General features: G+C 62.0%; 50 protein-coding genes and 4 pseudogenes (2 of these 54 cut by a window edge). 34 read left to right on the top strand and 20 right to left on the bottom strand.

Going from position 1 to position 57,374, the window contains the following annotated elements:
* From BM160_RS05245 to BM160_RS05255, 3 genes and pseudogenes are all read left to right on the top strand, one after another.
* Positions 1–269: pseudogene (locus BM160_RS05245) on the top strand (MaoC family dehydratase) (it extends 173 nt beyond the left edge of the window).
* A 479-nt stretch (positions 270–748) separates the two neighbouring features.
* The gene (locus tag BM160_RS05250) at positions 749–1,309 is read left to right on the top strand and encodes a PEP-CTERM sorting domain-containing protein (RefSeq protein WP_092001646.1); all 561 of its coding nucleotides are present in this window, start codon (positions 749–751) and stop codon (positions 1,307–1,309) included.
* A gap of 152 nt (positions 1,310–1,461) precedes the next feature.
* Positions 1,462–1,902: a YbaY family lipoprotein gene (locus BM160_RS05255; RefSeq protein WP_255368651.1), complete on the top strand. Its 441-nt coding sequence runs from the start codon at positions 1,462–1,464 to the stop codon at positions 1,900–1,902.
* A 43-nt stretch (positions 1,903–1,945) separates the two neighbouring features.
* On the opposite strand, the gene BM160_RS05260 is transcribed toward BM160_RS05255, so the two are convergent.
* The 3 genes from BM160_RS05260 to puuE are packed head-to-tail and all read right to left on the bottom strand — an operon-like array spanning position 1,946 to position 5,897.
* Positions 1,946–3,178, bottom strand: coding sequence for a M20 family metallopeptidase (locus tag BM160_RS05260; protein ID WP_092001649.1), 1,233 nt, complete (start codon positions 3,176–3,178; stop codon positions 1,946–1,948).
* Positions 3,175–4,950: a 2-oxo-4-hydroxy-4-carboxy-5-ureidoimidazoline decarboxylase gene (gene uraD / locus BM160_RS05265; RefSeq protein WP_092001651.1), complete on the bottom strand. Its 1,776-nt coding sequence runs from the start codon at positions 4,948–4,950 to the stop codon at positions 3,175–3,177. Before uraD ends, BM160_RS05260 begins: the two co-directional genes overlap by 4 nt.
* Positions 4,947–5,897 (bottom strand): allantoinase PuuE, encoded by a 951-nt coding sequence (gene puuE / locus BM160_RS05270; RefSeq protein WP_092002059.1) that lies wholly within the window; start codon positions 5,895–5,897, stop codon positions 4,947–4,949. Before puuE ends, uraD begins: the two co-directional genes overlap by 4 nt.
* 162 nt (positions 5,898–6,059) lie before the next feature.
* Here puuE and uraH point away from each other — a divergent pair, with 162 nt between their 5' ends.
* On the top strand, positions 6,060–6,416 hold the full coding sequence (gene uraH, locus BM160_RS05275; RefSeq protein WP_092002062.1) for a hydroxyisourate hydrolase: 357 nt from the start codon (positions 6,060–6,062) through the stop codon (positions 6,414–6,416).
* 21 nt (positions 6,417–6,437) lie between these two features.
* Here the strand turns inward: uraH and BM160_RS05280 are convergent, their stop codons facing one another.
* On the bottom strand, positions 6,438–7,331 hold the full coding sequence (locus BM160_RS05280; RefSeq protein WP_092001654.1) for a DMT family transporter: 894 nt from the start codon (positions 7,329–7,331) through the stop codon (positions 6,438–6,440).
* A gap of 332 nt (positions 7,332–7,663) precedes the next feature.
* Here BM160_RS05280 and BM160_RS05285 point away from each other — a divergent pair, with 332 nt between their 5' ends.
* A complete protein-coding gene (locus BM160_RS05285) occupies positions 7,664–9,091 on the top strand; it encodes an IS30 family transposase (protein ID WP_092001657.1) in 1,428 nt (475 codons plus the stop codon).
* A gap of 236 nt (positions 9,092–9,327) precedes the next feature.
* Here the strand turns inward: BM160_RS05285 and BM160_RS05290 are convergent, their stop codons facing one another.
* The gene (locus tag BM160_RS05290; protein ID WP_177218915.1) at positions 9,328–10,539 is read right to left on the bottom strand and encodes an alpha-hydroxy acid oxidase; all 1,212 of its coding nucleotides are present in this window, start codon (positions 10,537–10,539) and stop codon (positions 9,328–9,330) included.
* A gap of 230 nt (positions 10,540–10,769) precedes the next feature.
* Between BM160_RS05290 and BM160_RS05295 the strand changes: the two are divergent.
* A pseudogene (locus tag BM160_RS05295) lies at positions 10,770–11,911 on the top strand (IS3 family transposase).
* A gap of 120 nt (positions 11,912–12,031) precedes the next feature.
* On the opposite strand, the pseudogene BM160_RS22895 reads toward BM160_RS05295, so the two are convergent.
* A pseudogene (locus BM160_RS22895) lies at positions 12,032–12,386 on the bottom strand (IS21 family transposase); the annotation flags it as partial.
* 127 nt (positions 12,387–12,513) lie between these two features.
* A complete protein-coding gene (gene gcvA, locus BM160_RS05300; protein WP_092001662.1) occupies positions 12,514–13,410 on the bottom strand; it encodes a transcriptional regulator GcvA in 897 nt (298 codons plus the stop codon).
* A 134-nt stretch (positions 13,411–13,544) separates the two neighbouring features.
* On the opposite strand from gcvA, the gene gcvPA reads away from it, so the two are divergent.
* The 10 genes from gcvPA to BM160_RS05350 all read left to right on the top strand — a co-directional run bounded on the left by gcvPA (position 13,545) and on the right by BM160_RS05350 (position 24,953).
* The gene (gcvPA, locus tag BM160_RS05305) at positions 13,545–14,939 is read left to right on the top strand and encodes an aminomethyl-transferring glycine dehydrogenase subunit GcvPA (protein WP_092001665.1); all 1,395 of its coding nucleotides are present in this window, start codon (positions 13,545–13,547) and stop codon (positions 14,937–14,939) included.
* Positions 14,940–14,947: 8 nt separating this feature from the next.
* Positions 14,948–16,546, top strand: coding sequence for an aminomethyl-transferring glycine dehydrogenase subunit GcvPB (gene gcvPB, locus BM160_RS05310; protein ID WP_092001668.1), 1,599 nt, complete (start codon positions 14,948–14,950; stop codon positions 16,544–16,546).
* Positions 16,543–17,655 (top strand): ATP-NAD kinase family protein, encoded by a 1,113-nt coding sequence (locus BM160_RS05315; RefSeq protein ID WP_177218917.1) that lies wholly within the window; start codon positions 16,543–16,545, stop codon positions 17,653–17,655. Before gcvPB ends, BM160_RS05315 begins: the two co-directional genes overlap by 4 nt.
* Positions 17,656–17,726: 71 nt before the next feature.
* Positions 17,727–19,274, top strand: a complete 1,548-nt coding sequence (locus BM160_RS05320; RefSeq protein ID WP_369821750.1) for an ABC transporter substrate-binding protein — start codon at positions 17,727–17,729, stop codon at positions 19,272–19,274.
* A 37-nt stretch (positions 19,275–19,311) separates the two neighbouring features.
* Entirely contained in the window at positions 19,312–20,337 is a 1,026-nt protein-coding gene (locus BM160_RS05325) for a histone deacetylase family protein (RefSeq protein WP_092001674.1), read from the top strand.
* Positions 20,338–20,409: 72 nt separating this feature from the next.
* Positions 20,410–21,366 carry an ABC transporter permease gene (locus BM160_RS05330; RefSeq protein ID WP_092001677.1) on the top strand — a complete coding sequence of 319 codons (957 nt, stop codon included), beginning with the start codon at positions 20,410–20,412 and terminating at the stop codon, positions 21,364–21,366.
* Positions 21,363–22,205 (top strand): ABC transporter permease, encoded by an 843-nt coding sequence (locus tag BM160_RS05335; RefSeq protein ID WP_092001680.1) that lies wholly within the window; start codon positions 21,363–21,365, stop codon positions 22,203–22,205. Before BM160_RS05330 ends, BM160_RS05335 begins: the two co-directional genes overlap by 4 nt.
* Positions 22,202–23,842, top strand: coding sequence for an ABC transporter ATP-binding protein (locus tag BM160_RS05340; protein WP_255368654.1), 1,641 nt, complete (start codon positions 22,202–22,204; stop codon positions 23,840–23,842). The genes BM160_RS05335 and BM160_RS05340 overlap by 4 nt, the downstream gene beginning before the upstream one ends.
* A gap of 21 nt (positions 23,843–23,863) precedes the next feature.
* A complete protein-coding gene (locus BM160_RS05345; RefSeq protein ID WP_092001683.1) occupies positions 23,864–24,226 on the top strand; it encodes a RidA family protein in 363 nt (120 codons plus the stop codon).
* Between the two features lie 391 nt (positions 24,227–24,617).
* Positions 24,618–24,953, top strand: coding sequence for a hypothetical protein (locus BM160_RS05350; protein WP_143093183.1), 336 nt, complete (start codon positions 24,618–24,620; stop codon positions 24,951–24,953).
* A 145-nt stretch (positions 24,954–25,098) separates the two neighbouring features.
* Here the strand turns inward: BM160_RS05350 and BM160_RS05355 are convergent, their stop codons facing one another.
* The 11 genes from BM160_RS05355 to BM160_RS05405 all read right to left on the bottom strand — a co-directional run bounded on the left by BM160_RS05355 (position 25,099) and on the right by BM160_RS05405 (position 37,596).
* A complete protein-coding gene (locus BM160_RS05355; RefSeq protein WP_092001689.1) occupies positions 25,099–25,629 on the bottom strand; it encodes a flavin reductase family protein in 531 nt (176 codons plus the stop codon).
* 280 nt (positions 25,630–25,909) lie between these two features.
* Positions 25,910–26,824 (bottom strand): M55 family metallopeptidase, encoded by a 915-nt coding sequence (locus BM160_RS05360; protein WP_092001692.1) that lies wholly within the window; start codon positions 26,822–26,824, stop codon positions 25,910–25,912.
* 32 nt (positions 26,825–26,856) lie between these two features.
* Entirely contained in the window at positions 26,857–27,924 is a 1,068-nt protein-coding gene (locus BM160_RS05365; RefSeq protein WP_092002072.1) for a DmpA family aminopeptidase, read from the bottom strand.
* Between the two features lie 28 nt (positions 27,925–27,952).
* A complete protein-coding gene (gene gsiD / locus BM160_RS05370; RefSeq protein WP_092001695.1) occupies positions 27,953–28,870 on the bottom strand; it encodes a glutathione ABC transporter permease GsiD in 918 nt (305 codons plus the stop codon).
* Between the two features lie 7 nt (positions 28,871–28,877).
* Entirely contained in the window at positions 28,878–29,798 is a 921-nt protein-coding gene (gene gsiC / locus BM160_RS05375; RefSeq protein ID WP_092002074.1) for a glutathione ABC transporter permease GsiC, read from the bottom strand.
* A 95-nt stretch (positions 29,799–29,893) separates the two neighbouring features.
* Positions 29,894–31,453, bottom strand: a complete 1,560-nt coding sequence (gsiB, locus tag BM160_RS05380; RefSeq protein WP_092001698.1) for a glutathione ABC transporter substrate-binding protein GsiB — start codon at positions 31,451–31,453, stop codon at positions 29,894–29,896.
* A gap of 60 nt (positions 31,454–31,513) precedes the next feature.
* Positions 31,514–33,412, bottom strand: a complete 1,899-nt coding sequence (locus tag BM160_RS05385) for a dipeptide ABC transporter ATP-binding protein (RefSeq protein WP_092001701.1) — start codon at positions 33,410–33,412, stop codon at positions 31,514–31,516.
* A gap of 69 nt (positions 33,413–33,481) precedes the next feature.
* A complete protein-coding gene (locus tag BM160_RS05390) occupies positions 33,482–34,477 on the bottom strand; it encodes an isoaspartyl peptidase/L-asparaginase family protein (protein ID WP_092001704.1) in 996 nt (331 codons plus the stop codon).
* Positions 34,474–35,442 carry a MurR/RpiR family transcriptional regulator gene (locus BM160_RS05395; protein WP_092001707.1) on the bottom strand — a complete coding sequence of 323 codons (969 nt, stop codon included), beginning with the start codon at positions 35,440–35,442 and terminating at the stop codon, positions 34,474–34,476. Before BM160_RS05395 ends, BM160_RS05390 begins: the two co-directional genes overlap by 4 nt.
* A gap of 223 nt (positions 35,443–35,665) precedes the next feature.
* The gene (locus BM160_RS05400) at positions 35,666–36,847 is read right to left on the bottom strand and encodes a YbfB/YjiJ family MFS transporter (protein WP_092001710.1); all 1,182 of its coding nucleotides are present in this window, start codon (positions 36,845–36,847) and stop codon (positions 35,666–35,668) included.
* 8 nt (positions 36,848–36,855) lie between these two features.
* Positions 36,856–37,596, bottom strand: coding sequence for a GntR family transcriptional regulator (locus BM160_RS05405; protein ID WP_177218918.1), 741 nt, complete (start codon positions 37,594–37,596; stop codon positions 36,856–36,858).
* A 189-nt stretch (positions 37,597–37,785) separates the two neighbouring features.
* Here BM160_RS05405 and BM160_RS05410 point away from each other — a divergent pair, with 189 nt between their 5' ends.
* The 16 genes and pseudogenes from BM160_RS05410 to BM160_RS05480 all read left to right on the top strand — a co-directional run bounded on the left by BM160_RS05410 (position 37,786) and on the right by BM160_RS05480 (position 54,332).
* The gene (locus tag BM160_RS05410) at positions 37,786–38,526 is read left to right on the top strand and encodes an aspartate/glutamate racemase family protein (RefSeq protein ID WP_092001718.1); all 741 of its coding nucleotides are present in this window, start codon (positions 37,786–37,788) and stop codon (positions 38,524–38,526) included.
* Positions 38,527–38,592: 66 nt separating this feature from the next.
* The gene (locus BM160_RS05415) at positions 38,593–40,173 is read left to right on the top strand and encodes an ABC transporter substrate-binding protein (protein WP_092001722.1); all 1,581 of its coding nucleotides are present in this window, start codon (positions 38,593–38,595) and stop codon (positions 40,171–40,173) included.
* Positions 40,174–40,259: 86 nt separating this feature from the next.
* Complete coding sequence (locus BM160_RS05420; protein WP_092001725.1) at positions 40,260–41,225, top strand: ABC transporter permease; 966 nt, start codon at positions 40,260–40,262, stop codon at positions 41,223–41,225.
* Positions 41,226–41,251: 26 nt separating this feature from the next.
* The gene (locus tag BM160_RS05425; protein WP_369821751.1) at positions 41,252–42,178 is read left to right on the top strand and encodes an ABC transporter permease; all 927 of its coding nucleotides are present in this window, start codon (positions 41,252–41,254) and stop codon (positions 42,176–42,178) included.
* Positions 42,179–42,186: 8 nt separating this feature from the next.
* Entirely contained in the window at positions 42,187–43,197 is a 1,011-nt protein-coding gene (locus BM160_RS05430; protein ID WP_092002077.1) for an ABC transporter ATP-binding protein, read from the top strand.
* Between the two features lie 152 nt (positions 43,198–43,349).
* Positions 43,350–43,694: pseudogene (locus tag BM160_RS23120) on the top strand (ATP-binding cassette domain-containing protein); the annotation flags it as partial.
* Positions 43,695–43,886: 192 nt separating this feature from the next.
* The gene (locus BM160_RS23125; RefSeq protein ID WP_369821752.1) at positions 43,887–44,219 is read left to right on the top strand and encodes an oligopeptide/dipeptide ABC transporter ATP-binding protein; all 333 of its coding nucleotides are present in this window, start codon (positions 43,887–43,889) and stop codon (positions 44,217–44,219) included.
* 65 nt (positions 44,220–44,284) lie between these two features.
* A complete protein-coding gene (locus tag BM160_RS05440) occupies positions 44,285–45,865 on the top strand; it encodes an ABC transporter substrate-binding protein (RefSeq protein WP_092001735.1) in 1,581 nt (526 codons plus the stop codon).
* A gap of 107 nt (positions 45,866–45,972) precedes the next feature.
* Complete coding sequence (locus BM160_RS05445) at positions 45,973–46,164, top strand: hypothetical protein (protein WP_092001739.1); 192 nt, start codon at positions 45,973–45,975, stop codon at positions 46,162–46,164.
* Positions 46,161–47,084, top strand: coding sequence for a DUF1989 domain-containing protein (locus tag BM160_RS05450; RefSeq protein WP_092001742.1), 924 nt, complete (start codon positions 46,161–46,163; stop codon positions 47,082–47,084). The genes BM160_RS05445 and BM160_RS05450 overlap by 4 nt, the downstream gene beginning before the upstream one ends.
* Positions 47,074–47,706 carry a flavin reductase family protein gene (locus BM160_RS05455; protein ID WP_092001747.1) on the top strand — a complete coding sequence of 211 codons (633 nt, stop codon included), beginning with the start codon at positions 47,074–47,076 and terminating at the stop codon, positions 47,704–47,706. The genes BM160_RS05450 and BM160_RS05455 overlap by 11 nt, the downstream gene beginning before the upstream one ends.
* An 8-nt stretch (positions 47,707–47,714) precedes the next feature.
* Positions 47,715–48,908 carry an amidohydrolase family protein gene (locus tag BM160_RS05460; RefSeq protein ID WP_092002080.1) on the top strand — a complete coding sequence of 398 codons (1,194 nt, stop codon included), beginning with the start codon at positions 47,715–47,717 and terminating at the stop codon, positions 48,906–48,908.
* 83 nt (positions 48,909–48,991) lie between these two features.
* Entirely contained in the window at positions 48,992–50,461 is a 1,470-nt protein-coding gene (locus BM160_RS05465) for an amidohydrolase family protein (RefSeq protein WP_092001750.1), read from the top strand.
* A 128-nt stretch (positions 50,462–50,589) separates the two neighbouring features.
* Positions 50,590–52,035, top strand: coding sequence for an amidohydrolase family protein (locus tag BM160_RS05470; RefSeq protein WP_092001752.1), 1,446 nt, complete (start codon positions 50,590–50,592; stop codon positions 52,033–52,035).
* Between the two features lie 15 nt (positions 52,036–52,050).
* Entirely contained in the window at positions 52,051–53,253 is a 1,203-nt protein-coding gene (locus tag BM160_RS05475; RefSeq protein WP_092001755.1) for an amidohydrolase family protein, read from the top strand.
* A 71-nt stretch (positions 53,254–53,324) separates the two neighbouring features.
* Positions 53,325–54,332 (top strand): Bug family tripartite tricarboxylate transporter substrate binding protein, encoded by a 1,008-nt coding sequence (locus tag BM160_RS05480; RefSeq protein ID WP_092001759.1) that lies wholly within the window; start codon positions 53,325–53,327, stop codon positions 54,330–54,332.
* A gap of 5 nt (positions 54,333–54,337) precedes the next feature.
* Here BM160_RS05480 and BM160_RS05485 read toward each other — a convergent pair whose 3' ends face one another.
* Positions 54,338–54,904 carry a flavodoxin family protein gene (locus BM160_RS05485; RefSeq protein ID WP_092002083.1) on the bottom strand — a complete coding sequence of 189 codons (567 nt, stop codon included), beginning with the start codon at positions 54,902–54,904 and terminating at the stop codon, positions 54,338–54,340.
* On the opposite strand from BM160_RS05485, the gene BM160_RS22530 reads away from it, so the two are divergent.
* Positions 54,894–55,046, top strand: coding sequence for a hypothetical protein (locus BM160_RS22530; RefSeq protein ID WP_177218919.1), 153 nt, complete (start codon positions 54,894–54,896; stop codon positions 55,044–55,046). The two genes, BM160_RS05485 and BM160_RS22530, sit on opposite strands and share 11 nt — an antisense overlap.
* A gap of 33 nt (positions 55,047–55,079) precedes the next feature.
* Here the strand turns inward: BM160_RS22530 and BM160_RS05490 are convergent, their stop codons facing one another.
* Entirely contained in the window at positions 55,080–56,444 is a 1,365-nt protein-coding gene (locus BM160_RS05490; RefSeq protein ID WP_092001763.1) for a D-amino acid dehydrogenase, read from the bottom strand.
* A 107-nt stretch (positions 56,445–56,551) separates the two neighbouring features.
* Here BM160_RS05490 and BM160_RS05495 point away from each other — a divergent pair, with 107 nt between their 5' ends.
* Positions 56,552–57,374, top strand: the 5' portion of a protein-coding gene (locus tag BM160_RS05495) for a LysR family transcriptional regulator ArgP (protein WP_092001766.1). 113 nt of this gene lie beyond the right edge of the window; the window shows 823 of its 936 coding nt (coding positions 1–823); it begins with the start codon at positions 56,552–56,554; the stop codon falls past the right edge of the window.

Below are 57,374 nucleotides of genomic sequence, written 5' to 3' on the forward strand. Positions count from 1 at the left end.
CCTGCGGCATCGCCATGCGGCTGGTGGCCGATGCCGCGCTGCAAGGCTCGGAGTCCTATGCCTCGCCCGGCCTGGCCTACGTCCGCTGGCCGCATCCGGTTCGTCCTGGCGATGATTTGAGCCTGCGCGCCACGGTGCTGGAGACCAGGGTCTCGCGCAGCAAGCCCACGCTGGGCATTTTGCGCTGGCGCTGGCAGCTGTTTAACGCTGGTGGTGCCGAAGTGCTGGACCTGGAAGCCACCAGCCTGTTTGAGTTGAAGCTCAGTTAATTTCAACGGGTCTGGCCCGTGATCCGCAGAACCAGCCGGGGAGCGTCTAAGAGGCGTTGAATGCTACCAATTCAATAGCTTCTTGCGCATGACTGGAAAGGGCTGGAGGCCTAAATGATGCTGAAAAGGTGGCATGCGGCTGGCACCGATGTCTCCAGGCCTATGGCACCAGGACGTCGCGCAGTGATGCGGTCAACCGGCTCCAATATGAACGCTTGCGTGTAGTGCGCACTCACTTGCTTTGTCGACATTCCCTGACTCTTTGTCGCGATTTCTTACAGAACAAGCAAGCCCTTTCTCAAGGGAAAGTTCGGTTTGGCGGCCTGCGCTGGAAAGTAGCCGAGCCAGCCATGTCGGATTTTCTTACAGTGAGAAGATAAAAAACATTTGTAACTTAATAGATTATTGTTTTTAAAGAAGAAATTTGCATTGGCTCAGTATTGGCTAACGATGTGTTTCCATGTAACTAAAGGAAATTCATGTTCAAAAAAATCATTCTCGGACTTGGAGTCGTCTTTTTGATGACAACGCACGCGGCGCGCGCTGAGCTGGTCTCGAATGGGGGCTTCGAGAGCGGCAGTTTCTCTTCCTGGACCCAGTTTGGCAACACAACGTTCGACGGCGTATCGGGTGGTGCAGTGGCGCATTCGGGCACTTCTGGCGGATTTTTTGGGTCCATCGGGGGGACTAGCGGAATTTATCAAGCCTTGACGACCGTCGCGGGCTCGATTTACCAGTACAGTTTTTGGCTTGACGCTGATGGGGGAACGCCCAGCTCGTTCTCGGCCACTGCCGACGGTATGTCGCTGGTGTCGCAGGTCAACCCAGGCAACGGCCCCTATACCTTGTACAGCGGCATTTTTACGGCGTTGGACGCTTCAACCGAACTCAGATTTGCCTTCAGGAATGTTCCTGGATTCTTTCATTTCGATGATGTCTCTGTGAATGCCGTCAATGCCGTCCCTGAGCCAGGTTCCCTGGTCCTGTTGGGTCTGGGCTTGGCTGCTATCGCGGTCGCTCGCAGGCGCAAGTCAGCCTGATTCCTCGCCTGGATCACTCGCAACCCGGCTGTGGCCGGGTTTTTCGTTTCTGGCAGGAGTAGGAGGGGTGGGGCACTGGACTGCCATGCGCACCCTGTCGGGCTGGCGTGGTATGTTGGGTTTTCCAAAGCCTATCTTGTGAGGGATGTGACATGAAACGACGTGTATTGAATGGGGCGCTGATAGCCATGGTCGGTCTGCTGGCGGCCTGCGCCGCGCCATCAGGTAGTTCTGGCAACGCTGGCAAACCGGCGGTGGCCGCCACGCTGCGGGTCAGCGGAACGGTCAGCTATCTGCAGCGCATGGCCTTGGGCCCCGATGCCGAGATCATCGTGCAGCTACTCGATGTCTCGCGCGCCGATGCCAGGGCCATGGTGCTGGCCGAGCAGCGCTTTAGCCAGCGCCAGGTACCCGTGGCGTTTGACCTGCAGGTCGAGGCCGGAAAGATCGACCCGCGCATGCGCTACAGCGTGTCGGCGCGCATTCTGCAGGGCGGCAAGCTGATCTTCATCAGCGACACGGCCTATCCGGTGCTGACCCAGGGAAATCCAAACCATGTGGACATGGTGCTGCGCATGGTGGCGCAGCCCTGAGTCCTTGAGTAATTGATAACAGCCCGCCAGGCGGACTCCCGGCTTACTCCAGCAGCTCCAGCAGGGCGCGCGCCACTACCTTGGTGGCGCGCCGCAAGTCCTCCAGCAGCAGATGCTCATCGGCGCGCTTGGCGTTGGACTCGAGCACGCTGCGCGGCCCGGCACCGTAGATGACGGCGGGAATGCCGGCGGCGCCGAACAGGCGCACGTCGGTGTACAGCGGCGTGCCCGAGGTCGGTATGCTTTCACCGAAGATAGCCTCGCCGTGTTTTTGCAGGGCCTGCACCAGCGGCGCATTGCGCGCATCCGGCTTCCAGGCCTGCGCCATCAACAGGCGCTTGATCTCTACCTTGATGCCAGGCATGGTGGCGGCCGCCTCGGCGATGACGCGGCGCACATCGGCCTCGACCTCCACCGGGTTCTCCTCGGGGATCATGCGGCGGTCCAGCTTGAGCACCACCTTGCCCGGCACCACATTGGTATTGGTCCCGCCCTCGATGCGGCCAACGTTGAGATAGGGGTGGGTGATGCCCGCCACCTTGGAGCTGACGGACTTGTAGCGCTGGTTCTGCTGGTACAGGGCGTTGAGTATGGCGGTGGCGCCCTGCAGCGCATCGATGCCACTGTCGGGGATGGCGGCATGCGCCATCTTGCCGTGCACCGTCACCTCCATCTGCAGGCAGCCGTTGTGCGCCGTCACCACCTGGTAGCTGAAGCCGGCGGCAATCAGGTAGTCGGCCTGAATCAGTTTTTTGGCCAGCAGCCAGCCGGGGCCGAGTTCGCCGCCAAACTCCTCGTCATAGGTGAAGATCAGCTCTATGCCGCCCTTGAGCGGCAGGCCCAGCGCCTCCAGCGCGCGCACGGCAAAGGTGTAGGTGGCGAAGTCGCTCTTGTTGACGGCGGCGGCACGGCCATAAAGCTTGCCGTCCACCACGTCGCCGCCATAGGGTTCATGCGTCCAGCCCTCGCCGGGCGGCACCACGTCGCCATGGGCGTTGAGGGCAATGATCTTGCCTTCGCCGTACTGGCGCCGCACGATCAGGTTGGTGATGGACTCCAGGCCCCAGGCCTTTACCTCCTGGTCGGGTACGGCGTGTTGTTCGGCCTCGAAACCGAAAGCCTTGAGCAGTTCGGCGGTGCGCTCGGCGTGCGGCGCGTTGTTGCCCGGTGGCGTGTCGGTGGGGACGCGCACCAGCTGCTGCAGAAACTGCACTTGCTCGTCAAAGTGCGCGTCTATCCAGCTGTCAAGGGCGGTGAAATGAAACGTTGTGGTCATGGCTGTTCCGTGGCAATTTTTTCAAGAAGATTCTGGAAGGCGAGCACGCACAGTTCGGCGTCGTCGTTGGTGATGGCTTCCAGTGGGTTGTGGCTGATGCCGGCGTTCAGGCCGCGCATGAAGAGCATGGCCTGCGGCATGATTTCGTGCAGCTTCATGGCATCGTGGCCGGCGCCGCTGGGCATGCGGTAGGCCGGCAAGCCCAGGGATGCCACGGCGCGCTCCCAGCGCTGCTGCCAGTCGGGGGCGCTGGGGGCGGCGGCGGCGCGCATGGTTTCTTCGAGCCGGTAGTGCAAGCCACGCCGCTGGCAGATGGCTTGCAGCTCACTGAGGATGTCGGCGGCGCAGGCGTCGCGCGCCTCGTCGGTGGTAGCGCGTATGTCCAGGCTGAATTTGCAGCGCCCGGGCACCACGTTGATGGAGCCGTTGGGCACTTCCAGCATGCCCATGGTGGCGACCAGATGGGCCATGGAACTGCCGCGCTTTTCCAGGTAAAGCGCCAGTTCGGCGGCGGCCGTGGCGGCATCGCGGCGCCGGTCCATGGGCGTGGTGCCTGCGTGGCTGGCCATGCCCAGGATTTCACCGAGATAACGCACGCTGCCGTTGATGGAAGTTACGACGCCCAGCGGCAGGTCGAGCTCGTTGAGCACCGGACCCTGCTCGATGTGCACCTCGACAAAACCGAGGTAGCGGGCCGGGTCGCGCTCTAGCTTGGGAATGTCGTCCAGGCACAGGCCGGCATGCTGCATGGCCGCGCGCATGGTGACGCCCTCCGCATCCTTTTGGTCTAGCCAGGCCGGGTCGAAATGGCCGGTCAGGGCGCCCGAGCCTAGGAACACCGCCTTGTAGCGCTGGCCCTCCTCTTCGGCGAAGCCGACGACTTCGATGCCATAGGGCAGCCGCCTGCCCTGGCGGTGCAGTTCCCGCACACAGGCCATGGGCACCAAGATGCCCAGGCGGCCGTCGTACTTGCCGCCGTTGCGTACCGTGTCGTAGTGCGAGCCGGTCAGCAAACGCCTGGCTTGTGGGTCGCTGCCGTGGTAAATGCCGACGACGTTGCCGACGGCGTCTATGAACACTTCATCAAAGCCGCAGTCCTCGCGCATCCAGTGCGACAGACGCTGGGCGCAGGCGCGGTGCGCGTCTGTCAGGTAGGTCACGGTGAGTTCGCCGCGCTCGGCGTAACCGGGATCGCTGTGGACGGCCAGGCGCTCCGACCAGTCCCATACCAGGTTGCCTAGATCTGGCGTCTGGCCCAGCTTGTCGTTGAGGCGAATTTCCGCGATGCGGTGAATGTTGCGCAGGCATTCGGCCAGCTCAAAGTCGGGATGCTGGTCCAGCCGACGCGCAAAGGTGGCGATGATCTCGGCCTTGCTCAAGCCCAGGCCGCGCGGGCCGCGCACCGCGAGTATGAAAGGGAAGTCGAATTTGGCCTTGTAGTCGGCGTTGAGTTGCTGGATCTGCGCGAACTCCGCAGGCGTGCAGTCGCTCAGACCAGCCTGGCCTTGTTCCTGGCTCGATTCCGCCGTGAGCATTTTTCTGACCATGGCCTTGCCCGCGAGTTCGGGGTGGGCGCGTATCAGGGCCAGTTGCGCTGGTCGGCCGGCATCACGCACCACCTCTACCAGCGCCAGCTTGAGCTGCGCCAGGCTGGTGAAGGGGCGCTTGGCCCAGGCCCGCTCGGCAATCCAGGGCGAATGTTCATAGGTGCCGTCCAGCAGCGCGACGAATTCGGCCGGCGCGGCGGCGTTGAGTTGTGGCAGCGAGATCATTTGGCTGGCCAGACGAAGGCCGTTTCCGCGTTGAAGGGATGGGCCTGTTTCCAGTGGCGCGCGATGTCTATGCGCCGGGTGACCCAGACGCGGTCGTGTTGCTCGATATGGTCCAGAAAGCGCTGCAGCGCGCGCATGCGGCCGGGGCGACCAAGCAGCCGGCAGTGCATGCCAATACTCAGCATGGACGGCCGCTCTTGGCCTTCGGCATAAAGCACGTCGAAGCTGTCGCGCAGGTAGGTAAAAAAGTCGTCGCCCTGCGAAAACCCCTGGGGTAAGGCGAAGCGCATGTCGTTGCTGTCCAGCGTGTAAGGCACGACCAGCTGCGGCGCCAGCGAGCCGTCGGTTTTTTCCACCTGCAGCCAGAAGGGCAGGTCATCGCCGTAGTAGTCGCTGTCGTATTCAAAGCCGCCGTAATCGGCCACCAGCCGGCGCGTGTTGGGGCTGTCGCGGCCGGTGTACCAGCCCAGCGGCCGTTCGCCGGTGAGGCGCTCTATGGCCGCCATGCCTAGCGCCATGTGCTCGCGCTCGGTGGCCTCGGCCATGGCTTGATAGTTGATCCAGCGCCAGCCGTGGCAGGCGATTTCGTGGCCCAGTTCCTTAAAGGCCGCGGTGATTTCCGGGCAGCGCTGCAGCGCCATGCCGACGCCGAAAACGGTGAGCGGCAGGCCGCGCTTTTCAAACTCGCGCAGCAGCCGCCAGACGCCGACGCGCGAGCCGTATTCGTAAATGCCTTCCATGCTCAGGTGACGCTCGGGGTAGGCCGGGGGGGTGAACATTTCCGATAGAAACTGCTCGCTGCCGGCGTCGCCATGCAGCACCGAGTTCTCGCCGCCTTCCTCGTAGTTGAGAACGAATTGCACCGCAATGCGCGCCCGGTCCGGCCAGTTGGCGTGGGGCGGGTTGCGGCCGTAGCCTTTCAGGTCGCGGGGGTAGCTTGGGCTCATGCTGTTTGGGCTTTCGAAAAAGGGCATCAGCGCCCAAAGGGATCAAGCGCGATGCATCAGGAGGCTGTCTGTATACTTCAATGTATACATTCGCGCCGAAAAATGCAAGTGGCGCTGCCCGCTTCTGCCAGCTATCCTGCGTTTCATCTGAAAGGATTTTCCATGGGCCATCTCAGCACGCATGTGCTCGACACCATGAATGGTTGCCCGGCCGCCGGCATGCGGGTGACGCTGCAGCGCATCACCGATGCGGGCGTCGAAACGCTCAAGGACATCGTGCTGAACCAGGATGGCCGCAACCCGGACGGCCCGCTGCTGGACGCGGCGGCGATGGCGGCCGGCCGCTACCGGCTGCTGTTCCAGGTCGGGGCCTATTTCCGCGGCCGTGGCCTGGCGCTGCCCGAGCCGGTCTTTATGGATACGGTGCCGGTTGACTTCGGCATGGCGGACGCCGCCGGTCACTACCATGTGCCGCTGCTGGTCAGTCCCTGGGCTTATTCAACCTACCGCGGCTCGTGAGCGACCAAGCGCCAGGCCTGCTTATGCTTTTACGCGGTTGACCAGCACGATGCCGGCGGCCACCGTGGCCAGTGCCGCCAGCAGGCCTGGCGTGACGCTTTCACCCAGCCACAGCGTGCCAAACAGCAGCGCAAACAGCGGCGTGAAAAATACAAACACCGAAAGCCGGGTGGCGGGATAGCGCCCCAGCAGCCACATCCAGGCCAGGTAGCTGGCAAACGCGCCAATCACGGTTTGCAGCAGCAGCGAGCCAAGGGCAAAGGGGCTGAATTGCCAGACCCAGACTTCGCCCAGGCCCAGGGACAGGGCCGGAAATATCAGGGCGCTGACGGCCAGTTGGTAAAACAGCAATTTTTCCGCCGAGATCCGGCTCAGCCCCGAGGCGCGAATCACCACCGTGGTGAGTCCCCACAGCAGGCCCGCCAGCAGGCCCAGCAGATCGCCGCGCGCGGTCAATGCCGCGCCGCCGGCAAAGCCTTCACGCAGGGCAAACACCACCGCTACAAAGGCGCCCAACAGCCCCAGCCACTGCAGGCCGCGCAGTCGCTCGGACTTGACCCACAAGGGCACCAGCAGCGCCACCCAGAACGGCGAGGTGTACAAAAACACCGTCAGCCGCGAGGCCGTGGTGTATTGCAGCCCCAGGTAAATACAGGCGAATTCCGCGCCGAACAGCGCGCCCGCCAGCAGGCCGGCGCTCAGGGAGCCGTCGCGGCTGAACAGGGGAATACGCCGCCAGGCACACCACAGCCAGAGCAGCGCCGTGGCCCCCAGCAAGCGCAGCGAGGCCTGGAATAGCGGCGGTATTTCGGCAATCGTGGCCTTGATCAGCACCTGCTGCAGGCCCCAGAACAGGCAGCAGCCCAGCAGCAGGGACATGGCGAAGCTGTCGAGATCGGTTTTGCGTGTGCTCATGAATTCAAGGCTTGGGACATGGCGGCTTTCCCCTGCGACATTAGGCATTCAATTGCATTGGTGATTAAGCATAGAACTGCACAATCGTTCAGGAAAATGGTTTGAAGACGCGGTTTTTGCCGTCAGGTGGCGGATCCTTTTAATCATTGGATTGCAGCTTTCACTGATATTAAGAAAACCGTTGCAGTTTGTGTGCCCCCTGCCGCCGAAAGTTTCTCACATCCGGATGTGGAGGGTAGGGACGCGCCTTTGTTGGACGACCGGATTGCAGCTTGGATTCAACCGGTCGAAGCAACACACTAAAAGCTGCGCAAGCAGAAGGAGTGTTGCAAATGAAGCAAAGACGCCGGATTTACTATACGGATGGCCAAAAGGCGCTGATGTGGGAGCGCTGGAAGAAAGGAGAATCTCTCCAGCAGATAGCTCAATTGTTTGATCGAGAGCACTCGTCCATTCAGCATATTTTGGCGGAAACGGGTGGGATACGTCCGGCAGTGCGCCGTCGCTCACGTTTGGCCCTGACCTTGCCCGAACGCGAGGAAATCTCACGTTCGGTAGTGGCAGGGCACTCGATCCGGTCGATTGCAGTCACGCTCGGTCGAGCGCCTTCGACTATCAGCCGTGAGATCAAGCGAAACGGTGATCATGGCTGCTACCGGGCGACTCAGGCTGACCAAGCTGCGTGGGACAGGGCACTCCGGCCCAAGACCTGCAAACTGGCGCAGAACCGGGCCTTGGCGCGCTTCGTGGCAAGCAAGCTTCAATGCCAGTGGGCGCCGCAGCAGATTGCCGGGTGGCTAAAGCATACTTACCCGTGCGACGAGGACTCCCGCGTGTCACACGAAACCATCTACCGCAGCCTCTTCATTCAAGCCCGAGGCGCCTTGAACAAGGAACTTCTGCAACATTTACGGCGCACACGGGCCATGCGCCGTTCGCGCCACCACACGCAAAAGACAGACAACCACGGCAGGATCACTGACACGGTGTCCATTCGCGAGCGACCCGCATCGGTGGAAGATAGAGCGGTACCCGGTCACTGGGAGGGTGATCTGGTATTTGGAAGCCACAACAGCCAGATTGCCACCCTGGTGGAACGCCAGACACGCTACGTGATGCTGGTGAAGGTCGCCAGCAAAGACACGGAAACGGTGATCAACGCGTTGATCAAGCACGCCCAAAAATTGCCCCAGGAGATCTATAAGTCGTTGACCTGGGATCGGGGCAAAGAGATGGCCGACCACAAGCGCTTCACGTTGACCACCGACATCAGTGTTTACTTCTGCGATCCTCAGAGTCCTTGGCAACGCGGGAGCAACGAAAACACGAATGGCCTGCTGAGGCAGTACTTCCCCAGGTGCCCCGCCGGGCAAAGTCTGGGTTACAGCCATTCGACTATTGAAGATGGCATGAATATCCACGTTTACATTGCTTCAAGCTGCAAGACATGCCCGCAGAAATCACAGTGCACTACCGGCAAAGAACGCAGAGTCAGACGCTGGGAACACGAAAGTGTGCTCGATACCATGCAGACCCGAATCGATAACAACCGCGACAAGATGAAGCTTAGACGCTGCACGGTGGAACACGTGTTTGGAACTGTGAAATCCTGGATGGGATCAGTGCACTTCACGATGAAAGGGCTGGCTCATGTCGGCACCGAAATCAGTTTGCACATATTGGCCTACAACATGCGCCGCGTCATGACCATTCTTGGGATCGCTGACATGATCAAAGCGATAAGGTTGGTGGGGGCATGAGGCCCATGTTTAAACCGTAAACCGCCTCTGCAAACCCTTTAGGGTCGCATTTGGCACTTCACGGGCACGTCTGCGCAGCAATTTAATCCAGAAACCGGAAGTGCGCTCCGAAAGCGTCACCGGTGCATGGTGCGCGTCAAAAAAACGAGTTTTCACACAGGCTCGACTGGAAGCGGGCATTGCCTTTTGCGATACGCCTGCTCCAAACCAGACATTGGCAAGCCAAGTTGTAAACCTCAGTCTTGGAATCGGGCAAAGGTATCTTGCGCCACAGTCACATGGCTCGGGCTCAATTGATCGGGTGCGGTAACTCCCAGCATGCCCAGCGCACTATCAATTTCTTTCTTCAGAAGCTGCGACGCTTTAATTACTCCTGCGTGCCCGCCTATGGTGGCAGCGTAGTTGAACGGACGCCCTACAAGTACGAAGTCCGCCCCAAGCGCCAAGGCCTTAATCACGTCAGTTCCCCGCCTGAAACCGCTATCGATCATCACAGGGAAATCACCAACTGCGCTACGAACGGTAGGAAGCACCCGCATCGGCGATATGGCCCCGTCAAGCTGACGCCCGCCGTGGTTGGACAATATGATGCCATCCATCCCGATGTCTTTCGCCATGCGGGCATCTTGTGGATGCAAGATGCCCTTCAAGATGAGCTTGCCTTTCCATTGTTCGCGGATTCTCTGGACAGCATCCCATGCAAGGTGTGCCCGGCCGCTGAATTCGCGGACCACATTTCGCGCAATTACAGGGATTCGTTTTTCGCTGTCGCTGTTTTCAAAGTGCGGAATGCCGGTGGTGGCAATCGTTCTCCCAAAGGTTCCTAGTGACCAAGAAGGGTGAGACAGGCCTTCCCATAGCAAGCGAAGTCCCGGTTGCAGCGGGCTGTGAAAGTGTGCCCGTTCGTAGTGTTCGGTGCTGCCACGCACCGCAACATCAACCGTCACAACGAGCGTTCCGAAGCCCGCGTCTGCGGCCCTTTGTACCAGTGCAGCAATGCGCTCCGTGGTGGGTGGCAAGTAGGCCTGAAACCAGCTATTGGGCGCCGCACCGACCACTTCTTCGATGCGCATAAGAGATGAACCGCTCATGACCATAGGAATGTTCTCAGCAGCGGCCGATTCCGCAAGAACCCGGTCACCTCGATACGCCGTTAGTGCGCTAACGGCCATAGGGTTGATGCCAAAAGGTGCGGCCCACTCGTGACCCAATAGTTTCTTTGCAGTCGTGCGTTTGGAGACGTCACGCAAGATCCGTGGAAGAAAGCGTATTTCTTGAAAAACGGCTTTGTTGTCGACCAAGGATTGGCCAGTTTCAGCAGGGCTAAAGACGTAGGCAAAAATCGAAGCTGGCAGGTGTACGTGTTGTCTCTGGCGATATAGACGAAGTCCAGCTTGCTGTACCGGCCCTGTGCTTGGGAACGTAGGTGTTGATACCCGTATGCTCACCCCGATACCTGCGCCCGGAACATCCGCTTCACAAGCCAGAAGATCTGCTGCACTATGCCTTGTTGCACGAAGACACCGTAATCGTTATTCGATGCCGTGCAAGCTGGCAGGTCAGCGGGTTAGCACCCGGCTGTATCCAGAAGTGGCCCCGCAATTTTGAACAGCGCTATAAGTGGAAACTCCGGGCATGATGCTGGGCCGAGAGACGGTCTGGCAAGAAGGAGTTCTTCATGGTCAAGAAATCAGCGCGGCGCACCCGCCGCACGCACAGTCCGGCATTCAAGGCCCGAGTGGCCCTGGCCGCGTTGCGCGAGGACAAGACGATGGCCGAGCTGTGCAGGCAGTTCGAGCTGCACCCCAACCAGATCACCGAATGGAAGCGGCAATTGCTTGAGCACGCGGCCGATGCCTTCGGCGGTGGCACCGAAGCAGCCGGGCCGGTGGACCTGGCACCGCTGCACGCCAAGATCGGCCAGCTGGCGCTGGAGAATGATTTTTTAGAGGGTGCGCTCACCAAGGCGGGATTGCTGAGTGCAAAGCGATGATCGACCGTGACCATCAACTTTCCATCACGCGCCAGGCCCCGTTGCTGGGCATGAGCCGGGGCACGGTGTACTACCTGCCCCGGCCGGTCAGCGATGCCGATCTGGCGCTCATGCGCCGGATTGACGAGTTGCATCTGGAGCCCCCCTTCATGGGCGCGCGCATGCTGCGTGATCAGCTGGACCGTGAGGGCATCCACGTTGGGCGGCGTCACACCAGAACGCTGATGCTTCGCATGGGCATTGAGGCGTTGGCGCCCCAGCCTGGCACCAGCAAGCGTGCGCCTGGGCAAAAGATCTACCCCTACCTGCTGCGCAAGCTGGCCATCACGCGCACCAACCAGGTCTGGGCACTGGACACCACCTACATCCCGATGGCCCGCGGCTTTGTGTACCTCACCGCCGTGGTTGACGTGGCCAGTCGCAGGGTGCTGACCCACAAGGTGGCGATCACGCTGGAGGCCTGTCATGCCAGAGAAATCATCGAAGAGGCCTTTGCCCGCTACGGCACTCCCGAGATCATCAACACCGATCAGGGCAGCCAATTCACGGCCATCGAGTTTACCGATGCCGTTCTGGCCAGAGGCTGCAAGCTCAGCATGGACGGGCGCGGGGCCTGGAGAGACAACGTCTTTGTTGAGCGCGTCTGGCGCAGCGTTAAGTACGAGCGCGTGTACCTCAAGGCCTACGACAGCGTGAGTGCGGCACGCGCGGACATCGCTGACTATTTTGGCTGGTACAACGCGGCAAGGCCGCATTAGAGCCTGGACCGCATCACGCCCGAGCAGGCCTATCTGGACTTGCTGCCCAAACTGGCCGATGCTGCATAAAATGACATCCCTGATGCGCCCCGGGTTGCGCGCCGCAGCGGGCAACTCTGCATCTTTCCCAAACCGCCTGGACTCCACTTATAAATCGGGGTTTGTTGTTCAAACAAGCGGGGCCACTTCTGGATACAGCCGGGTGCTAACCCGCTGACCTGCCAGCTTGCACGGCATCGAATAACGATTACGGTGGACGCTGACCATGCAAGTGCTCGATACCTTGGCAGATTTATTTATATACCCGTCAAACGGCGTAGACATGGACGTCATCTCGCTTTGCTCTTGTTCGAGCATTTACAAGACGCTGAGGTGTTTGTATTTGGGGTGACCGATCTCGCTCCACAACGCGCGGCAGAGCGCCTCTAACCAAGCGTTGAGCTCCCTAAAGGTGTGCCATTTTCACGTCTGTGCGTCAATCCAGATTCGCCTCCTGCTGTCTTGCACATTCTTCTCGATCACGCCCTTTTTCCCAGCCACTAGCTCTTACTGCGCGAAATTACTTGACCGCAAAACGGATTTATTTTTGCGTCGACGCATCGTGCCGTTTTCGGCCTCGGGCGCAAGGCGTGGCACTTTACTTTGCCCGCAACCCTTGGCTTACTCAGCGATCATGAGGCCTGAGCGCGGGCCTGTTCAATCAAAAAGGTTCGAAATTTCTTGAAAACTTCGTTGGTTAAGACTTTTTCATCGTAGACAAGATGATAAGCACCTTCGCATTTAATGGCGAGGTCAAACGGACTAACAAGCAAGCCTTCCTGCAGTTGCTCTCGTATCAGCGGAAGCCGTCCAAGTGCAATGCCTTGCAGGTTGAGCGCGGCTTCAATGAGGGTGTTGCTGTCGTCAATGATGGGACCGCGCATGGGAATGGATTGGGAAACTTCTGCAGCACGAAACCAGGCTGACCAGTCCTCATAGCTGTCTTCGTGCAACAAGGCATAGTGCAGCAGATCTTCTGGCTTGTGAAGCGGATGTTCCGGGCGCAGGTATCGGGGTGAGCATACGGGTAGCAACTGGCACTCAAATAAAACCTCCGAATGCAGCGTGCCCCAGCTCTTGTGGCCCCATTTAATCGCTAGGTCTACACGGCGCACGTCATATTGCTCATGCGGCAAGGCGTGATAGATGCGCAGGTCAATCTCGGGGTACTCGGCCCAGAACAGGTGCAGGCGGCGCGCCAGCCAACGCGAACCAAACGACGGTGTTACCTGCACCGTGAGGGTAGTCTTGGCCTCGCCTTGCGCTCGTACTTCGCGAAGTGTGCTGTCAATGTCTCGAAACGCGTTAGAAATCGTGCCGTAAACGCGGGTACCGGCATCGGTGAGCGTGACGCGTCGGTGAGCGCGTTCAAACAGGCGGGCGCCGAGCACTTCCTCAAGTTGCCGAACTTGATGACTGACCGCCGCCTGTGTCACACAAAGTTCTTGAGCGGCAAGAGTGAAGCTGTTCCTGCGAGCGGTGGCTTCGAAGGCGCGTAAGGTATTGAGATTGATCAGAAGGTTAGCCATGTGCAATAAGTCTATTAGATAAACTTATCCCACGCGTAAAAAATGATCATTTGTCATGAGTTGCTTATCCCGAGACACTCCACTTTTCCCCCGCATTTAAAGGGGTGATGGTCTTAAAAGGATGAGCCTCAGGCATGACGAATTCAATTCACGTTTACCCATACATACCCAATTCGGTTCCAGAGGTTAAGGCAAGGATGCTTGCGGCGATAGGCGCAAGTTCCATGGAAGAACTTTACGCCGAGATTCCTCCAGAATTGCGCATGCAGCGCCCGCTGAATCTGCCCGAACCGTTGCTTTCCGAGCACAGACTCAAGCGCCACGTGCAGTCGCTGTTGGCAAAAAACACTTCCTGTGAACAGGTGCTCAGCTTTCTGGGTGGCGGCTGCTACCAGCACCATGTGCCAGCCGTGTGCGATGAAATCAACGGCCGCAGCGAGTTCCTCACGGCCTATGCCGGTGAGCCCTACGACGACGCCGGCCGTTTTCAGGCGCTGTTTGAGTACGCCAGCATGATGGGTGAGATGCTGGAGATGGAAGTCGTCAGTATTCCGACGTTCGATGGCCATCAAGCCGCGGCCACGGCCGTGCGGATGGCCGGACGTCATACCGGCCGCCGGGTTGTGCTGGTGGCCGAACATGTCAGCCCCGACATGTATTCGGTCATGCAAAACTATGGCCGCAGCGACCTCGAGTTCCGCCGCGCACCCTTTGACCACGCCACGGGCACCCTGGACATGGGGCGACTGGCAAGCCTGCTGAACGAGGAGGTCGCCTGCCTTTTCATTGACAACCCGTCGTATTTGGGCGTGATTCAGGACGGGCCGGCTATCGCGGCGGCCGTTCATGCCTGCGGCGCCTTGCTGGTGGTCGGCGTGGACCCGACTTCTCTGGGGGTGATTGCGCCACCATCAACCTACGGCGCGGATATTGTGTGCGGCGATATCCAGTCGCTGGGGATGCACATGAGCTATGGCGGCGGGCACGGTGGCTTTATCGGCACGCATGACAACGAGGCCCTGGTGATGCAATACCCTTCACGGCTGTTCGGTATTGCTCCCACCAAAGTGCCAGGCGAATACGGTTTCGGTGACGTGGCTTACAGCCGCACATCGTTTGACAAGCGGGAAAATGGCAATGAGTTTGTCGGCACCGCCGCCGCTCTTTGGGGTATTACCGCCGGGGTGTATATGGCTTTGATGGGCCCGCAGGGCATGCGAGACCTGGCCCACACCATCATCTGCCGCAACGCCTATGCCAAACAGCAGCTGGCCACCGTGCCGGGCATACGCATACCGCATGCCGAACAGGTGCACTTTAAGGAGTTCGTGGTGAACTTCGATGCCAGCGGCAAATCGGTCCAAACGATCAACCGCGCGCTGCTTGAACAGGGCATTTTTGGCGGCCACGACCTCAGCATTGCCTTTCCCGCACTGGGTCAGTGCGCGCTGTACAGCTTTACCGAAGTGCATAGCCAGGAAGACGTCGCCACCTTGTGCGAAGCACTTGCCACCATCCTCGAGAAATGAATCAAGCCATGCACAACATATCCTTGTCCCGATTCACGAATGGTCGCGCCAACCTGCGCCGCTATCACCAGGCGCGCTGGGACGAGCCGGTCATTTTCGAGCTGTCACAGCGCGGCGAGCGCGGCGTGCTGGTTCCCGAACTGGAGCCAGAAGTCGCCGCTGCGACCAGCCAGGCGTTGTCGGGTCTGCCCGCAGGAATGCTGCGTATCGAGGCACCGCGCCTGCCGGAGATATCGCAAAACCGCGTTTTGCGTCACTACCTGCGCTTATCACAGCAAACGCTGGGAGCAGACCTGAACGTTGATGTAGGGCAAGGCACCTGCACCATAAAATACAGCCCAAAAGTCAACGAGCAACTTGCGCGGGATACCCGGATGTCCGAGCTGCATCCGCTGCAGGATGTGGATACGGTGCAAGGCCTGCTGCACATGTTCCACCAGGTTCATGCGCTCCTGATGGAAGTATCCGGCATGGATGCGGTGTCACTGCAGGCGCGCAGCGGCTCGCAAGCGATTTATGGAAATTTCGCAGTGTTGCGAGCCTATCAGGAAGATGCCGACACCTACGGCGTTCGCGACGAAGTGATAACGACGATTTTTTCCCATCCGTCAGATGCAGCCTGTGCCCGCTTGCTGGGCTACAAGGTCATTACCTTATATCCGGACGCCGACGGCTTTCCTGATCTGGAGGCTTTGCGCGCGGCCCTGTCTCCTCGCACCGCGGCCCTCATCATCACCAATCCGGAAGACACCGGAATCTTCAACAAGAAAATCCGCCAGTTTACAGACCTGGTTCGCGCTGCGGGGGGCTTAAATATCTACGATCAGGCCAATGCCAACGGCCTGCTGGGAATTACCCGCGCACGAGAAGCAGGGTTCGACATGTGTCAATTCAATTTGCACAAGACATTCGCGACGCCTCATTCCTGTGGGGGCCCTGCTGTGGGTGCCATGTGCGTCACGCAGGAGCTGGAACGCTTTTTACCGTCTCCCAAAATAATGCTCCGGGAAGGTCGCTACAGCGTCGAAGATGCGGGGCCCGATTCAATCGGCAAACTGTCCGCGTTCATGGGAGCTGCCAGCATTGTGTTGCGCGCCTATGCCTGGGCGATGAACCTGGGCGCCAAGGGTTTGCGGGAAGTGTCTGAAATCGCTGTTCTCAACAACAACTACATGATGCATGAATTGTTGAAAATCCGGGGACTCAGCGCACCCTATGCGCCAGGCAAGCGACGTATTGAACAAGTTCGTTACAGCTGGGAAAAGCTTCACGCCGACACGGGCATTCGCTCTGATCAAATTGGCATTCGGGCTGCTGACTTTGGCGTGCACTACTGGACCAGCCATCATCCGTTCGTGGTGCCTGAGCCCGCCACGGTCGAGCCCACCGAGTCGTTTTCGCAGGCGGATTTGGACGAGTTCGTGGATGTCATGCGGCACATCGCCCATGAGGCCTACACCGATCCCGAGATCGTGCGATCGGCGCCGCACAACTGCCCGGTGCATGCTATTGATGGTTCCGTCCTCGATGATCCCAAACGATGGGCCATGACGTGGCGCGGCTACCAGCGCAAGCTTCTCGACCAAGAGACGAAGCAGGGCGCATGAGCCTGCGTGTTGGTCTGATTGTCAATGCCCTCGCGGGCATTGGCGGACCTGCGGCGTTGCGGGGCAGTGACGGCGTGGCTGAACAGGCGCTGGCGCTGGGCGTGGTGCCTCAGACGGTCACCCGTGCAACTCAAGCGTTGAGCGCGCTAAGGGAACTTGGCGCGAAGTTGACCGTCATCACGGGCTCCGGTTCGCTGGGGGCAGACGCCGCCAGCGCCGCGGGCTTGTGCTGTGAAGTCGTGTATCGCAAACCGGCAATGGGATCGGCCGAAGACACCGCCGCGCTGGCTCGCCGCTTGATGCTCATGCAGGTGGATTTGCTCTTGTTCGCAGGCGGTGACGGTACGGCTCGCGACGTTGCTGAGTCTGTCGGCGATGCCTTCCCTGTGCTGGGAATTCCTGCGGGGGTGAAGATGTATTCCGGTGTTTTTGCCACCACACCCGCTGCTGCTGGCACGTTGGCAGTGCGATTTTTACGCTCCCATGCGCGCCGCGTCCGTCAGTGCGAAGTGATGGATCTTGACGAAAGCGATTTACGTTGCGGCCGCATTGAGCCCAGCCTGTTTGGCTATGTCGCGTCTCCCGAGGATCCCAGGCTACTCCAGGGAAAAAAGGTTCGTTCAGGGGCGGGCGATGCGGTGCAGGCGCAGGCCATGGCAGCCAGCGTTGTGGAGGCGATGGAGCCGGATAAGATGTACTTGATAGGTCCGGGTTCGACGACCTGGGCTGTCAAGCAGGCCCTCAAGGGGCAGGCATCCATGTTGAGCGTTGACGCCTACATCGCCGGCAAGCTGGTGTTGCATGACGCTACGGCTGCAGCATTGCTCGAACTTACGGCGGAAAGGCCGTCACGCATTCTAGTGACTTGTATTGGCGGGCAGGGGCATATCTTTGGCCGTGGTAACCAGCAATTCAGCGCGGAGATGGTTCGTCGGGTTGGACGCAAGGGCGTGTCGGTCTTGGCGACTCCGTCGAAGTTAATTTCGCTCGCAGGTCGCCCATTTATTGCTGACATGGGCGATGCGGCAGCTGCCGCTGAAATGACCGGGTATGTCGAAGTCATCAACGGCTACCGCAGCAAGGCTTTCTACCGTTGTGAAGCTTTTTAGGTGTTCAGGAAACTAGAAATAACAGGAGACAAGTAGTGAAGCGAATGATAAATTTTCTGGGTCGAGGTGTGATGTGCATGGCCTTGGTCGCGGCAAGCGCGGTTCCCGCGTTTGCGCAGCAGCGAGGCGGCACGCTCAACATGATTGTCAACCCCGAGCCTCCTACACTGATGCTGGGGCTCAACCAGTTGAGCGGTGTGCAGATGATCGGCGGGAAAATCTACCAGGGCCTTCTGACCTATGACAGCAACCTCAATCCTCAGCCTGGCCTAGCCAAATCCTGGACGTCTTCGGAAGACGGCCTCACCTACACGTTCAAGCTTCAGGAAGGCGTCAAGTGGCATGACGGCAAGCCTTTTACGGCTTCGGACGTGGTTTTCACGACGTCCAAGTTCCTGCCTGAAGTGCATTCCCGCGCGCGTAACAATTTCAGCCATTTGGCATCGGTCACTGCGCCTGACGCCTCTACTGTTGTATTCAAACTGAAAGAGCCGTTTGCGCCTTTCCTGGGGTCTTTCGAAGTATCCAGCGCGCCCATGGTGCCGCGTCATATTTACGAAGGTACCGACTTCAAAACCAACCCCGCTAACCAGACCCCTATTGGAACCGGGCCGTTCAAGTTGAAGGAGTGGAAGAAAGGCGCTTACATCCATCTGACTCGCAACGACAACTACTGGAAATCCGGTCTGCCCTATCTTGATGACATCTATTTTCAGGTCATTCCCGATTCGGCCTCGCGGGCGGTGGCGCTTGAAAGCGGAAAAGTGGATGTTTCCAGCTTCAGCGATATCGAGCTGTTCGACGTTAATCGCTTTAAGTCCTTGCCTCAGTTCGAGGTCACGAACAAGGGCTACGAGTTTCTCTCTCCGTTGGCGTGGATTGAGTTCAACACCCGCTCCAAGCCCATGGACGACAAGCGTTTTCGGCAGGCTGTGATGTATGCGCTGGATCGCACTTTCATTCGCGACAAAATCTGGTTCGGTCACGCCAAAGTGGCTACAGGCCCAGTGTCAAGCGCAACCCGCTTTTACGGCGCCGATGTGAAACCCTACCCGCTTGACCTGAAGAAGGCAGAAGCGCTGCTGGATGACATGGGGTTGGTAAAAGGCAAGGATGGCGTGCGTGCCACCATCAAGCTGGTCGGCCTCCCTTACGGCGAGACCTGGAACCGCCTGAGCGAATACGTGCGGCAATCCCTGAGTAAAGTAGGACTGCGCGTGGTGATCGAATCGACCGATGCCGCAGGCTGGACCCAGCGGTTGGCGAACTGGGATTTTGAGATGCTGGTGAGCTATTTGACCCAATACGGCGACCCTGCTTTAGGCGTGTCGCGTACGTATCTGTCATCCAACATAAAAAAGGGCATTCCCTACACCAACACCTCTGGCTACAGCAACGAGCGTGTTGATGAGCTGTTTATCAAGGCCGCATCGGCTGTGAAGGACGAAGACCGCAAACGCTACTACGCTGATGTTCAAAAGCTTCTGGTGGAAGACGTTCCGCTGGGTTGGTTGATCGAGATCAAATTCCCCACGATTTACAACAAGCGCGTTCGCAACCTCGTGACCACGGCTATCGGCGTAAACGAGAGCTTCGATTCGGTTTATCTCGCCAAGTGAGCGGCCTTTACTCTCTAAAATTCTTACGGAACGCACCATGAAAGTTTTTCACAGCGATGTCCATGCGCTGCATCAGCCGCGTATGTTCCTGAAAGCGGGTCAGCTTGTTCCCAATCCAGAAACCGCAGCTCGCGCCCACGCCATCGTCCATGCATTGGGTGGCGCAGGGTTTGAGCTAGTCGCCCCAACCTACCAGGGCCTTGACGCCGTACTGGCGGTGCACGATGCAGGATTGGTTCGATTCCTCGAAACGGGTTATCAGGCGTGGGCGCGGCTGCCTAACGCCGGGGCTGAAATTGTGGCCAACACGCATCCGGGAGGGCGATTTCGGCACCGGCCAGAAAGCGTTATCGGGCAGGCCGGCTTCTACACCCAGGACGCGGCTTGCCCAATTGCCGCAGGCACATGGCAGGCTGCTTTGGCTGCAGCTGGCTGCGCGGCCGATGCGGCGCTAGCAGTAATGGGGGGGGCTGCCTCGGCCTATGCCTTGTGTCGGCCGCCAGGCCACCATGCCACGCGCTCCCAGGTCGGTGGCTTTTGTTATCTCAACAATGCAGCCGTCGCTGCCCAGCTGCTTCGTAGTCAATTCGAAAGGGTGGCCATTCTTGATGTGGACGTGCATCACGGGAATGGCACACAGGACATCTTTTACGACCGTTCTGATGTGTTCTTCGCGTCCATCCATGGAGACCCCGACGGGTTCTATCCGTTCTTCTCCGGAACGCCCGCCGAATGTGGCGAAGGTGAGGGGTTGGGTTTCAACCTTAATCTGCCTTTTCCGGTGGGCAGTGGAGATGCGGAGGTAATGCGTGCCCTGGCCAGCGCTTTGGCGGCCGTACGCAGCTATGCTCCTCAAGCCTTGGTGCTATCGCTGGGATTCGATGCCCATGAAAAGGACCCGCATGGGGCACACCGTGTATCCACAGCGGGCTTCATGGCGATGGCGCAGGCTATCTCCGAACTTGGTTTGCCCTGTGTTGCCGTGCAGGAAGGCGGCTATCTGCACGAAGAACTTGGAAGTCTTGCGCGCGACTTCTTGCGCGTCCTCTCGGGGCACTGTTAATCCCAGTATCTATTGTCTTGAATAGCTTGGCGGTAAATCCAGGCAGGAGAATTTTTAGTGAAAATACGCTCAATGGCGATCCGATGCGGCAAGGCGGTAATGGTCATCGCTTTAATCGCCGTTGTCAATTTTTTTCTTGTGCGCATGGCGCCTGGCGATCCGGCCCAAGTAATGGCGGGGCAGTCTGGCGCGTCCGATGAAATTTACCTGGCGCAACTGCGGAAGGAGTTTGGCCTTGATCAGCCACTTTCGACCCAATTGGGGGTGTATGCCAATCACCTTGTGCACCTCGACCTGGGCTACTCGCATCGTCAGCAACAGCCCGTGCTAACGCTGATCTTGGAGCGGTTGCCGGCCACGTTGCTGCTGACGGGAATTGCCTTTGTGTTGTCTGTGTCCTTGGGGGTACTGCTCGGAGTGCTGTCGGCGCGGCGGGTCGGTAGTTGGACCGATACTGCGATTTCTGCTGCTGCACTGCTGTTTTATGCAACCCCCATTTTTTGGTCGGGACTGCTTCTGGTGCTGATCTTTTCTGTCGGGCTAAATTGGCTGCCCGCATATGGCTACTCTTCCATTGGTGCCGACATGACGGGTTTGCAGTCAGTGCTTGACGTTGCCCGCCACGCTATCTTGCCTGTCGCCACACTGTCTCTTTTTTATGTGGCCATCTATGCGCGCCTTGCACGCGCCTCAATGCTGGAGGTAAGTCGGCTCGATTTTGTCAAGACCGCGCGTGCCAAGGGCCTGCCGGAGCGGCAGGTGCTCGTCAGCCACATGCTCCGCAACGCGCTCTTGCCCATCATCACCTACGCCGGGATTCACGCGGGTGGTCTGGTCGGTGGGTCTATCGTGGTGGAGACCATTTTTGCCTGGCCAGGGGTCGGCCGGCTCGCGTTTGAAGCTGTCAGTCAGCGCGATTACGGGGTTCTACTGGGGGTCTTCTTTGTGATCTCCGTCATTGTGGTCGGCGTCAATCTGCTAACCGATTTCATTTATGCCTATGTTGACCCGAGGATTGAGCTGTCATGAAAGGAGTTTTTACCCGTTATGCCCAGACCAAGGGCGGCTTGCTGGGCTTGGCAATTCTGCTGGCGGTCATCGCGCTGGCGTTGACCGCGCATTGGCTGTTTCCCGTCAGCCCATGGGACACCGTGGGGGCTCCATTTGAGCCGCCGTTGACCGAGGGCATGCTGCTGGGCAGCGACATGCTAGGGCGCGACGTAGCAGCAGGCATTGCGCACGGCGCTTATGTCTCGCTCCTTATCGGTGTTGTTTCCACTGTGGCCGCGCTGGCCGTCGGCATTACGCTTGGAGCGGTCGCAGGCTATGTAGGCGGCTGGGTTGACCACTTGCTGGTCGGCTTCATCGAGTTTTTTCAGACTATCCCCAGCTTCGTGTTGGCGGTGGTGCTGGTGGCTATTTTTAATCCGAGGATCGAGGCCATCGTTGGCGCTATCGCGGTGGTCTCGTGGCCACCGATTGCTAGGCTTGTTCGCGCGGAATTTATGAGTATGCGCTCACGTGAGTATGTACAGGCGGCCTGGCTCACGGGACGATCAGATATTGCCATTATCTTCAAGGAGATCCTGCCCAATACCTTGTCGCCCATCGTCGTGGCAGGCTCCATGATGGTGGCCACCGCCATCCTCCTTGAGTCGGCATTGAGCTTCCTCGGACTAGGCGATCCCAACCTGATGAGCTGGGGCTACATCATCGGGTCGTCACGTACCGTGATGCGCATGGCGTGGTGGATGAGTGTGTTTCCCGGCCTGGCAATTGTACTGACCGTTCTGGCGATCAATCTGATTGGAGAGGCACTCAATGATGCTCTCAACCCCCATCTGCAATCCGTGGAGGAAGCACCATGAACGCGCGCGGCATGCCTGTGGCCCGGCTCGAGTCTCTATCCGTAGAAATCACGGGCCAGACGCCGCAGCGCCTGGTTGTCAATAACGTGTCGTTTGAGATTTACCCGGGGGAGACGGTGTGCGTGGTGGGGGAGTCGGGATCCGGCAAGTCGATGATTGCGCACTCCCTGATTGGTCTTTTGCCGGCGCATGGGGTGCGCCATTGCTCGGGCCAAGTGTTTTTGGGCGATACCGAGATCAGCGCCTTGCCTGAAGCGGCACTGCGCAAGTTGCGCGGCGCGGCTGTGGGCATGATTTTTCAGGAGCCGATGACGGCGCTAAATCCGCTAATGACGATTGGTCAGCAGCTTGGAGAGGTCTTTGGCGCCCACATGTCGATGGGCGCAGTCGCGCGCCGGGACAAGTCCATTGAGTTGCTGACGGACGTGCAACTGCCTGACCCAGCCCGCGTGGTGTCTGCTTATCCCTTTCAGCTGTCTGGGGGGCAGCGTCAACGCGTGATGATTGCGATGGCACTGGCGTTGGAGCCAAAGCTGTTGATTGCCGACGAGCCTACAACGGCGCTGGATGTGACAACCCAAGCGCAAATCCTGACGCTCATCCGAGAATTGCAAATCCGGCGTGGAATCGGCGTTCTGTTCATTACCCACGATTTTGGTGTCGTGGCTGACATTGCTGATCGGGTGCTGGTGATGCAGCAGGGTTGCTGTGTAGAGTCTGGTCCCGTGGGTGATGTGCTGCGTTCTCCGGCGCATCCCTACACGCGCAAACTGATTGCCGCAGTGCCAGAACTGAAGGATCGGCCCGACACCGACAGTGAGCCCGTGCAGCGCGCACCGTTGCTTCAGGTCAGCGATCTGTGCAAAAAGTATGCCGGGCGCGGCGGTCGCATGACCACTGCCCTGGACCGCGTCAGCCTTTATGTGGATGCTGGCGAGACTGTCGGTGTCGTGGGTGAGTCCGGTTCAGGCAAGTCCACGTTGGGCAAAGTAGTGGTAGGCCTGCTGCAGCCAGACAGTGGATCCATCATGTTCGACGGAAGGTCTACCGTGGGCTTGAGCAGGCGCCAGCTCGGCGTTACGCGCCAGCAGATCCAGATGGTGTTTCAGGACCCTTATGCCTCGCTCAATCCGAGGCACCGTGTGGGCAACATCATTGCCGCCGGACCCATCAATACCGGGGTCGCGCGGGACGTCGCCCACGCCCGCGCCGCTGAACTGATTCGCATTGTTGGCCTCGCTCCTGGTTCCCTCAGCCGGTTTCCGCATCAGTTTTCAGGTGGCCAGCGACAGCGCATCAGCATTGCGCGAGCGCTGGCAATGCAACCCAGGCTGCTGATTGCCGATGAGTCGGTGTCGGCCCTGGATGTATCGGTTCAGGCGCAGGTACTGGCGTTGCTGCGCGAAATCCGGCAGGAGCTTGGGCTGGCTATGCTATTCATCACCCATGACCTGCGTGTTGCGTCTGGTTTATGCGATCGTATCGTTGTAATGCGTGCGGGCGCCATTGTCGAGCAAGGACCCGCAGCTGACATTTGCGGCGCGCCTGTGCAGGCCTATACCCGCGAACTCATTGACGCCATTCCCGGTAGAAGTTTCAGACATGGCCCGCCACTGCAGGCGCAAAAACCTGAATGAAAAGAACGAAAGGAAAGCACTATGAAGATTGAACGCTTTGATGCCAACGAAAGAATGTGCGACATGGTCGCCACTGGACAGTTGGTGTTTGTTTCCGGCCAAGTGCCGGACACGCTGGACGCCACGATCGAGCAGCAAACCAATGAAGTGCTTCGCAAACTCGACGTGATGCTGGCGCGCGCCGGAACCGACAAGTCACGCCTGTTGACGACGACGATTTATCTCAGTGATTTTCGCCACTATGCGGGCCTAAATTCCGCTTGGGACCAGTGGGTTGATAAAAGGAGCCCTCCCGCTCGCGACTGCTTCAAACTTGAACTGGCCAATCCTGGCTGGAAGGTGGAGATTGTTGCCACCGCAGTAAGACCAAGCTACGCACTTTAGTCTTCCTCGGGCAAGTTGTCACGTACCTGACTGCGTCTTATCTTGTCTAAAAGCTCAATAGTAATCACTCTTGTCCTCTTCTATTTTGAGGCTTGGTACAACCCACTTAGGCGTCATTTATGCTTCGGGCAGATATCTCTGATTAACTTTGAAAGGCTAAACGTACAAAGGAAAAAAGACGCCAGGAGTCTTGGCGGCAGAAGAGATTTTCCCAATGCGTGGACTTCACCCGCTTTCGGGTAATCGCAGGGATGCAGAAGAAAGACCATCCCCGCCATAACTTGGCCCGTGCTCTACAAGAAGCCAGGAAGGCTCTCGGCGTCACGCAAGAGGATTTCGTCGACATTTCCAGTCGGACTTACGTCAGCGCGGTGGAACGCGGCTTGTCGGGGTGAGCTGGTCGCGGTCCACCTCTTTTGGAGAATTGCTGGCCGCGGCGCAGGCTTGCCGCGAACTTGCACGGCAGGTCGGTACAGCGGCAGATGTCGCCCCCACGCTTGTCGCTTCGCGTGCCTACGGCGGTTCGCTGCCCACTTCACCCCATGAGGGGGCTCATTTCCCCGGGGACGACCCGTCGGAAAATCCCGCCTCCCTGCTTGGCGCTTCGCGTGCTTCGTGGTCCCCCGAGGGGACGGAGCCTGCCTGGGGCGGCCCGGCGCTGCGCACGGCTGTCACCACGCTTGCCGCTTCGCGTGTTGCCGCCGATGCCGAGTTGACCACGCAATAGTGAACCGGCGTTAACAGTTAACTTCAAAACCGGCCTCATCAGAGGTCGGTGAGTTTAAGGTAAAGATAGCAGTTGTGAAATTAAGTTAAGCGTTGCAGTGACTGCAATCGGTTGCTTAATGTCGCACCCCGCAGCATGCGTTGGTTTACAGAGGGTGTTCGGTATAGAACTTGCCACCGTGAAACAGCAGCGGCGCGGCGCCGGCGCGATGGCTGCAGCGCTCTACCTCGCCGACAAAAATGACATGGTCACCCTCTTCATAGCGGCTGCGGTTAAAGCATTCAAAACTGGCGGCAGCGCCGCTCAGCAGCGGTGAGCCGCTGGCGCCTTCGGTGAACAGCACGTCTTTCCAGCGGTCTTCGCGTTTGCTGGCAAAGCGTTCGGCCAAGTCCTTCTGGTCGGCCGCCAGGATGTTGATGGCGTAGTGCGAGCCGGTGCTCAGCGCCGCCATGGAAGCGGCAGCCTGCGCCAGGCTCCAGAGCACCAGCGGAGGATTGAGCGACACCGAATTGAAGGAGTTGGCGGTCAGGCCTATCAGCGTGCCTTCGGGCGTGCGCGCGGTGACTATGGTGACCCCGGTGGCAAACATCGCCAGCGAGGCCCGGAATTCCCGCTGGGAAAAGCTCGGGCTGCTGGCTTGGCGAAGAGGGGAGGGGCTCAATAGGGAAGGGGTCATTCAACTGCAGCGTTTGGAGCGCACCCGCCGCGGGCGCGCGACCCCCATTTTGCGCTAGAAGGCCCACTGCCCGAGTGGCGCCATCCAGAGCCGGATTCACCCACGGGGTATGGCTCGATTCCGTCGTTGTTCTTTTGCTACTGTTTTAATAGCTGTCTGCGCATATGCTGATTGGGCTGGGGCGCGTTTTTCTTAAAAATTATCGGATCTGGAACGCGCTACGCTCGCCCAGCGCATGCGGGGCGATCATGCTTGTCAGGGCTGCGAAGGGAGATGGCGCTTAGCGCAGCATGGTCGACATGGCCGACAGGCAGTTGATCATGCGCACGGCGGCTTCCACCGTGGGGGCCTCGAAGCTGATCATGTTGCCATCCAGCCGCGTCAAAGCAGGCCACTGGCAGAACAGGTCGGCCAGCGCCGGACTCTGGGTTTGTATGCGCACGGCGATAGTGCCTGACAACACAAAAGGGAGGGGCGTAGGGCGCTGCGCCGGGCCGCCCCAAGCAAGCCCAGCCCCCTCGGGGGGCAGCGCAGTACGCGAAGCGACAAGCGTGGGGGCTGTGTTGTGCTGAAGCAGCGCAGCCGCCACGCCTGCCGCAGCGCCGGCGCGTATGGCCTCGCAGGCCTGCGTGGGCGACAGGCTGATGCCGCTGTTCTGGCCGGTGGCGCGCTTGGTCTGCACAAAGGTGGCATGCGGGAACAGCGGCCGGTGCTCTTCGATGAAGACATCGTCGCCGCTGGCCATCACCACCGGCACGCCGTATTCGCCGGCCAGCGCGCCATAGATGCCGGCCTCGCCCAGCTCGCGTTCGTTCAGGAAGACGCGGGTGAAGGCAAAGCCATTGATGGTGTGGGCCAGAATGCCGCGGCCTTGTGCCCGCGAGTGGTAGCCGATCATGCAGACGGCACTCACGCCCTCATCGACGCCGGACATCATGCTCAGGTAGCGCGGCTTGCCCATGATGGCCTGGGCCCGCGGGTCCAGCAGATCCGGCGGCATGTTGCGAAAGCCGCCGTGCGAGTCGTTGACCAGCACTTCGCTGGCGCCGGCGTCGAAGGCGCCGGCAATCGCGGCATTGGCCTCGTTGGCCATCAGCCGGCGCGCGCGTTCGTACTCGGGGTTGCCGGCGCGCACCTGTTCGGGATGGAAAACGCCGGCGACGCCTTCGATGTCGGTGGAAATCAGGACTTTCATGGGGGCCGCCAAAACAGTGGATAAAGGATGAATCAGGGCGCCAGGCCACCGGGCAGCAGCTCGGCCAGCGCCTGGCGCTTGTGGCCGTTGCGGCCGGTCACGGCGCTGGCGCACCAGAGCGCGTGAAGAATGGCCTGCTCGGTGCTGTCGACGACGGCCTGGAACAGCCCGTCGATCAGTCCGTCGTGCAGCATGGCCAGGGCCGGCATGGGCTGGTCGGCTTGCTGGGGCACGGTGTAGGCGGTGGAAAACGCCAGCGCAATGTCGCCGCTGCCATGGCCGAACACCGAGCCGGTGCGGGCCAGGCCGGCGCCGGCGCGCAGCGCCAGGCGGCGCAGCTGGCGCGCATCGAGCGGCGCATCGGTGGCGATCAGCAAAATGATGGAGCCTTTTTCGGGCTCTTCTGCCACGGTCGGCTGCGGCTCGGGCGCGCTGGCCAGCAGCGGGGCCAGCCGCTCGCCCAGGGCGTGGCCGGCCAGAATCAGTTGCGGCAGTTTGCCGAAGTTGGCCAGCACCAGCGCACCGACGGTGTACTCGCCGCCGCCAGCTGCCGGCACCCGGCGCGAGGCCGTGCCCACGCCGCCCTTGAGGCCAAAGCTGGACATGCCGCGGCCCGCGCCCACCGAGCCTTCCTCGACCTCCCTACCGGCCTGGGCGCAAGCCTGCAGATAGTGCTGCTCGGTGATGGCCATGCGCTGGATATCGTTGAGATAGCCGTCGTTGCACTCGAACACCAGCGGATTCACCGTGCTCAGCGCCCGCCCGGTTTCGGGATTGGCGGCGATGCACTGGCGGATCTGCGCCGTAGCCACGCTGGCGACCGAAAAGGTATTGGTCAGCGCAATCGGCGTTTCCAGCACGCCCAGTTCCTCGACCTGGACCAGGCCGACACTCTTGCCGAAACCGTTGAGCACCACGGCAGCGGCCGGCACGCGGTCGCGAAACAGATCGCCGGCGTGGGGGCGCACCACCGTCACGCCGGTCTGCACCTCCTTGGCATCCAGCGTCTGGTGGCCAACCGTGACACCGGCGACATCGGTGATGGCGTTGCGGGCTCCGGGCTGAAGGCTGCCCACCTGGGGCAGCAAATGGCGAGGCATCATGAGACGGTCTTCTTCTACTTCTTACTTACAGGCGGTCAATCTTGGGGTCCAGCGCATCGCGCAGGCCATCGCCCAGTAGATTGAAGGCCAGCACGGTGAAGAAAATGGCCAGGCTGGGGAACAGCGCCACATGCGGTGCGTTGACCATGTCGGCGCGCGCCTCGTTGAGCATGGCACCCCATTCGGGCGTGGGCGGCTGTGCGCCCATGCCCAGAAAGGACAGGCTGGCCGCCGTGATGATGGAGGTGCCCAGGCGCATGGTGAAATAGACCACGATGGAGGAGATGGTGCCCGGCAGGATGTGACGCATGATGATGGTCCAGTCGGACGCGCCTATGCTGCGCACCGCCTCGACATAAGTCATCTGCTTGAGCACCAGGGTGTTGCCGCGCACCAGCCGCGCAAACGCCGGCACGCTGAACACGGCCACGGCGATGACCACGTTGATCATGCTGCTTCCCAGAATGGCGACCACGCCCAGCGCCAGCAAGATGCCGGGAAAGGCGAACAGCACGTCGGAGATGCGCATCACGATGCGGTCCCACCAGCCTTCGTAATAGCCGGCCAGCAGGCCGAGCACGGTGCCTAAGGCGCCGCCCACCGCAACCGACAGGAAGCCGGCGGCCAGCGAGATCCGCGAGCCCACCAGGATGCGGCTGAAGATGTCGCGGCCCATAGGATCCACGCCCAGCCAGTGCTGCCACGAGGGGCCGTCATTGAGCTTGTCGTAGTCGAAGAAATTTTCCGCGTCATAAGGGGAAATGTAGGGGGCAAAAATGGCCACCAGCACCAGCAGCAGCACAAACACCAGGGCCACGACGGCCACGCGCTGCTTTTTGAACTTGCGCCAGAACTCTGTCCAGGGCGTGCGCACGGCTGCGCTTTGGGCCACGGCCGTGGCGGGCGCCGCAGCGCTGAGAGTGGTTGAAGAGGACTGTGTCATGGCTGGCTCACTTGTAGCGAATGGTGGGGTTGATAAAGCCATACAGCACATCGACTATCAGGTTGATCAAAACAAACTCCAGGGAAAACAGCAACACCAGGGCCTGGATGACCGGGTAGTCGCGCATGGTCACGGAATCGACCAGCAAACGGCCCAGGCCGGGCCAGTTGAAGACGGCCTCCACCACGATGGAGCCGCCCAGCAGAAAGCCGAACTGCAGGCCCATCATGGTGACCACCGGGATCAGGGCGTTGCGCAGGCAGTGCTTGAAAATCACCGTGCGCTCTTTCAGGCCTTTGGCGCGCGCGGTGCGCACGAAGTCTTCCTGGATCACCTCGATAAAGGAGGCGCGGGTGAAGCGCGCCATCACGGCGGCCACGGCGGCGCCCAGCGTGATCGACGGCAAGATGTAGTGCTTCCAGCTGTCGGCGCCCACCGTGGGCAGCCAGCCCAGCTGCACCGAGAACACCTGCATCAGCAGCATGCCCAGGGCAAAGGCGGGAAAGGAAATACCCGACACGGCAATCGTCATGCCAAGCCGGTCGGGCCATTGATGGCGAAACACCGCCGAGGTGATACCAATGGCCATGCCAAAGATCACCGCCCAGATCATGCTGGTCAGCGTCAGCATCAAGGTGGGCATGAAACGCTCGGCAATCTCGGTGGACACCGGCCGGCGTGTGCGCAGCGAGGTGCCAAAGTCGCCTTGGGCAACGTGTTTGAAATAGGTGACGAACTGTTCGGGCAAGGGCTTGTCCAGGCCCAGCTCCTGACGCACCAGCTCCACCGTTTGCTGGTCAGCGTCTTGTCCTGCGGCTAGGCGCGCCGGGTCACCCGGCAGCATGTGCACGAATAAAAACACCAGCACCGCAACGATCAGCAGTGTGGGTGTCAGGCCCAATAGCCGTTTAAGTAAATAGTTCAGCATGGCAAAAAGGTATCGAAACAATCAAAAAGCATGCGTCAGCCGGGGCTGACGCATGCAAAAAAACGTGGACCGGCCAGCAGTCCGCGTCAGGAGGCTTATTTGATCTCGATGTCCTCGGAGTAGATGCTGGCATCAGGCATCGCATACACGCCGCTCAGACGTTTGCTGGTGGCGTACACGCTTTTCTCGTTCACCAGCAGCGCCCATGGGACGTCTTTCATGATCTGTTCTTGCGCATCGCGGTAGAGGGCCGTCTTTTCAGCTTCGTTCACTGATTTCAGGGCTTTGGCGATGTCGGCATCCACCTTGGCATTGCTGTAATAAGCCGTGTTGTTCAGCTTTGGCGGCCAGGCTTCCGTGGCCAGCAAGGGGCGCAGTGCCCAGTCGGCTTCGCCGGTTGAGGCTGACCAGCCCGCGTAGTACATGCGCACCTTGGCGGTTTTTGGGTCGGGCGCGGCCTGCACCCAGTCGGTGCGCTGGCCGGGTTCGAGGGCCAGCACGGTGATCTTGATGCCGACCTGGGCCAATTGCTGCTGCACAAACTGCAGGGTTTTCTGCGTGGAGGTGGTGGTGTAAGCCCCCCACAGCACGGACTCAAAGCCGTTCGGGTAGCCGGCTTGCTTGAGCAGCTCGCGCGCCTTCTTCGGGTCATACGGCCAGGGTGCCATCTTGTGGGCGTATTTCACGCCCTGCGGCACGATGCCTTCAGCGGGGACGGCGTAGCCGCCGAAGGCGACCTTGCTCAAAGCCTGCTTGTTGATGGCGTAGTTGATGGCCTGGCGAACGCGCACATCATCAAACGGCTTTTGCAGCATGTTGAAGCTGATGTAACGCGCCACGATGGACGGGCCAGAAGTCACGTTGAGCTTGCTGTTGCTCTTGAGGGCATCGGCCTGCTCGTTGGGCAGCGGGAAGGCGAAGTCAGCTTCACCGGTTTGCAGCATGGCGGCGCGGGTGCCGTTTTCCGGTACCGGCTTCCAGGTGATGGTGTCCACCTTGGGGTAGCCTTTTTTCCAGTAGCCCTCAAACTTCTTGCCCTTCACGAAGTCGGTTTGCTTCCACTCGACAAAGGTGAAGGGGCCGGTGCCCACGGGGTTGAACGCGATGTCCTTGTTGCCGTACTTCTTCAACGCCGTCGGCGAGATCATCGCGGCCGATGCGTGGGCCAGGGAGTTGATGAAAGGCGCGAAGGGCTCTTTCAGCGTGATGCGCACGCTCAGCGGGGACTCGACTTCGACTTTTTCGATGCGGTTGAACTGGTTGCCGCGAGCGAGCTTGTTCTCGGGATTGGTGACGCGGTCCAGCGTGACCTTCACGGCTTCAGCGTTGAAGTCGGTGCCGTCGTGGAATTTCACATGAGGGCGGAGTTTGAAGGTGTAGACCAGGCCATCCTTGGAGACGGTGAAGCTTTCAGCCAGCACGTTTTTGATCTTCAAGTCTTTGTCGAACTCGAACAAGCCCTGGTAGAAGGACTTGGTGACCGCGGTGGTCAGCGTGGTGTTGGTGTTGTAGGGGTCCAGCGTTTCGGGCTGGCCGCTGATGGCGAGTACCGCGTCTTTGGCGGCAAGGGCCGAGCCTGCCGAGGCCAGCGCCATCAGCGCCAGCAGGCCGCTGGCCAAGGTCTTGGAGCGAAGCGGTTTCATACGTTCTGTCATGGAAAACTCCTGGTTCAGTTAGAGGGAAATGAGTGCGGGGAAAGGGGATCAATACGCGAATCAATACGCGCCGGCAATGCGGTGCTGCGCCACAAAATGGTCGGGGCCGACCTGCACCAGCGGCGGCACCACGGGCTCGTCGCCGGCAGCGCGTATCGGGCTGGGAATCTCGCCCGACAAGAGTTCGCGCTTGAGGTGGCGCCGGCTCGGATCGGCCACCGGAACGGCTGCCATCAGCATGCGGGTATAGGGGTGCTGCGGGTTCTCGAAAATGGCGCGGCGCGGGCCGATCTCGACGATCTGGCCTAGGTACATCACGGCTACGCGGTGGCTGATGCGTTCGACCACCGCCATGTCGTGCGAGATGAACAAAAAGGCGACGCCCAGCTCGCGCTGCAAGTCCATCATCAGATTGACGATTTGCGCCTGGATGGATACGTCCAGCGCCGACACCGATTCATCGGCAATCACCACCTTGGGGTTGAGCGCGAGCGCGCGCGCAATCGCGATGCGCTGGCGCTGGCCGCCCGAGAACTCATGCGGATAGCGCTGGGCCGCCTCGGCCGGCAGGCCGACTTTTTCAAGCAGCCAGTCGACCCGCGCCTGGGCTTCCTTGCCGCTGGCAATCTTGTGGACCAGCAGCGGCTCCATGATGGAAAAACCGACGGTGACGCGCGGGTCCAGCGAGGCGAAGGGGTCCTGGAAGATGAACTGGATGTTGCGGCGCAGGCCTTGCAGCGTGCTGGTCGGCAGGTCGCGAATGTTCTGCCCGCCAAACTCGATGACGCCGCTCTGGCTTTCGACCAGGCGCAGCAGCGAGCGGCCGGTGGTGGACTTGCCGCAACCCGATTCGCCGACCAGTGCCAGCGTCTCGCCGGGCCGCAGGTCGAAGCTGATTTTTTCCACCGCGTGCACGCGGCGCTTGACCCGGCTCAGCAGGCCGCTGCGGATGTCAAAGCGTGTCACCAGGTCTTTCACGCGCAGTATGGGTGCGCTGCCGGGCTGAACGGTGTCTTGCGGCTGGGCCGCCTCACGCGGGGCGGCACCCGCCTCTTCGCTGCGCAGCAGCTCGAACTTGAGTGGCAGGTCTGAGCCTTCCATCGCGCCCAGGCGCGGCACGGCCGACAGCAGGGCGCGGGTGTAGCTGTGTTGCGGGCGGGCAAAGACGTTCTCGGCGCTGCCTTCTTCGACCTTGTCGCCGCGGTACATGACCAGCACGCGATCGGCCACTTCGGCGACCACGCCCATGTCGTGGGTGATGAAGACCACGCCCATGTGCATCTCTTCCTGCAGCGACCGGATCAGCTGCAGGATTTGCGCCTGTATGGTCACGTCCAGCGCGGTGGTCGGCTCGTCGGCAATCAGCAGCGAAGGCTTGCACGACAGCGCCATGGCGATCATCACGCGCTGGCGCATGCCGCCAGACAGCTGGTGCGGGTAGCGGTCCAGCACGTTGCGGGCTTCGGGAATGCGCACCAGTTCCAGCATGCGCAAGGCCTCGGCGCGGGCCGCGCTGGCGCTCTTGCCCTGGTGCACCTGGATGGACTCGGCAATCTGGTCACCGGCGGTGAACACCGGATTGAGCGAGGTCATGGGCTCCTGGAAAATCATCGCGATGTCGGCGCCGCGAATACCGCGCATCGCCGACTCGCGCGCCTGCACCAGGTCCAGCACCTCGCCGTTGCGGCGCCGAAACGCCATGCTGCCGTTGATGATGCGGCCGCCGCCATGCTCTATCAGGCGCATCAGCGCCAGCGAGGTGACGGATTTGCCGGAGCCCGATTCGCCGACGATGGCCAGCACCTCGCTGCGGTCCACATGAAAGGAGAGCTTGCGCACCGCGTCGACCGTGCGCTCCGAGGTTTTGAAACGCACCGACAGGTCGTTGACGCTCACCACCCGGTTTTCGGGCAGGGACAGGATGCTGGATGGGGAGGCTTCGGCCACGGTGGATTGCATTACGGTGCGCTTTGTGTCTAGAAAGAGGTATGGATTGCAAGTAGCGTGCCGCGAACGGCACGCCAGCGATCAGCGAAAGATCGCGGTCTGCGGCGTTTCGCCCACGCGGGCCCAGCCGCGGTACATGCCTTCGGTGTTGAAGGGCAGGCTGACGTTGCCCTGGGCATCGACGGCGATCAGGCCGCCCTTGCCGTCTATGGTGGGCAGCACGTCCATCACGACTTGCTGCGCGGCGGCGTCCAGCGACTGGCCGCCGTAGGCCATGCGCGCGCACAGGTCGTAGGCGGTGGCCGCGCGTATGAACATCTCGCCGGTGCCGGTGCAGGAAACGGCAGCGGTGCGGTTGTCGGCATAGGTGCCGGCGCCGATGATGGGCGAGTCGCCGACGCGGCCAACCCGCTTGTTGGTCATGCCGCCGGTGGAGGTGGCCGCAGCCAGATTGCCCTGCGCATCAAGCGCCACGGCGCCGACGGTGCCAAACTTGCGGCTTTCGTCCAGCGGCGCTGTTTCGGTGGCGGGCGCTGGCGCTGCGTCAGACGCCAGGGCCGCACCGTCGTGGTCCAGCAGGGTCTTGTCGGCGGCCAGGGCGCGGTGCAGTTGCGCGCGGCGGTTCTCGGTGGAAAAGTAGTCGGGCGAGACCATTTCCAGTCCCACGCTTTTGGCAAAGGCTTCGGCGCCGGGGCCGACCAGCAGCACATGTTCGCTTTGCTCCATCACGGCGCGGGCGGCGCGCACGGGGCGGCGCACCTGGCTGATGCAGGCGACCGCGCCGGCGCGCAGGGTGGCACCGTCCATCACGGCGGCATCCAGCTCATGGGTTTCCTCATGGGTGAAGACCGCGCCATGGCCGGCATTGAAGAGCGGGCAGTCTTCCAGCATGTCAACGGCCAGGCTGACGGCATCGAGCGCGCTGCCGCCGTCGGCCAGCAGTTGCTGGCCGGCCAGCAGGATGTCTTGCAGGGCCGCGTGGTAGGCCGCCTCCTGGGCGGGATTGATGGCCTGGCGGGTCAGGGTGCCGGCGCCACCGTGGATGGCAATGAGGGGAAGGGGCTTGGAAGAGGTCACTTGGAGGCCTTTGACAGTTTTTCAGGGGCTTGAGGTTGGCGCGCCTTGCGTGGCATGGGCGTGTCGTCATGGATGGTGGCGCGCAGCCGGTCGGGGTGGTCGCCATGCAGCCAGGGCAGCACCGACTCGGCCAGTTGCGTGGCCGCCTTGAGCGAATCCTTGGCGCGGTGCGCGACCGCGCTGCACAAGGCTTCTATCAGCGCCAGCACCGTGGTTTCGGAGTTGGAAAAGTACTGGCTGTCGGTGTGGGCGTAGAGCGCGACCTTGGCCAGCGGCGCCACCGGCGAGGTCACGCGGTCGGTCAGTGCCAGTACCGGCACGCCGGCCGCGCGAGCGCGGCGCGTCAGCAAAATGGTGTCGGAAATATAGCGCGGGAAGGCGATGGAGATCAGCAAATCCGTCGGCTGCAGGCGGGCCAGCGTGCGCGCGCCTTGAGAGGAGCCCTCCATGCTGGCCAGCAACTGGACGTGGTGGCAATACAGGTCCAGGTTGCGCTGCAGCAGGCCACCCAGCCAGCTGCTGGCGCCAAAGCCGACGATGTAGATGCGGCGCGCCGCCAGGATGGCGTCCACCGCCTGCTCGCAGCTCTGGGCGTCTATCGCCTGCCGTGTGCGCTCGATGTTGCGCTGGCTTTCTTCCAGCGCTTCGGCAAACACGTCGGCTACCGTGGCCGGCTGTTCCAGCTTGCTGCGCAGCTTTTCAACCGGCGCCAGCGTGGTTTCAAAACCCAGCACCAGGGCCGCGCGGAACTGCGGATAGCCGTCAAATTCCAGCGCCCGGGCAAAACGGTTGGCGGTGGCTATGGAGACGCCCAGCGTCGCGGCCAGCTCGTCGATAGGCATGGTGGCCGCTTGCAGGGGGTGAGCCAGCACATAGTCGGCCATCAGCCGGTGCGAACGCGTCAGCGTTGGCAACACGCGGCCAATGCGCTGAGCCATAGACGGATTGCCGGGAAATGTTGCCATCGTGAATTGGGGATAGTAAAAATGTATATAAATTTACAAAACAATTCATGATAACGAAACTTTTGATCATTTTGAATCAGCATCAACCCTCAAAGACGCGCCTGGGCGGCTGCGCCGCAGCGCAGTTTGATGGGCTGTTTTTAAGTAAAAATGACCTGTAACCCTTATGGAATGGGCGCTTACAGCTATTAAAACAATAGCTTTTGGAGGCCGGGGCCGGCGCTCAGGGTTTTGGTGCGGCCGGGCCTTGCTGCCAGGATAGGGCGGCTCCCAGCAGCAGCAGCAGCGGGCCCAGCCACAGGCCGGCGCTCAGGGAGCCCGTGATATCTGAAATCCAGCCGCCCAGCAGGGGGCCCATGGACTGCCCTATGGAAAAGGTGGCGGTGAGCAGGGCCAGGCCCCAGGTCAGCGATGCGGCCGGCAGCACTCTTTGCGCCACCACGCTGACGGCGGCAGGCCCGGCCATGAAGCTGGCGCCAAAAATCAGCGCCGAAGCAATGACCGTCCCCGCTGTCGGCCAGATCAGCGCCGGCACCGTGCCCAGGGCCACCAGGCTGCAGACCAGCGCAAAGCCGCGGCCACCTTTGAGTCGGCCCAGCACGCGGCCCCAGCAGAGGCTGGCCAGCAAGGAGGCACCGCCTATCAGGGCAAAAAATACCATGGTCAGCGTGGCGCCAAAGCCCTGCTGTTTCAGCAGCGCAATCATGAAGGTCATGTAGCCCACATAGCCCGCGCCGTAAAACAGATTGGCCAGCAAGCTGGGGCCTAGCGCGCCCCAGACCGGCATGGCCGGGCCGGCCGGACGTGCCGGGGTCTGTCGTATGGAGTGGCGCGCCGCCAGCCAGGCCAGCGCCGACGCCACCAGGGAAACGGCGCCCATCAGCAGCCAGGACAGCCGCCAGTCAAGGGCGCCGCCTTCGGCCTGGGCCAACGGTATGAAGGTGCCGGCCAGCACCACGCCCAGCCCCGAGCCGGCAAAATAAATCGACATGGCGGTCGCCGTGCGGCCCGGCATGGCGCTGGCCGCCAGTGAAGAGCCCAGTACAAAAGCCACGGCGGTGGCCAAGCCGCCGGCGGCGCGCACCGTCAGCAGCAGCGCAAAGCTGGACGGCCAGGCGGTGGCCATCAGGGCCAGGGCGCTGGCGATCATGGCCCAGGTGAAGGCCTGGAGCTGGCCGAAGCGCTTGCCCAGCCAGGCCGCCAGCAGCGCGCCCGCCAGGTAACCGATGGCGTTGCTGGTATTGAGCGCGCCGGCCTTCATGAAGCTCCAGGCGAATTCGGTCTGCATGGGCGGCAGCAGCAAGGCATAGGCGAAGCGCGTAAAGCCCAGCGCCACCAGCGGCGAGAGCGCCAAGCCCAGCGCCGCGCCCAGGCCTTGCCGGCGCGAAATAACGGGAGGGGACATGGAGCGGCTCAGAGCGGCTGGGTGAACAGCGCGACCAGATCAATCTCGGGCGCGCTGTTGTCGCGCTGCAGCTTGACCTCGGCGCCATGCAGGTGCGCGCCCATCAGGGCGCAGGCCTGCTCGCCGTCGCCGTTTTCCAGCGCCTTGAGAATGTCGTTGTGCTCGTCAAACGAGCAGACATTGCTGCCCAGCGAGTCGTACAGCGCAATCATCAGGGTGGTGCGGGCGATCAGGCTGCGCAAGATGTCTTCTAGCTCGGTATTGCCCAGCAGCCTGGCCAACTGCAGGTGGTATTCGCCCGACAGGCGCACCCACTTGGACCATTCGCCGGCCTTGTAGGCGGCATGCTCCTGCGTGATCAGCTCGCGCACGGCGGCCAGCGACGCCGGTGTGGCTTTCTTGCCGAGCTCGCGAATGATGCCGTTTTCTATCAGCCGCCTGGCTTCGAACACCTGGCGCATCTCTTCCGGGCCGGGCTGGGCAATGATCGCGCCCTTGTTGTGCTGCAGCTCGATCACCTTGTCGCCGGCCAGGCGCACAAAGACCCGGCGCAACAGCGAACGGTTGACGCCGAAGGCCTCGCACAAGCGGGTTTCCACCAGCCGCGTGCCCGGCGGCAGACGGTGCGACAGCACCGCCTCGACGATGGCATGACGGACCCGGTTTTCCTCGGCCAGCTCGGCCTGGGAGGCGTCCGAGCTGGTTTCACGTTCGAGATTTGCGGATTTGTGTGTGCGGGGGCTGGCCATGGTGCTTGTCTTTTTTCGGGAACTGTATGGTGCCACAAGATTTTCCTGGCTGCCACTATCCATTAGGAAATTGTCACAATACTAAAACACGATGTTGCAATTGATCTCGTAAAGTTTCCAAAATTCAGCGCATTCTCATGGTTTTCCCTCTGTAGTTAGGTAATTCAGGATTGTGACAATCCATAAGCCATGAAAATACAATTGATCAATCCCAATACGACAATCGCCATGACCGCCAAGATGGCCATGGCCGCGCGCCAAGTTGCCAGCGCGGGCACGCAAATCCTGGCGGTGCAGTCGGCCACCGGCCCGGCATCGATTGAAAGTGCCGTGGACGAGGCGCTGGCCTTGCCTGGCCTGCTGGCGCAAATCCAGGCCGGCGAAGCGGCTGGCGTTGATGCCCATGTGATCGCCTGCTTTGGCGACCCGGGGCTGCGCGCCGCGCGCGAGATCGCCAGCGCGCCGGTCATAGGCATCGCCGAGGCGGCCATGCAACTGGCCTGTCTGGTGTCTGCCTCCTTCAGTGTGGTGACCACGCTGGCAAGCACCGTGCCGACCGCGCGCCGCCTGTTGCAAGACTATGGAATGACGGGTCGCTGCGCCAGGGTGCGTGCAACCGGCATCGCCGTGCTGGAGCTGGAAGCGAACACCAGTGAGCTACTGCGGCAAAAAATCGGCAAGGAATGCCGGCTGGCCCTGGCCGAAGACGGCGTCGGCGCCATCGTGCTGGGCTGCGCCGGCATGGCCGACCTGTGCACCGAGCTGACAGAGGAACTGGGTGTTCCGGTGATTGATGGCGTCACGGCGGCCGTCAAGCTGGCCGAAGCGCTGGTCGGCCTCAACCTGCGCACCAGCAAACAGGGCGACTACGCCCGGCCTGGCGCCAAGCCCTATATCGGCGTGATGGCCCAGTTTGCGCTGGCGGCATGAACTTTGCACGTCACTGTTTCTCTCAAGCCTCCCCGCTCACAACTTTCAACTCATGAAGGATTTACGATGAAGAAGCAATTAGTAGCACTCAGCGCGGCGCTGGCCTTGTCCCTGACGCTGGGCTCTGCCGGCGTACAGGCCAAGACCTTCACCTGGACCGCCTCGGCCGACGCCTTGTCCATGGACCCGTACTCCACCAACCATTCGTTCACGAACTCGTTCATGAACAACATCTACGAAGGCCTGGTGCGCTTCAACGAAAAGGTCCAGATCGAGCCGGCGCTGGCCGAATCGTGGACCGCCGTGTCGCCCACCGTGTGGCGCTTCAAGTTGCGCAGCAACGTGAAGTTCCACAACGGCGAGACCATGACGGCCGACGACGTGGTCTTTAGCTGGCAGCGCGTGCAGACGCCGGGCTCCATCTCCAAGCTCAACCTGGGCAATGTCAAAGAGGTACGCAAGGTCGACCCCCTCACCGTCGATATCGAAACCAAGGCGCCTTTCCCGCTGCTTCCCAACGAGCTGCTGAACCTCGTCATCATGAGCAAGTCCTGGAGCGAGGCCAACAACGCCAAGGAAGCCAGCGACCTGCAGCAGAAGAAGGAAAACTACGCCAACCGCAACACCAATGGTACCGGTCCCTTCATGCTGAAATCACGCGATGTGGATGTGAAGACCGTGCTGGTGGCCAACCCTCACTGGTGGGACAAGCCCAAGCACAACCTCACCGATGTGGTGTTCACGCCTATCCAGTCGGACGCCACGCGCACCTCCTCGCTGCTGTCGGGCGCGCTAGACGCCACCATCAACGTGCCGCTGCAGGATGTGCAGCGCATCAACAGCTCGGGCGCCTTCACCGTGGTGCAGGGCCCCGAGCTGCGCACCATCTTCCTGGGCATGGACCAGTTCCGCGATGAACTGCTTTACTCCGACGTGAAGGGCAAGAACCCGTTCAAGGACATCCGGGTGCGCAAGGCGGTCTATCAAGCCATCGATGTGGACGCCATCAAGCGCTCGGTGATGCGCGGCGTCTCCTGGCCGGCCGGCATGGTGCTCGCGCCCCAGCTTAATGGCGCGCCCAAGAACAACACGCGCATCCTGCCGTTCAGCGTCGACGCCTCCAAGAAGCTGCTGGCCGAGGCCGGCTACCCGAATGGTTTCACCGTCGGCATGCAGTGCCCGAACAACCGCTACGTCTATGACGAGCAGATCTGCCTGGCCATCATCTCCATGCTGGGCCGCGTGGGCGTCAAGATCACGCCACAGTTTGAACCCGTCGCCAAGTGGAGCGTACGCCTGAACACCATGGACGTGTCCTTCTACCTGGTCGGCCATGCCGGTCTGCCCATGGGCGACTCCTATGCCCTGCTGCAAGACGTGGCTGCCACGCGTACCGGCAACGCCGGCGGCCTGAACGCCGGCCGTTACTCGAATCCGGCTTTCGACGCCTTGCTGCCCAAGATCGCCTCGGAACTCGACACGAGCAAGCGCAACGCCCTGATGGCCGAGGCCGAGGGCATAGAGCGCAACGACGTGGCCTATATCCCGCTGCACCAGCAACCCATCACCTGGGCGGCGCGCAAGGGCGTCGATCTGAAGCAGTCGCCCGACAACCAGCTGCGCTTGTGGCTGGTCACCGCACCCTGATCAATCAACGGAAATTCCCCTAACCGCGCGTGCGCCAACATCGCTGGTCGATGTTGGCGCACGCACTACCCGAGAGGGCATCTGCCATGCTCCGCTTTCTTTCAACCCGCCTGTGGAACGGCCTGCTGGTGATGATCGGCGTGTCCTTCATCTCCTTCTTGCTGTTCAGCTACATCGGCGATCCGGTCAACAACCTGCTCGGCGAAACCGCCACGCTCGCGCAGAAAGAGGCGCTGCGGGCGGCGCTGGGGCTGGACCAGTCGCTCATCGTCAGGTTCTTCAACTACCTGGGGCTGGCCGTGCGCGGCGAATTCGGCATTTCCTACCGCAACCTGGAGCCGGTGGGCCAGTTGCTGATGTCGCGGGTGCCGGCCACGCTGGAGCTGAGCCTGTGCGCCGCGGTACTCGCGCTGGGGCTGGGCATTCCGATGGGGGTTTATGCGGGCATCAAGCGCAACTCCTGGCTGGCGCACACCATGCAAGTGGTGTCGCTGATAGGCATCTCGGTGCCTTCCTTCCTGACCGGCATCATCTTGATCTTGATCTTCTCGGTAGAGCTCAACTGGCTGCCGGCCTTTGGCCGCGGCGATGTGGTGCACCTGGGCAGCTGGAGCACGGGTTTTCTCACCGCCAGCGGCTGGAAGTCGCTGGTGATGCCGTCGATCACGCTGGCCCTGTTCCAGCTCACCCTATTCATGCGTCTGGTGCGCTCCGAGATGATGGAAGTGCTGCGCACCGACTACATCAAGTTCGCCCGCGCCCGTGGCGTGGCTGACCGGTCCATCTATTTCCGCCATGCGCTGAAGAACACGCTGATTCCGGTGATTACCGTGGCCGGCCTGCAGCTCGGCTCGCTGATCGCGTTTTCCATCATCACCGAAACCGTCTTCCAGTGGCCAGGCATGGGCTTGCTGATCATCCAGGCCATCACCTTCGGCGACATCCCGGTGATCGCCGCCTACCTGATGTTGATCGCGTTGCTCTTCGTGATCATCAATGCCATCGTTGACCTGCTTTATTTCCAGGTCGATCCACGCGTGAGGATTGCATGAAAGACATCACCTTGAACCCCGTTGCGATAGCAGCCGCGCCGCCTTCGGCCTGGCACCGCTTCCTCGACAGCGACTTCGTCTACAACTTCAAGCGCTCGCCCACCGCGATGATCTCGGCGGCGGTGCTGCTGATGTTCGCGCTGGTGGCCTTGCTGGCGCCATGGCTGGCACCGCAAAATCCCTTCGACCCGGCGGCGCTGGATCTGATGAACGCGCGCATTCCGCCCGTCTGGATAGAAGGCGGGCAGATGAAGTTTCCGCTCGGCACCGACGGTCAGGGGCGTGACCTGTTGTCGGTGCTGATGTACGGCATGCGTATCTCGCTGATGGTGAGTTTTTTCGCCACCTTGTTCTCGCTGGTGGTGGGCGTCACGCTCGGCCTGATCAGCGGCTACGCCGGTGGCCGCATCGACAACCTGATCATGCGGCTGGCCGATATGCAGATGAGCTTTCCCACCATTTTGGTGGCGCTGCTGATCGACGGCCTGTCGCGCTCGCTGCTGCCGCGCTCGGTGCACGAGCAGATGGCCTTGCCCGTGGTGATCTTCGCCATCGGCATTTCCACCTGGGTGCAATACGCACGCACGGTGCGCGGTGCCACGCTGGTGGAAAAATCCAAGGACTATGTGCACGCCGCCAAGCTCATAGGCATGGGCCCGCTGCGCATTTTGTTCCGCCATGTGTTGCCCAATGTGCTGGGCCCGGTGCTGGTGATAGCCACCTTGTCGCTGGGCATGGCCATACTCACCGAGGCCACCCTGAGTTTCCTCGGCCTGGGCGTGCCGCCCACTTCGCCTTCGCTGGGCACCTTGATACGCGTCGGTAACGAGGTGCTGTTTTCGGGTGAGTGGTGGGTCACGGTGATGCCAGGCGTCTGCCTGGTGCTGCTGGTGCTGGCCATCAACCTGCTGGGCGACTGGCTGCGCGACGTTTTCAATCCCAAGCTGAAGTGAGCCTGCTCATGACCAACGCAACATCTCAAGCCGTATTGACCGTCCAGGGCCTGCGCGTCGAGATTCCCACACGCCGCGGCCTGCTGCTGGCGCTCGACGACGTTTCCTTCACCATCGCACCCGGCGAGATCCTCGGCTTTGTCGGCGAGTCCGGCGCCGGCAAGTCGCTCACCGGCATGGCCATCCTCGGCTTGCTCGACCCGCCCGGGCGTGTGGCCAGCGGCGAGATCCGCCTCGGCGAGCGGCGCATAGACCAACTCTCGCAACGCGAGATGCGCCGTATCCGCGGCAAGGAAATCGGTGCGGTGTTCCAGGATCCCTTGATGAGCCTGAACCCCTTGCTGCAGATCGGCGACCAGCTGGTCGAAACCATACGCACGCATCTTCCTGTGTCGCAGGAAGAAGCCGTGCAGCGTGCCCTGGCGCTGATGCGCGCGGTAGGCATTCCCGCCCCTGAGGCGCGCTTCACGGCCTATCCGCACCAGTTCTCGGGCGGCATGCGCCAGCGCATCGTGATCGCCCTGGCCTTGTGCGCCGAGCCGCGGCTGGTGGTGGCCGACGAGCCCACCACCGCGCTCGACGTCTCCATCCAGGCGCAGGTGCTGCAACTGCTGCGCCAGCTCTGCCGCGACAAGGGCACCTCCATGCTGCTGGTGACGCACGACATGGGCGTGATCGCCGAAACGGCCGATCGCGTGGCGGTGATGTACGCCGGCCGCATCGTCGAGATTGGCGCGGTGGAAGACGTGATCCGCAACCCTGTGCATCCCTACACCCGGGGCCTGATGGGCGCGATTCCGTCGCTCAAGGCCGTGACCGGGCCGCTGGCCCAGATCGACGGCGCGATGCCGCGGCTCAATGCCCGGCCGGTGGGTTGCGCCTTCAACCCGCGCTGCGCCTACGCGACGGACCAGTGCCGCGCGCAAAGTCCGCGCCTCGAATCACATCAGCAGCGCAAGGTCGCCTGCTGGCTGGCATCCGCCTTGCCGGTTAAACCGGCTGAACTGGAGACAGAATGAACGCCATGCTCAAAGATTCGGCCGTGGCCGCCGAAACCAGCCTGATAGCGCAAGACATCACCCGCCACTTCCCCGTCGGCGCCGGACTGCTGCGCGGCAAGCTGGGTGGCAGCCGTTCCGTCAAGGCGGTGGACGGCGTGAGCTTTTCGATACGGCGCGGCGAAACCTTCAGCCTGGTGGGCGAATCGGGCTGCGGCAAGTCAACGCTGGCGCGGCTGGTGGCGGGTCTGGATGCGCCGAGTGCCGGCTCTATCGAGTTCGCGGATGCGGGGCAAAAAGGCCATCGCATCCAGATGATCTTCCAGGATCCCTACGCCTCGCTGAACCCGCGCTATCGCATAGGCACGGCGATCGCGGAGCCGATTCGCTTCCAGAAGCTGCTGCCCGAGGCCCAGGTCATGCCGCGTGTGCACGAGCTGCTGCGCCAGGTCGGTTTGGCGCCGGCCGATGCCATGAAGTTTCCGCACGAGTTCTCGGGCGGGCAACGCCAGCGTGTGTCCATCGCGCGGGCACTGGCCGGCAATCCGACTTTTCTGGTCTGCGACGAGCCGACCTCGGCGCTCGACGTGTCGGTGCAGGCGCAAATCCTGAATCTGCTGCGCCGCCTGCAGGAGCAACTGGGCCTGACCTGCCTGTTCATCAGCCATAACCTGGCCGTCATCAACTATGTGTCGCATGACGTCGGCGTGATGTACCTGGGCCGGCTGGCCGAGGTGGCGCCCACACGCGTGTTGTTCGAAGCACCCAAGCACCCCTACACCCAGTTGCTGCTGGCCGCCCTGCCGCAGCTCGACACGCGCGGACGCGACAAGTCGCCCATCACCGGCGAAATTCCCAGCCCGCTGGACCCGCCCTCGGGTTGCACCTTTCACCCCCGCTGCCCGCACGCCAACGAGCGCTGCAAGGCCGAGAAGCCAGAACTCAGCGCCCAGCCCGATGGCTCGCAAGTCGCCTGTCACGCGGTGCAGGAGCGTCGCATTCCGGTCTTGTTCCATCCCGTGGCGCCAAGCGCCAGAACCTGAGCCAACCGGGCAGGGCTGGGCGCAAGATTTTTCCTGATACGTTTTCAACCCAAGGAGTCATTCCCATGAAGAAGCAATTAGTAGCACTCAGTGCGGCGCTGGCGTTCTCTCTGACGCTGGGCTCTGCCGGCGTACAGGCCAAGACCTTCACCTGGACCGCCTCGTCCGATGCCTTGTCCATGGACCCGTATTCCACCAACAACTCGTTCACGAACGCGTTCATGAGCAACATCTACGAAGGCCTGGTGCGCTTCAACGAGAAGGTCCAGATCGAGCCGGCGCTGGCCGAATCGTGGACCGCCGTGTCGCCCACCGTGTGGCGCTTCAAGCTGCGCCAGAACGTGAAGTTCCACAACGGCGAGGCCATGACGGCCGACGACGTGGTCTTCAGCTGGCAGCGCGTGCAGACGCCTGGCTCCATCTCCAAGCTCAACCTGGCCGACGTGAAAGACGTGCGCAAGGTCGATGCCTTCACGGTGGACGTGGAGACCAAGGCGCCTTTCCCGCTGTTGCTCAACGAGCTGCTCAACCTCACCATCATGAGCAAGACCTGGAGCGAGGCCAACGACTCCAGAGAAGCCAGCGACCTGCAGCAGAAGAAGGAAAACTACGCCAACCGCAACGCCAACGGCACCGGCCCGTTCGTGCTGAAGTCGCGTGAGGTCGACGTGAAAACGACGCTGGTGGCCAACCCCACTTGGTGGGACAAGCCCAAGCACAATCTCACCGATGTGGTGTTCACGCCTATCCAGTCCGACGCCACGCGCACCTCCTCGCTGCTGTCGGGCGCGCTAGACGCCACCATCAGCGTGCCGCTGCAGGATGTGCAGCGCATCAACAGCACGGGCGCCTTCACCGTGGTGCAGGGGCCCGAGCTGCGCACCATCTTCCTGGGCATGGACCAGTTCCGCGATGAACTGCTCTACTCCGACGTGAAGGGCAAGAACCCGTTCAAGGACATCCGGGTGCGCAAGGCGCTGTATCAAGCCATCGATGTGGACGCCATCAAGCGCTCGGTGATGCGCGGCGTCTCCTGGCCGGCCGGCATGGTGATTTCGCCGCAGCTCAACGGCGCGCCCAAGAACAACACGCGCATCCTGCCCTACAACCCCGACGCCGCGAAGAAGCTGCTGATCGAGGCCGGCTACCCGAACGGTTTCACCGTCGGCATGCAGTGCCCGAACAACCGCTACGTCTATGACGAGCAGATCTGCCTGGCCGTCATCTCCATGCTGGGCCGCGTGGGCGTCAAGATCACGCCCATGTTCGAACCGGTGGCCAAGTGGAACGTGCGCCTGAACACCCTGGAGGTTTCGTTCTACATGATGAGCCACGCCGGCCTGCCGATGGCCGACTCCTATGCTCTGCTCTACGATATCGCCGCCACCCGAACCGCCAACTCCGGCGGCCTGAACGCCGGGCGTTATTCAAACCCGGCTTTCGACGCCTTGCTGCCCAGGATCGCCTCGGAACTCGACATGAGCAAGCGCAACGCCCTGCTGGCCGAGGCCGAGGGCATAGAGCGCCATGACGTGGCCTATATCCCGCTGCACCAGCAACCCATCACCTGGGCGGCGCGCAAGGGCGTGGCGCTCAAGCAGTCGCCCGATAACCAGCTGCGCCTGTGGCTGGTCACTGCGCCCTGAAGAGGGCCACATGTTCCTGTGCAATCACTGACACCGCCGCCACTTGCGCGATCAGTGATGCGCAGCGCCCACTTTCTTCATTCAACCCAGCCTCAAAGGTAGCCTTCATGGACGAGCAAGTCGTGGTTCTCAAACTCAACCAGCAACAGCTGGAACTGCTGGACAACACCGTGGCGCGCGGCGTCGCGCCGGACCGCGCCAGCCTGGTCAAGCTGGCCTTGCGCGAATACGCCGCTCAGCGCGAGCGTGAAGCCGCCGGGCGCGCTGCAACGGCAGCGGCAGCGGGAGCCACGGCATGAGCGCGCGTGAACTGCTCAGCTCGTGGGTGCTGGAGCCCGGCACCGGAAAAGCCATTGAACTGTTGCGCGGCCAGATCTTGCGCATAGAGCAGATCGAAGGCGGCCAGTGCGTGGATTTCAACTGCTTCAACCTGCACGACTACAAGGAAAGCATGCACACCGGGCGCACGCGCACGGTGCACGGCCTGTATCCGACCGTCGGCCATTTCATGTGGTCCGCGCCGCCGCGCGAACGCGCCATGGCCTACATTCTGGAAGACACGGTCAACTGCAATGACGTGATGTTTCCGCGCTGCAGCGCCAACCTGTACGAAGGGGTGTACGGTTTGCCGGTGCACACCAACTGCCACGACATTCAGGCCGAAGCCCAGCGCGAATACGGGCTGACACCCGACGATGTGCACGACTCGTTCAACCTGTTCATGCGCACCGGTGTACGGCCGGGCGGCGCCCTGTTCATAGAACGCCAGAGCTCCAAGCCGGGCGACCACATTGACCTGCTGGCGCTGATAGATCTGCTGGCCGTGCCCAACGTCTGCGGCGCGGACATCATGCGCACCAGCAACTTCTCGATCAAGCCGGTGCGCCTGTCGATCTATCAGGCCACCGAGCAGGACATGGCCGGCGTGCCGGCCCTCTGCAGCTGGCCCAGCCAGCGCACGCCGGCCGACTTTCGCAACAGCCAGATCAAGGTGGAGCGCGAACTGCGCCGCGACCCCGACTACACGCCGGCCTTCACCAACGTGCCCATCGTCTACCAGGACCATCCGGTCACGCTGGATGCGCAAGAGCAGGCCTTGCTGCAGCAGCACGCACGGCGCGAGCTGTACGGCAAGGATGATGGCGCGGCCTTGCGCGACATCGTTTTCAGCTGGTGGGAAGAACGCTTCATCACCAAGGTCACCGGCCATGCAGATTGATTTCGCTACCCTCACCGCCTACCAGCGCTACAAGCTGATGGCCAGCCTGATCGTGCCGCGGCCGATCGCGCTGGTCACCACGCAGAACGCCGACGGCGTGGTCAATGCGGCACCGTTCAGCATGTTCAACATGCTGGGCGAAGACCCACCCATCCTGATGATCAGCATCAACAAGCTGAAGGACGACGGCCTGAAGGACACCTCGGCCAATATCCTGGCCAATGGCGAGTTCGTGGTGCACATTGCCGATGAAGCCATGGCCGTGCAGATGCACCGTTGTGGCGAAACGCTGCCCTCGTCGCGCAGCGAACTCGACCATGTGGGCTTGACCACCGCGCCGTCGCGGGCGGTGCGGCCGCCGTACATCACCGAAGCGCCGGTCTCGTTCGAATGCCGGCTCTCGGAAAAGCTGGAGACCGCCAGCCGCCACATCTTCATCGGTGAAGTCTTGTGGCTGCATGCGCGTGATGAGCTGATCGATATCGAACGCCACCGTGTGCGTTTGCAGAATTACTTTCCCGTGGCCCGCTTCGGTGCCAGCTACTACATACGCACCCGCGACCGCTTTGCCATGGAGCCCGAAGCAGGTGCGCCGGCATTCAACCCCATCGACGAACTCTGATGAAACCCATGCCCTCTACCGTCATCCGAAATGTGCGCCCGCTGGGCGGCGCGGCCGTCGATGTGGTCTTGCACGACGGCAGGATTTCAGCGCTGCTACCCGCCGGTAGCGCCGCTCCCGAGCTGGCGACGCTGGTCGACGGCCAGGGCCAGTTGCTGCTGCCCGCACTGGTCGAAAGCCATGTGCACTTCGACAAGACGCTGTGGGCCACACCCTGGCGGCCCAACAGCGCCGGCCCGACGCGCAACCACCGCATCAGCAACGAACACACGGTGCTGAAGGACTTCCAGGTGCCCATGGCCGAACGCGCCGGCCCGCTGATAGAGCACTGCATCGCGCAAGGCTCGCTGTACTTTCGCAGCCACCTCGACACCCAGACCGTGTGGGGCCTGAAGCATGTCCAGGAGATGCTGGCGCTGCGTGAAAAGTACCGGCATCTGATCGAGCTGCAGCTGGTGGCCTTCCCGCAAGGCGGGCTGCTGATTGCCCCCGGCACCTTGGCGCTGATGGAGCAGGCGCTGGAGCTGGGCGTGGACGTGGTCGGCGGCATAGACCCGGCCGGCATAGACCGCGACCCGATTCGCCACCTGGAAAAAATCTTCGAACTGGCCACGCGCTACCGGCGCGGTATAGATATCCACCTGCACGACCTGGGCGAGCTGGGCCGCTGGGAGATAGAGCGCATCGCCGACATGACCGAGGCCATGGGCCTGCAGGGTCAGGTGGTGATCAGCCATGCCTATTCGCTGGGCGCTTTTGCGCCGGCGGAGCTGATGCCGCTGGCCGACCGGCTGGCCGCGCTGGGCATTTCCATCATGAGCTGTGCGCCGCCCAACGTCAGCGTGCCGCCGGTGGCCATGCTGCGCAGCCGTGGCGTGAATGTGTGTTCGGGCTCCGACGGCATACGCGACGCCTGGAGCCCCATGGGCAGCGGCGACATGCTGGAGCGCGCCATGCTGATGGCGCTGCGCTTCGGCTGGAGCAAGGATGAGGAGCTGGAGATGGCCTTCGATGTCGTGAGCCAGGGCGGCGCGCGGGCGCTGAACCTGCAGGCCTACGGACTGGACGTGGGCTGTCAGGCCAATTTGCTGCTGCTGCCGGCCGAAAACATTGCCGAGGCCGTGGTGAACCGCAGCCCGCAGCGCACCGTGATCAGCCGCGGCCAGGTGGTGGCCAAGGATGGCATTTTCCTGGTCGCCTGAAACCCGGTTTACTATTATTTTAATAGCTAGAAGCGCATGTGCTGTAAGCGCAAAAGCCATATTTCTTTTAAATTTATAAAACCATGCGTACCTTGTTGAAGGCTTCCTGCGTCATCGGCTTCGATGGCCTGTCCCATGTCTACTGGCGCGATGGCGAAGTGGTTTTTTCCGGCGACCGTATCGAATTCGTCGGCCGTAATTTCCAGGGCCATGTGGACCGCACCGTGGACTACGGCCAGGCCGTGATCTGCCCCGGGCTGATTGACCTTGACGCGCTGGGTGACATCGATTCCGGCGTGCTCGGTGTGGACAACGGCAGCAAGTTCGACAACGGCCGCCTGTGGTCCGAAGACTACATCCGCCGTGGCCCGCACGACGCCTACACGCCCGAGGAGGAGGTCTTCAAGTACCGCTATGCCTTCACGCATCTGATCCGCAACGGCATCACCACCGCGCTGCCCATCACCTCGATGTACTACCGCGAATGGGCCGAGCGCTACGACGAGTTCGCCGGCGTGGCCGCCCTGGCCGGCGAGCTGGGCCTGCGGGTCTACCTCGGGCCCTGCTACATGAGCGGCACCACCTACGCCCGCGCCGATCGCACGGCCGGCCAGCTGTGGGACGAGCCGCGCGGCCTGGCCGGCTTTGACGAGGCGTTGCGCTACTTCCGGGATTTTGACGGCGCGCACGGCGGCCTGGTGCGCGGCATGTTCGCGCCCGACCGCATCGAGACTTGCACGCCCGAACTGCTGGCCCGCACGGCGGCCGCCAGCGCCGAGCTGAAGGCACCGGTGCGGCTGCACTGCTGCCAGTCGGCCTATGAGTTCGAGACCGTGCTGCGCCTGCGCGGCCATACGCCGTTGGGCTGGCTGGAACATTTGGGCCTGCTGAACTCGCGCGCCGTCCTGCCGCACGGCATTTTCCTCAGCGGCCACCCGGCGGTTTCGGAAAAAGGCGATGCCGACTGGCGGCGCCTGCTCGCCAGCGGCGCCACCATCGCCCACTGCCCGGAAGTCTTTGTGCGCAGCGGCGAGGCGCTGGATTCCTTCGGCAAGTACCGCGTCGCTGGCATCAACCTGGGCCTTGGCACCGACACCTGGCCGCCCGATTTGCTGCAGAACATGCGCACCGGCCTGTATGTGGCGCGCCTGATGGAGGGCAATGCCACGCAAACCAGCATGGCCGACCTGTTCAGCGCCGCCACCTTAGGCGGCGCCAAGGCGCTGGGGCGCGACGACCTGGGGCGGCTGGCGGCTGGGGCGCAGGCCGACATCGTGGTGTTCGATCTGCAGGCCAGCCACCTGGGCCCTATCTTCGATCCCTTGAAGAATCTGTTCCTCGCCGGACGCGGCACCGATTGCCGGGCCAGCTACATCGCGGGGCGCTGCGTGATGGAAGACTTCAAGGTAGGCCAGGTGGATATGCAGGCGCTGCAGGCCCAGGCCGATCGCCAGTTCGCCAAGCTGCTGGCCAATCAGCAAGAGCGGCGCTTCGACGATGCGCCGCCGCAAACGCTGGTGCAGCCGGTGTTCGCCTGGGCTGAGCAGCCTTGAATGGCTGGCTGATTGCTATGAAATAAGTAGCTGCTTGCGCAGACTCCACCTGCGCTACAGCCCTGAAATGCTTAAAGCCTTCAGTCCTCGATTTTGTCTTTTTTTGTCTTACTTATCGGAGTTTGCGCATGACTGAAAACATAGACCTTTTGATAGAGCACGGCACCGTCATCACCGTCGATGCCCAGCGCCGCGTGATTGAAGACGGTGCCGTGGCGATCAAGGCCGACCGCATTGTGGCGGTCGGCAGCACGGCCGAACTGCGCGCGCGTTATACCGCGGCCAAGACCATCAATGCCCATCGCAAGGCGGTGTTGCCGGGGCTGATAGACAGCCATGCCCACGCCGGTCACGGCATGCTGCGCACCATGGGCGCCGGTGATCCGGGCGCCTGGATGGATGCCTGTGCGGTGATCTATACCTCGGCCTCGGATGAGCAGTTCTGGCGCGCCGAGTCGGCCATGACCTCGCTGGAGCGGCTGAAGGCCGGCGTCACCACCGGCGTGTCGCTGTTTGGCGGCGGCGATTCCATCATGCGCGTCGATGACCCCAAATACGCCAAGGCGCATTGCGACGCGGTGGCGCGTGCCGGCACGCGCTCGGTGGTGGCGGTGGGCCCGACGCGGCCGGGCGGACCCAAGCGCTATGTGGACTGGGCCAGCGAGCCGCCGAGCTCGCGCGACATCGACGCGGCCACCATGCTGGATGTTTGCAAGACCATCATCGATGACAACCATGGCCGCGCCGACGGCCGGCTCAACATCGCCGTGACCCTGGCGGTGTTTGCCCCCATGCATGAGCCCGATCACGTCCAGTTGCGCGAGGAATTTCAGCGCCAGGCCAGGGATTATTTCAGCCTGGCCAAGGAGCGCGGCCTGACCTTCACGCAAGACGGCCACCGCACCGGGACCTTGGCGCTGGCGCACAGCGAGCTGGGCCTGCTGGGCCCGAGCTCCTTCATGTCGCACAGCATTGACCTGAGCGACCAAGACATCGCGGTGACCCGCGAGACCAACACCCGCATCGTGCACAACCCCAGCGCCATCATGTCGATTCGCGGCCGCTGCCCGGTGCCCGAGCTGATTGATGCCGGCGTCGTCGTGGCCATAGGCTCCGATGGCTCGGCGCCCGACCGTGGCTATGACATGTTCCGCCACATGTCCCAGTGCATGCACTACCAGCGCCGGCATTTCCGCGATGCCGGCGTGCTGCCGCATGGCAAGGTGTTGGAGATGGTGACGATTGACGCCGCCAAGGCGCTCTCCATGGACCATGACATCGGCTCGCTGGAGGTCGGCAAAAAGGCCGACATCATCCTGGTGGATTTGTTCAAGCCGCACATGATGCCGCTCAATATGCCGGTCTACCGCGTCACCTGCTTTGCCAATGCCGCCGATGTCAGCACCACCATCGTCAATGGCCGCATCCTGATGGAAGACCGCCAGGTGCTGAGCGTCAACGAGAACGAAATTCTGGAAGAGGTCAATGTTGCCGCGGAACGTATGCTGGACCGCAGCGGCCTGCGCCATCTGACCGAGTCACCCGCCCGCCTGTGGGGCGTCAGCCACTATTGAATTGAAGGATTTAGCATGCAAGACCTAGTCATACGGGGCGTTCGCCCCTGGGGCGGTGAGAGCGCCGACATTGCCGTGCGGGATGGCCGCATCGCCGCCATTGGCGCCGATCTGCCCGCCCTGCCCGGGGAGGAAATTATTGATGGCCGTGGCTGCCTCGTCATTCCCGGCCTGGTGGATGCCCACGCCCATATCGACAAGACGCTCTGGGGTACGCCCTGGCACCCGCACCAGGCCGGCCCCAGCCTGATGGACAAGATTACCAACGAGCGGCAGGTGCTGGCCGGTCTCGGCCTGTCGCCCGAAGTCCAGAGCGCCCGCCTGCTCAGACGCCTGATCGCCTGCGGCACCACCCATGTGCGCACCCACGTCGATGTGGGGCCAGACGTGGGCCTGAAGCACCTGCACGGCGTTCAGGCGATGCGCGAGCGCTATCGCGACTGGATGGACATTGACATGGTGGCCTTCCCGCAGACCGGCGTGATGATACGGCCGGGCACCCTGGATCTGCTGGAGCAGGCCGTGCGGGATGGCGCGGAAGTCATAGGCGGACTCGATCCCGTGGGGGTTGACCGTGACCCCAAGGGGCAGCTGGACGGCATCTTCGCCATTGCCGGGCGGCACGGTTGCGAGGTGGACATTCACCTGCACGATCGCGGCGATCTGGGCGCGGTGACGATGGAGATGATTGCCGAACGCACGCGCAGCCTGGGCCTGGCCGGCAAGGTGGCGATCAGCCACGCGTTTTGCCTGGGCGGCGTGGAGCCTGCGCGCCTGGAGTCTCTCATCGCGCTGCTGCTGGAGAACGACATCGCGATCATGACGCACGCGCCCTCGGGTACCACACCTTTCCCGCCGATACGCCTGCTGCACGAGCGCGGCGTGCGGCTGTTCTCGGGTTCTGACGGCATTCGCGATACCTGGAGCCCGCTCAACAACGGCGACATGCTGGAGCGCGCCTTCATGCTGGCCTATCGCAGCGGATTCCGCGACGATGCCGGCATTGAAATCGCCCTGCGCATGGCCACTTACGGCGGCGCCCAAGTCATGGGCGCCCAGCACTATGGCTTGAGCGTCGGATCCAACGCCGACCTGGTGCTGGTCGCGGCCGAAACGGCGGCAGAGGCCGTGGCCTACCACCCGCCACGCCGCCTGGTGCTCAAACGCGGCCGCGTGGTGGCCCGCGACGGCCAGGCCTTGCTGCCAGCCAACGCTTGACGCTGTCGCCCGTCGCCCGTCGCCCGTCGCTTGCCACCACCATCCCGATTCACTCTTCATCGAAAGCTTCCATGTCTTCCTTTCTTGCCTCCAAACGCCAGGTCCTGGTTAGCGCCTGTGCGCTCGCGACCCTGACGATCGTTCCTGCATTGAGCCATCAGGCCCAGGCGCAAGCCTGGCCCACGGCCCGCCCCATCACCATGGTGGTGGGCTTTCCCGCCGGCGGTAGCGCCGACATGATTGCCCGCACCATCGCCGAGCCGCTGAGCAAGCGCCTGGGCACGCCGGTGGTGATAGAGAATGTCAGCGGCGCCGGCGGCACCATCGCCGGCCAGAAGGTGGCCAATGCCGCACCCGACGGCTACACCGTGTTCATGGCCTCGGGCAGCGAGGTGTCGATTGCCCGCCTGTTCAATCCGGCCGTCAAATACAACGGCGAGACCGATTTCACCGCCATCGGGTTGGTCGGTGATGTGCCCCTGGTGCTGGTCGCCAGCCCCAGGGCCGGCCTCAAGACCGTGGCGCAAGCGCTGGACAAGGCCAAGCGCGAACCTGCGGCGCTGAGCTATGCCTCATCTGGCGTAGGCACCGTGCTGCACGTGGCCGGGGAATTGCTCAACCAGAAGGCCGGCACCAAGATTGCCCACGTGCCCTATCGCGGCGCGGCCCAGATGGCGATTGATGTGGCCGGCGGCACCATAGAGCTGGCCTTCTTCATGACACCCACGGCCCTGCCGCATATAGAGACCGGCAAGATGGTGGCGCTGGGCGTCACCACGACGGCTCGCTCCCGCGCAGCGCCGCAAATTCCCTCGCTGTCGGAAACGCCGGCACTCAAGGGCTTTGACGTCAGCCTGTGGAATGGCTTGTTCGGCCCCGCCAAATTGCCGCCAGCCATCACGGCGCGCCTGAACAAGGAGCTCAATGAGGTCTTGCGCGAACCGGCGGTCTGGCAAAAACTCCAGAAGGCCGGCGTCGAAACCCAGGGCAGCACGCCGCAGGCACTAACGCAGCGGATTCGCGATGAGGTCCAGCGGGTTCAGAGCATTGCCCCCGCCGCGATGAAGAGCAGTAGCTAAGACTTTCAGGCCCTGAAAAACGTGGCCGCTTGCGCCACGGCCGCGCTATCGGCCTGGACGGCCCCGGGCGGCCCGCCCTTGCCCCACAATTCGCCGCCGTAGTTCATGGCCATGAACTCGGCGCAGAGCCGGATCGAGTCCATCATGGGCTGGGCCTTGGCGCGGTCGCCGCTGGTGGTGATCAGGCGCAAGGTTTTTTGGGCCATTTCTTCCTTGAAGGGCAGGCCGGGCACGCGCAGCCAGGCGCTCCAGTGGTCCAGGTAGATTTTCAGCGGCGCCGGAATGCTGTACCAGTAAACCGGCGCGACGAACACGATGTCGGTCGCCGCCAAGGTGGCGTCCAGCAGGGTTTTCATGTCACCGCTGGGCGCGGCGTACTGGCCACTGGTATGGCGCTGATCGACAAACATCGGCAGTTGCAGACGCGACAAATGGTGCCAGGTCTGCGGCGTGCCGGCGGGCAGTGTTGCTGCCGCCTGTTGCGCCAGCCATTCCGTGTTGCCCAAGGCGCCCGGCTCGCGGGTCGAGGTGGTGAGAAAAAGAAAATGAGGGTTGGCGTTCATGGCTGTCATCGTAACCACAGAGCGCTGCGCCAGCATGGCCGAGCCGAAGGGGGTGGCCCGGCCGTCTGCCTTCGAGATTGACGAAGCGCCCGCCCTGCGCACGGGGCTACGCGCTTGCGCACGGCAATTGCTCGATCGCCACGCGGCATGAAACCCCGCCGCTTGAGGGGCCGTGCCTGGGCGATCAGGCGGCGCTGGTGGTCAGCCTAGGGTTGGGGCGTTGCAGCCCGTAAAAGCCGAAGTTCATGGCCGGCGTTTCGCCGCTGATCAACTCTGCCATGGCCTTGCCCGAGCCGGCGCCATGGGTCCAGCCCAGGGTGCCGTGGCCGGCATTGACCCACAGGCGGCCGACTTTGGTCTTGCCTATGTAGGGAATGTTGGTCGGCGTGGCGGGGCGTAGGCCGGTCCAGAAATGCGGCTGGCCGCCTTCTTCTTCGGTGCGGGTGTCGCACACGCCGGGCAGCACTTCTTCGATGCGATTGGCCAGCATGCGGCAACGCGCCTTGGCCAGCGGTGTGTCCAGGGAATGGTCATATCCGCCCAGCTCTATGGTGCCGGCCACGCGCAAGTGGTCGCCCAGGCGGCTCATGGCGCATTTGACCTCGTCGTCTATGGTGCTGACATAGGGCGCGAGTTCGGGTTTTTTCAGCTTGAAGGTGGCGCTATAGCCCTTGCCCGGGTAGATGGGCAGATCGACGCCGACGGTGCGCAGCAGGGGCGCGCTGTAGGAGCCGCAGGCCACCACCACGGCATCGGCCTTGATTTCTTGGTCTTTTTGGTCTTTTTGGGCTTTTTGGGCTTTTTGGGATCTTTCGCCCGTACCACGGGCGCAAACAGCTATTGATTCAATAGCACCGCCGGCCTGATTCAGGCGTGCGATGTCGTGGCCATACATGAATTGCGCGCCGCGCGCCTGGCAGCGCTTGGCCAGCTGCTGGGTGAACAGGCGGGCGTCGCCGCTTTCGTCGCTGGGCGTGAAAGTGCCGCCGACGATGCGGTGGGCAAAGGACTTGAAGGCCGGTTCGATCTGGAACAGCTCTTCGCGGCTGACCACCTTGCGCGCCACGCCGTATTTGCGCATCAGCGCGGCGGCGTCGCCGGCGGTGTCGAAGGATTTTTGGTCAGTGTAGTAGTGGGCAATGCCGCGCTCCAGCCGCTGGTACTCGATGCCGGTGGCGCTCACCACGTCTTTCAGCGCGGCGTGGCTGTAGGCGCCCAGCGCCACGATTTGCTGCACATTGCGTTCAAAGGCGGCGTCGTTGCACTGGCCTAAAAACTGCAGGCCCCAGCGCCATTGCTGCCAGTCCAGCTGCGGACGGAACAGCAGCGGGGCTTCCTTGCTGAACATCCATTTCAGCATCTTGAGCGGGGCGTCGCGGTTGGCCCAGGGCTCGCAATAGCTGACGGAAATCTGTGCCGCGTTGGCAAAGCTGGTTTCCAGCGCCGCATCGGGCTGCCGGTCCACCACGACGACCTCGTGGCCGCGCTCCAGCAAATGCCAGGCCGTGCTCACACCAATAATGCCCGCGCCCAAAACAATGACTTTCATAGAAAACACCTTCCTGGGTTTCGAGTGTGCAGGAGCTTGCCTTCAAATAAAAGAAAAATTAAACTGTTTGCGAAAACATCAGAATAGCTAATAGAAGGAATGACCTAGTGAGCAGCTTTGACCCGGATGCGCTTGAGTGCCTGGCCGCCATCGTGGAAGAGGGCGGCTTCGAGCGCGCCGCCCAGCGCCTGTCCATCACCCAGTCGGCGGTGTCGCAGCGCCTGCGCGCGCTGGAGGCGCAGGTCGGCACCGTGCTGATCGTGCGCAGCCGCCCGCTCAAGGCCACCTCCGCCGGCCAGCTCCTGCTCAAGCACACCAAGATGCTGCGCCTGCTGCGGGCCGACCTGGAGCGCGACCTGAAAGAGCTGGCGCCCAGCTCGCTGCGCGGCGCGCGCGAAGAAGAGCGCATCTCGATTGCCATCAACGCCGACAGCATTGCCAGCTGGGCCCTGCAGGCGCTGACCGAACTGGCGCAGCAGGGCCTGCCGATGGAAATCATCACCGACGACCAGGACTTCACCCATGAATGGCTGCGCGAGGGCCAGGTGCTGGGCTGCGTCACCACCCTCAAGCAGGCTTTGCGCGGCTGCAAGGTGGTGGCCCTGGGCGCCATGGAATATGTGGCGGTGGCGGCGCCGGCGTTCGCGCAGGCGCGACTGGCTGGCAGCGACAGGGCCGCGCCGCTGCTGACGGCGCACAACTTTCGCGACATTCCCTTTGTGTCGTTTAACCGCAAGGACGACATGCAAAGCGAGTTTGTCGGCAAGGCCTTCGGGCTCAAGCGTGTCACGCTCAATCAACTGTTTGTGCCTTCGTCGGAAGGCCAGCTGCGCGCCGTGCTGGCGGGTTGGGGCGCCAGCGTGGTGCCGCGCCTGCTGGCCCAGGGCCTGATTGACCAGGGCCAGCTCGTCAATCTGGCACCGGCCTGCA

It is taken from the genome of Polaromonas sp. OV174 (assembly GCF_900112285.1).
Taxonomy (GTDB): Bacteria; Pseudomonadota; Gammaproteobacteria; order Burkholderiales; family Burkholderiaceae_C; genus Polaromonas.

Coding starts and splice junctions, on each gene's coding strand:
- BM160_RS05430 (WP_092002077.1), top strand. CDS start 42,187: ATGACCAACGCAACATCTCAAGCCGTATTGACCGTCCAGGGCCTGCGC.
- BM160_RS05255 (WP_255368651.1), top strand. CDS start 1,462: ATGAAACGACGTGTATTGAATGGGGCGCTGATAGCCATGGTCGGTCTG.
- gcvPB (WP_092001668.1), top strand. CDS start 14,948: ATGCACAACATATCCTTGTCCCGATTCACGAATGGTCGCGCCAACCTG.
- BM160_RS05405 (WP_177218918.1), bottom strand. CDS start 37,596: ATGGCCAGCCCCCGCACACACAAATCCGCAAATCTCGAACGTGAAACC.
- BM160_RS05485 (WP_092002083.1), bottom strand. CDS start 54,904: ATGACAGCCATGAACGCCAACCCTCATTTTCTTTTTCTCACCACCTCG.
- BM160_RS05360 (WP_092001692.1), bottom strand. CDS start 26,824: ATGAAAGTCCTGATTTCCACCGACATCGAAGGCGTCGCCGGCGTTTTC.
- BM160_RS05280 (WP_092001654.1), bottom strand. CDS start 7,331: ATGAGCACACGCAAAACCGATCTCGACAGCTTCGCCATGTCCCTGCTG.
- gsiD (WP_092001695.1), bottom strand. CDS start 28,870: ATGACACAGTCCTCTTCAACCACTCTCAGCGCTGCGGCGCCCGCCACG.
- BM160_RS05470 (WP_092001752.1), top strand. CDS start 50,590: ATGACTGAAAACATAGACCTTTTGATAGAGCACGGCACCGTCATCACC.
- BM160_RS05440 (WP_092001735.1), top strand. CDS start 44,285: ATGAAGAAGCAATTAGTAGCACTCAGTGCGGCGCTGGCGTTCTCTCTG.
- BM160_RS05355 (WP_092001689.1), bottom strand. CDS start 25,629: ATGACCCCTTCCCTATTGAGCCCCTCCCCTCTTCGCCAAGCCAGCAGC.
- BM160_RS05445 (WP_092001739.1), top strand. CDS start 45,973: ATGGACGAGCAAGTCGTGGTTCTCAAACTCAACCAGCAACAGCTGGAA.
- BM160_RS05260 (WP_092001649.1), bottom strand. CDS start 3,178: ATGACCACAACGTTTCATTTCACCGCCCTTGACAGCTGGATAGACGCG.
- BM160_RS05345 (WP_092001683.1), top strand. CDS start 23,864: ATGAAGATTGAACGCTTTGATGCCAACGAAAGAATGTGCGACATGGTC.
- BM160_RS05460 (WP_092002080.1), top strand. CDS start 47,715: ATGCCCTCTACCGTCATCCGAAATGTGCGCCCGCTGGGCGGCGCGGCC.
- gcvA (WP_092001662.1), bottom strand. CDS start 13,410: ATGGCTAACCTTCTGATCAATCTCAATACCTTACGCGCCTTCGAAGCC.
- BM160_RS05410 (WP_092001718.1), top strand. CDS start 37,786: ATGAAAATACAATTGATCAATCCCAATACGACAATCGCCATGACCGCC.
- BM160_RS23125 (WP_369821752.1), top strand. CDS start 43,887: ATGTACCTGGGCCGGCTGGCCGAGGTGGCGCCCACACGCGTGTTGTTC.
- BM160_RS05315 (WP_177218917.1), top strand. CDS start 16,543: ATGAGCCTGCGTGTTGGTCTGATTGTCAATGCCCTCGCGGGCATTGGC.
- BM160_RS22530 (WP_177218919.1), top strand. CDS start 54,894: ATGGCTGTCATCGTAACCACAGAGCGCTGCGCCAGCATGGCCGAGCCG.
- BM160_RS05335 (WP_092001680.1), top strand. CDS start 21,363: ATGAAAGGAGTTTTTACCCGTTATGCCCAGACCAAGGGCGGCTTGCTG.
- BM160_RS05455 (WP_092001747.1), top strand. CDS start 47,074: ATGCAGATTGATTTCGCTACCCTCACCGCCTACCAGCGCTACAAGCTG.
- BM160_RS05490 (WP_092001763.1), bottom strand. CDS start 56,444: ATGAAAGTCATTGTTTTGGGCGCGGGCATTATTGGTGTGAGCACGGCC.
- BM160_RS05415 (WP_092001722.1), top strand. CDS start 38,593: ATGAAGAAGCAATTAGTAGCACTCAGCGCGGCGCTGGCCTTGTCCCTG.
- puuE (WP_092002059.1), bottom strand. CDS start 5,897: ATGAGCCCAAGCTACCCCCGCGACCTGAAAGGCTACGGCCGCAACCCG.
- BM160_RS05325 (WP_092001674.1), top strand. CDS start 19,312: ATGAAAGTTTTTCACAGCGATGTCCATGCGCTGCATCAGCCGCGTATG.
- BM160_RS05385 (WP_092001701.1), bottom strand. CDS start 33,412: ATGCAATCCACCGTGGCCGAAGCCTCCCCATCCAGCATCCTGTCCCTG.
- BM160_RS05320 (WP_369821750.1), top strand. CDS start 17,727: ATGTGCATGGCCTTGGTCGCGGCAAGCGCGGTTCCCGCGTTTGCGCAG.
- BM160_RS05480 (WP_092001759.1), top strand. CDS start 53,325: ATGTCTTCCTTTCTTGCCTCCAAACGCCAGGTCCTGGTTAGCGCCTGT.
- BM160_RS05420 (WP_092001725.1), top strand. CDS start 40,260: ATGCTCCGCTTTCTTTCAACCCGCCTGTGGAACGGCCTGCTGGTGATG.
- BM160_RS05340 (WP_255368654.1), top strand. CDS start 22,202: ATGAACGCGCGCGGCATGCCTGTGGCCCGGCTCGAGTCTCTATCCGTA.
- gcvPA (WP_092001665.1), top strand. CDS start 13,545: ATGACGAATTCAATTCACGTTTACCCATACATACCCAATTCGGTTCCA.
- BM160_RS05250 (WP_092001646.1), top strand. CDS start 749: ATGTTCAAAAAAATCATTCTCGGACTTGGAGTCGTCTTTTTGATGACA.
- BM160_RS05365 (WP_092002072.1), bottom strand. CDS start 27,924: ATGCCTCGCCATTTGCTGCCCCAGGTGGGCAGCCTTCAGCCCGGAGCC.
- BM160_RS05400 (WP_092001710.1), bottom strand. CDS start 36,847: ATGTCCCCTCCCGTTATTTCGCGCCGGCAAGGCCTGGGCGCGGCGCTG.
- BM160_RS05475 (WP_092001755.1), top strand. CDS start 52,051: ATGCAAGACCTAGTCATACGGGGCGTTCGCCCCTGGGGCGGTGAGAGC.
- uraD (WP_092001651.1), bottom strand. CDS start 4,950: ATGATCTCGCTGCCACAACTCAACGCCGCCGCGCCGGCCGAATTCGTC.
- gsiB (WP_092001698.1), bottom strand. CDS start 31,453: ATGACAGAACGTATGAAACCGCTTCGCTCCAAGACCTTGGCCAGCGGC.
- uraH (WP_092002062.1), top strand. CDS start 6,060: ATGGGCCATCTCAGCACGCATGTGCTCGACACCATGAATGGTTGCCCG.
- BM160_RS05450 (WP_092001742.1), top strand. CDS start 46,161: ATGAGCGCGCGTGAACTGCTCAGCTCGTGGGTGCTGGAGCCCGGCACC.
- BM160_RS05395 (WP_092001707.1), bottom strand. CDS start 35,442: ATGGCAACATTTCCCGGCAATCCGTCTATGGCTCAGCGCATTGGCCGC.
- BM160_RS05285 (WP_092001657.1), top strand. CDS start 7,664: ATGAAGCAAAGACGCCGGATTTACTATACGGATGGCCAAAAGGCGCTG.
- BM160_RS05330 (WP_092001677.1), top strand. CDS start 20,410: ATGGCGATCCGATGCGGCAAGGCGGTAATGGTCATCGCTTTAATCGCC.
- gsiC (WP_092002074.1), bottom strand. CDS start 29,798: ATGCTGAACTATTTACTTAAACGGCTATTGGGCCTGACACCCACACTG.
- BM160_RS05465 (WP_092001750.1), top strand. CDS start 48,992: ATGCGTACCTTGTTGAAGGCTTCCTGCGTCATCGGCTTCGATGGCCTG.